Source organism: Oscillibacter sp. (genome assembly GCF_040505565.1).
Taxonomy (GTDB): Bacteria; Bacillota; Clostridia; order Oscillospirales; family Oscillospiraceae; genus Oscillibacter.
Genome location: NZ_JBEUWZ010000015.1, coordinates 70,624 through 128,294, shown reverse-complemented (window position 1 = coordinate 128,294; position 57,671 = coordinate 70,624). Strand labels below are relative to the sequence as shown.

The 57,671-nt window shown below is 58.1% G+C and carries 51 protein-coding genes and 1 riboswitch (1 of these 52 running past the window's edge); of the genes, 35 read left to right on the top strand and 16 right to left on the bottom strand.

Going from position 1 to position 57,671, the window contains the following annotated elements; genetic code table 11:
- Positions 1-594, bottom strand: partial view of a rhomboid family intramembrane serine protease gene (locus ABWQ15_RS08805; RefSeq protein WP_353908395.1) — the 5' portion only. The gene continues 276 nt to the left of window position 1, outside the view; the window shows 594 of its 870 coding nt (coding positions 1-594); it begins with the start codon at positions 592-594; its stop codon lies beyond the left edge, outside the window.
- A 185-nt stretch (positions 595-779) separates the two neighbouring features.
- Positions 780-874, top strand: a riboswitch (SAM riboswitch).
- A 102-nt stretch (positions 875-976) separates the two neighbouring features.
- Here ABWQ15_RS08805 and metK point away from each other — a divergent pair.
- From metK to ABWQ15_RS08765, 8 genes are all read left to right on the top strand, one after another.
- Entirely contained in the window at positions 977-2,161 is a 1,185-nt protein-coding gene (metK, locus tag ABWQ15_RS08800; RefSeq protein WP_353908394.1) for a methionine adenosyltransferase, read from the top strand.
- A gap of 177 nt (positions 2,162-2,338) precedes the next feature.
- Positions 2,339-2,989 carry an HAD family hydrolase gene (locus ABWQ15_RS08795; protein ID WP_353908393.1) on the top strand — a complete coding sequence of 217 codons (651 nt, stop codon included), beginning with the start codon at positions 2,339-2,341 and terminating at the stop codon, positions 2,987-2,989.
- Between the two features lie 97 nt (positions 2,990-3,086).
- Positions 3,087-4,103 carry a glycosyltransferase family 2 protein gene (locus tag ABWQ15_RS08790; protein WP_353908392.1) on the top strand — a complete coding sequence of 339 codons (1,017 nt, stop codon included), beginning with the start codon at positions 3,087-3,089 and terminating at the stop codon, positions 4,101-4,103.
- Positions 4,104-4,124: 21 nt separating this feature from the next.
- Complete coding sequence (locus ABWQ15_RS08785; protein WP_353908391.1) at positions 4,125-5,660, top strand: O-antigen ligase family protein; 1,536 nt, start codon at positions 4,125-4,127, stop codon at positions 5,658-5,660.
- Complete coding sequence (locus ABWQ15_RS08780) at positions 5,657-6,424, top strand: sulfite exporter TauE/SafE family protein (protein WP_353908390.1); 768 nt, start codon at positions 5,657-5,659, stop codon at positions 6,422-6,424. Before ABWQ15_RS08785 ends, ABWQ15_RS08780 begins: the two co-directional genes overlap by 4 nt.
- A gap of 61 nt (positions 6,425-6,485) precedes the next feature.
- Positions 6,486-7,415, top strand: a complete 930-nt coding sequence (cysK, locus tag ABWQ15_RS08775; RefSeq protein WP_353908389.1) for a cysteine synthase A — start codon at positions 6,486-6,488, stop codon at positions 7,413-7,415.
- A 278-nt stretch (positions 7,416-7,693) separates the two neighbouring features.
- Positions 7,694-8,491 (top strand): cell wall hydrolase, encoded by a 798-nt coding sequence (locus tag ABWQ15_RS08770; RefSeq protein WP_353908388.1) that lies wholly within the window; start codon positions 7,694-7,696, stop codon positions 8,489-8,491.
- A 62-nt stretch (positions 8,492-8,553) separates the two neighbouring features.
- Positions 8,554-9,348, top strand: a complete 795-nt coding sequence (locus ABWQ15_RS08765; RefSeq protein WP_353908387.1) for a TIGR04255 family protein — start codon at positions 8,554-8,556, stop codon at positions 9,346-9,348.
- A 154-nt stretch (positions 9,349-9,502) separates the two neighbouring features.
- On the opposite strand, the gene ABWQ15_RS08760 is transcribed toward ABWQ15_RS08765, so the two are convergent.
- The 3 genes from ABWQ15_RS08760 to ade form a co-directional block, all read right to left on the bottom strand.
- Complete coding sequence (locus tag ABWQ15_RS08760) at positions 9,503-10,732, bottom strand: NADP-dependent isocitrate dehydrogenase (RefSeq protein WP_353908386.1); 1,230 nt, start codon at positions 10,730-10,732, stop codon at positions 9,503-9,505.
- Between the two features lies 1 nt (position 10,733).
- Positions 10,734-12,968, bottom strand: a complete 2,235-nt coding sequence (locus ABWQ15_RS08755; protein ID WP_353908385.1) for a hydratase — start codon at positions 12,966-12,968, stop codon at positions 10,734-10,736.
- A gap of 245 nt (positions 12,969-13,213) precedes the next feature.
- On the bottom strand, positions 13,214-14,938 hold the full coding sequence (gene ade / locus ABWQ15_RS08750) for an adenine deaminase (protein ID WP_353908384.1): 1,725 nt from the start codon (positions 14,936-14,938) through the stop codon (positions 13,214-13,216).
- Between the two features lie 227 nt (positions 14,939-15,165).
- Here ade and ABWQ15_RS08745 point away from each other — a divergent pair, with 227 nt between their 5' ends.
- The 4 genes from ABWQ15_RS08745 (at position 15,166) to ABWQ15_RS08730 (ending at position 19,313) form a co-directional block, all read left to right on the top strand.
- Complete coding sequence (locus ABWQ15_RS08745; RefSeq protein WP_353908383.1) at positions 15,166-15,801, top strand: flavin reductase; 636 nt, start codon at positions 15,166-15,168, stop codon at positions 15,799-15,801.
- Positions 15,802-16,138: 337 nt separating this feature from the next.
- Positions 16,139-16,405 (top strand): hypothetical protein, encoded by a 267-nt coding sequence (locus ABWQ15_RS08740; protein WP_353908382.1) that lies wholly within the window; start codon positions 16,139-16,141, stop codon positions 16,403-16,405.
- Positions 16,406-16,533: 128 nt separating this feature from the next.
- Positions 16,534-18,279, top strand: coding sequence for an L-lactate permease (locus tag ABWQ15_RS08735; protein WP_353908381.1), 1,746 nt, complete (start codon positions 16,534-16,536; stop codon positions 18,277-18,279).
- An 83-nt stretch (positions 18,280-18,362) separates the two neighbouring features.
- Entirely contained in the window at positions 18,363-19,313 is a 951-nt protein-coding gene (locus ABWQ15_RS08730; RefSeq protein WP_353908380.1) for an L-lactate dehydrogenase, read from the top strand.
- A gap of 69 nt (positions 19,314-19,382) precedes the next feature.
- Here ABWQ15_RS08730 and megL read toward each other — a convergent pair whose 3' ends face one another.
- Positions 19,383-20,579 carry a methionine gamma-lyase gene (gene megL, locus ABWQ15_RS08725; protein ID WP_353908379.1) on the bottom strand — a complete coding sequence of 399 codons (1,197 nt, stop codon included), beginning with the start codon at positions 20,577-20,579 and terminating at the stop codon, positions 19,383-19,385.
- 326 nt (positions 20,580-20,905) lie between these two features.
- Between megL and ABWQ15_RS08720 the strand changes: the two genes are divergently transcribed.
- From ABWQ15_RS08720 to proS, 3 genes are all read left to right on the top strand, one after another.
- Positions 20,906-21,871, top strand: a complete 966-nt coding sequence (locus ABWQ15_RS08720; protein WP_353908378.1) for a LysR family transcriptional regulator — start codon at positions 20,906-20,908, stop codon at positions 21,869-21,871.
- A gap of 148 nt (positions 21,872-22,019) precedes the next feature.
- A complete protein-coding gene (locus ABWQ15_RS08715; protein WP_353908377.1) occupies positions 22,020-23,471 on the top strand; it encodes an MATE family efflux transporter in 1,452 nt (483 codons plus the stop codon).
- 5 nt (positions 23,472-23,476) lie between these two features.
- A complete protein-coding gene (gene proS, locus ABWQ15_RS08710; RefSeq protein ID WP_353908376.1) occupies positions 23,477-24,916 on the top strand; it encodes a proline--tRNA ligase in 1,440 nt (479 codons plus the stop codon).
- 212 nt (positions 24,917-25,128) lie between these two features.
- Here the strand turns inward: proS and ABWQ15_RS08705 are convergent, their stop codons facing one another.
- The 5 genes from ABWQ15_RS08705 to ABWQ15_RS08685 all read right to left on the bottom strand — a co-directional run bounded on the left by ABWQ15_RS08705 (position 25,129) and on the right by ABWQ15_RS08685 (position 29,947).
- Entirely contained in the window at positions 25,129-26,307 is a 1,179-nt protein-coding gene (locus ABWQ15_RS08705; RefSeq protein ID WP_353908375.1) for an iron-containing alcohol dehydrogenase, read from the bottom strand.
- Position 26,308: 1 nt separating this feature from the next.
- Positions 26,309-27,271 carry a D-2-hydroxyacid dehydrogenase gene (locus ABWQ15_RS08700; RefSeq protein WP_353908374.1) on the bottom strand — a complete coding sequence of 321 codons (963 nt, stop codon included), beginning with the start codon at positions 27,269-27,271 and terminating at the stop codon, positions 26,309-26,311.
- Positions 27,272-27,301: 30 nt separating this feature from the next.
- Entirely contained in the window at positions 27,302-28,888 is a 1,587-nt protein-coding gene (locus ABWQ15_RS08695; RefSeq protein ID WP_353908373.1) for an NAD(P)/FAD-dependent oxidoreductase, read from the bottom strand.
- A gap of 294 nt (positions 28,889-29,182) precedes the next feature.
- The gene (locus ABWQ15_RS08690; RefSeq protein ID WP_353908372.1) at positions 29,183-29,668 is read right to left on the bottom strand and encodes a CHAP domain-containing protein; all 486 of its coding nucleotides are present in this window, start codon (positions 29,666-29,668) and stop codon (positions 29,183-29,185) included.
- Positions 29,669-29,947, bottom strand: coding sequence for a phage holin family protein (locus ABWQ15_RS08685; protein WP_353908214.1), 279 nt, complete (start codon positions 29,945-29,947; stop codon positions 29,669-29,671).
- Positions 29,948-30,379: 432 nt separating this feature from the next.
- Between ABWQ15_RS08685 and ABWQ15_RS08680 the strand changes: the two genes are divergently transcribed.
- From ABWQ15_RS08680 to ABWQ15_RS08650, 7 genes are all read left to right on the top strand, one after another.
- Complete coding sequence (locus ABWQ15_RS08680) at positions 30,380-31,240, top strand: phosphate ABC transporter substrate-binding protein (protein ID WP_353908371.1); 861 nt, start codon at positions 30,380-30,382, stop codon at positions 31,238-31,240.
- An 81-nt stretch (positions 31,241-31,321) separates the two neighbouring features.
- Entirely contained in the window at positions 31,322-32,290 is a 969-nt protein-coding gene (gene pstC / locus ABWQ15_RS08675) for a phosphate ABC transporter permease subunit PstC (protein WP_502919115.1), read from the top strand.
- A 3-nt stretch (positions 32,291-32,293) separates the two neighbouring features.
- Positions 32,294-33,142 carry a phosphate ABC transporter permease PstA gene (pstA, locus tag ABWQ15_RS08670; RefSeq protein ID WP_353908370.1) on the top strand — a complete coding sequence of 283 codons (849 nt, stop codon included), beginning with the start codon at positions 32,294-32,296 and terminating at the stop codon, positions 33,140-33,142.
- Positions 33,143-33,270: 128 nt separating this feature from the next.
- Positions 33,271-34,026 (top strand): phosphate ABC transporter ATP-binding protein PstB, encoded by a 756-nt coding sequence (gene pstB, locus ABWQ15_RS08665; RefSeq protein ID WP_353908369.1) that lies wholly within the window; start codon positions 33,271-33,273, stop codon positions 34,024-34,026.
- Between the two features lie 13 nt (positions 34,027-34,039).
- Positions 34,040-34,687: a phosphate signaling complex protein PhoU gene (phoU, locus tag ABWQ15_RS08660; protein WP_353908368.1), complete on the top strand. Its 648-nt coding sequence runs from the start codon at positions 34,040-34,042 to the stop codon at positions 34,685-34,687.
- Between the two features lie 44 nt (positions 34,688-34,731).
- A complete protein-coding gene (locus ABWQ15_RS08655; protein ID WP_353908367.1) occupies positions 34,732-35,400 on the top strand; it encodes a response regulator transcription factor in 669 nt (222 codons plus the stop codon).
- Positions 35,397-37,073: a sensor histidine kinase gene (locus ABWQ15_RS08650; protein WP_353908366.1), complete on the top strand. Its 1,677-nt coding sequence runs from the start codon at positions 35,397-35,399 to the stop codon at positions 37,071-37,073. The genes ABWQ15_RS08655 and ABWQ15_RS08650 overlap by 4 nt, the downstream gene beginning before the upstream one ends.
- Before the next feature lie 95 nt (positions 37,074-37,168).
- On the opposite strand, the gene ABWQ15_RS08645 is transcribed toward ABWQ15_RS08650, so the two are convergent.
- The 4 genes from ABWQ15_RS08645 to thyA form a co-directional block, all read right to left on the bottom strand.
- A complete protein-coding gene (locus ABWQ15_RS08645) occupies positions 37,169-37,393 on the bottom strand; it encodes a hypothetical protein (RefSeq protein WP_353908365.1) in 225 nt (74 codons plus the stop codon).
- A gap of 113 nt (positions 37,394-37,506) precedes the next feature.
- Positions 37,507-39,576 (bottom strand): ATP-dependent DNA helicase RecG, encoded by a 2,070-nt coding sequence (recG, locus tag ABWQ15_RS08640; RefSeq protein WP_353908364.1) that lies wholly within the window; start codon positions 39,574-39,576, stop codon positions 37,507-37,509.
- Between the two features lie 181 nt (positions 39,577-39,757).
- Positions 39,758-40,252 (bottom strand): dihydrofolate reductase, encoded by a 495-nt coding sequence (locus ABWQ15_RS08635; protein WP_353908363.1) that lies wholly within the window; start codon positions 40,250-40,252, stop codon positions 39,758-39,760.
- A gap of 15 nt (positions 40,253-40,267) precedes the next feature.
- A complete protein-coding gene (gene thyA, locus ABWQ15_RS08630; RefSeq protein WP_353908362.1) occupies positions 40,268-41,098 on the bottom strand; it encodes a thymidylate synthase in 831 nt (276 codons plus the stop codon).
- A gap of 270 nt (positions 41,099-41,368) precedes the next feature.
- Between thyA and ABWQ15_RS08625 the strand changes: the two genes are divergently transcribed.
- Complete coding sequence (locus tag ABWQ15_RS08625; RefSeq protein ID WP_353908361.1) at positions 41,369-42,226, top strand: helix-turn-helix domain-containing protein; 858 nt, start codon at positions 41,369-41,371, stop codon at positions 42,224-42,226.
- 87 nt (positions 42,227-42,313) lie between these two features.
- Positions 42,314-43,630: an MATE family efflux transporter gene (locus ABWQ15_RS08620; protein WP_353908360.1), complete on the top strand. Its 1,317-nt coding sequence runs from the start codon at positions 42,314-42,316 to the stop codon at positions 43,628-43,630.
- A gap of 145 nt (positions 43,631-43,775) precedes the next feature.
- On the opposite strand, the gene ABWQ15_RS08615 is transcribed toward ABWQ15_RS08620, so the two are convergent.
- Positions 43,776-45,314, bottom strand: a complete 1,539-nt coding sequence (locus tag ABWQ15_RS08615; protein ID WP_353908359.1) for a sodium-dependent transporter — start codon at positions 45,312-45,314, stop codon at positions 43,776-43,778.
- A 201-nt stretch (positions 45,315-45,515) separates the two neighbouring features.
- Here ABWQ15_RS08615 and ABWQ15_RS08610 point away from each other — a divergent pair, with 201 nt between their 5' ends.
- The 5 genes from ABWQ15_RS08610 (at position 45,516) to ABWQ15_RS08590 (ending at position 51,127) form a co-directional block, all read left to right on the top strand.
- Positions 45,516-46,919, top strand: a complete 1,404-nt coding sequence (locus tag ABWQ15_RS08610) for a GNAT family N-acetyltransferase (RefSeq protein ID WP_353908358.1) — start codon at positions 45,516-45,518, stop codon at positions 46,917-46,919.
- A 232-nt stretch (positions 46,920-47,151) separates the two neighbouring features.
- Positions 47,152-48,570 (top strand): spore germination protein, encoded by a 1,419-nt coding sequence (locus ABWQ15_RS08605; protein WP_353908357.1) that lies wholly within the window; start codon positions 47,152-47,154, stop codon positions 48,568-48,570.
- A 285-nt stretch (positions 48,571-48,855) separates the two neighbouring features.
- Positions 48,856-49,809, top strand: a complete 954-nt coding sequence (locus tag ABWQ15_RS08600; protein WP_353908356.1) for a DUF2238 domain-containing protein — start codon at positions 48,856-48,858, stop codon at positions 49,807-49,809.
- Entirely contained in the window at positions 49,806-50,567 is a 762-nt protein-coding gene (locus ABWQ15_RS08595) for an acyl-[acyl-carrier-protein] thioesterase (protein WP_353908355.1), read from the top strand. Before ABWQ15_RS08600 ends, ABWQ15_RS08595 begins: the two co-directional genes overlap by 4 nt.
- A gap of 41 nt (positions 50,568-50,608) precedes the next feature.
- The gene (locus ABWQ15_RS08590; RefSeq protein WP_353908354.1) at positions 50,609-51,127 is read left to right on the top strand and encodes a DUF4352 domain-containing protein; all 519 of its coding nucleotides are present in this window, start codon (positions 50,609-50,611) and stop codon (positions 51,125-51,127) included.
- A 74-nt stretch (positions 51,128-51,201) separates the two neighbouring features.
- Here ABWQ15_RS08590 and ABWQ15_RS08585 read toward each other — a convergent pair whose 3' ends face one another.
- Positions 51,202-52,239: an alpha-hydroxy-acid oxidizing protein gene (locus tag ABWQ15_RS08585; protein WP_353908353.1), complete on the bottom strand. Its 1,038-nt coding sequence runs from the start codon at positions 52,237-52,239 to the stop codon at positions 51,202-51,204.
- A 175-nt stretch (positions 52,240-52,414) separates the two neighbouring features.
- Between ABWQ15_RS08585 and ABWQ15_RS08580 the strand changes: the two genes are divergently transcribed.
- The 6 genes from ABWQ15_RS08580 to ABWQ15_RS08555 all read left to right on the top strand — a co-directional run.
- Positions 52,415-53,377 carry a DUF4349 domain-containing protein gene (locus ABWQ15_RS08580; RefSeq protein WP_353908352.1) on the top strand — a complete coding sequence of 321 codons (963 nt, stop codon included), beginning with the start codon at positions 52,415-52,417 and terminating at the stop codon, positions 53,375-53,377.
- Positions 53,378-53,419: 42 nt separating this feature from the next.
- Positions 53,420-54,049, top strand: coding sequence for an MBL fold metallo-hydrolase (locus ABWQ15_RS08575; RefSeq protein WP_353908351.1), 630 nt, complete (start codon positions 53,420-53,422; stop codon positions 54,047-54,049).
- Between the two features lie 65 nt (positions 54,050-54,114).
- A complete protein-coding gene (locus tag ABWQ15_RS08570; protein WP_353908350.1) occupies positions 54,115-54,657 on the top strand; it encodes a DUF6512 family protein in 543 nt (180 codons plus the stop codon).
- A gap of 112 nt (positions 54,658-54,769) precedes the next feature.
- Positions 54,770-55,471 (top strand): 5-bromo-4-chloroindolyl phosphate hydrolysis family protein, encoded by a 702-nt coding sequence (locus ABWQ15_RS08565; protein ID WP_353908349.1) that lies wholly within the window; start codon positions 54,770-54,772, stop codon positions 55,469-55,471.
- A 41-nt stretch (positions 55,472-55,512) separates the two neighbouring features.
- Positions 55,513-56,697: a toxic anion resistance protein gene (locus ABWQ15_RS08560; RefSeq protein ID WP_353908348.1), complete on the top strand. Its 1,185-nt coding sequence runs from the start codon at positions 55,513-55,515 to the stop codon at positions 56,695-56,697.
- A gap of 79 nt (positions 56,698-56,776) precedes the next feature.
- The coding region (locus ABWQ15_RS08555; RefSeq protein ID WP_353908347.1) for a TPM domain-containing protein at positions 56,777-57,671 on the top strand (895 nt) is incomplete at its 3' end.

Below are 57,671 nucleotides of genomic sequence, written 5' to 3'. Positions count from 1 at the left end.
GTTCAGGATAGCCACCACCGGCAAAAGCGCGCCGATCAAATTCAGTTGGAAGGCGGAGCCGAGAATGTTCACGGCGAACAGCGCCGCGTCCACCCAGGCCAGCCACTTCACCTTGATGGGAATGATGAAGAACAGCAGTATCTGCATGTCCGGGTACAGCGCCGCGAAAGCAAAGAACATGGACATATTGATGTAATAGGCTCCCCAAACGGAGCCGTTGCCGCCAGTCAGAAAAATAATAAAGCCCGTTAGAATGGTCAGCACCATGCCGGAGATATAATACAGGGTGAATTTCGGTGTTCCCCACTCCCGCTCCAGCATACTGCCGATCCAGAAGTAGAAATACAGAGAAATCGCAAGATTGAAGAGGTTGGAGCTGTCCGGGACGAAAATGAAGGTCACCAGCCGCCAGATCTCTCCGTGAAGCACTGCGCGGGGGTCGAAGGCGAGGAAGGAGATCGCACCGTTATTGCTGAAACTGAGCAGCAGAAATACGATCACGTTGCCTGCCACGATGAATTTCATCAGGTTGGGAATGCCAAACCGGGGGTGGGTGTAGGCGAACCGGTCCACGGCGTTGTTGAGCTTTTTCAATGCAGGACCCTCCAAGCATACAGGTAAAATACAATGTTAGTTATTATAACCGGATTCTATGGAAAAGTCATGTATAATTTTTGAATTTGTATTTCTCAGCTGCATTTTTATAGGATTGATACTTTTTTTTAAATTACATATTGACATACGGAAAAAGATTCTATATGATATTTCTACAATTTAATACCTTATCAAGAGTGGCGGAGGGAACGGCCCGATGAAACCACGGCAACCTGTCTTTGACAAGGTGCCAAATCCGACGGAATCCGACAGATGAGGAGCAAAAAGTATTTTTGCGCACTTTCTTTGTTGGAAAGTGTGCATTTTTGCGCTTCAGCCGTGCCGCCGCTCCGCGGCGGGAACGAAAGAAAGGACGATCATTATGGCAAGACACTATCTTTTTACCTCTGAGTCCGTGACCGAGGGCCACCCGGACAAAATCTGCGACCAGATATCCGACGCGGTGCTGGACGCGATTATGGAGAGGGACCCCCAGGGCCGTGTGGCCTGCGAGACCACGGCCTGCACCGGGTTGATCCACGTGATGGGTGAGATCACCACCTCCTGCTACGTGGACATTTCCAAAATCGCCCGAGAGGTGGTTCGGGAGATCGGCTATGACCGGGGCAAGTACGGGTTCGACTGCGACACCTGCGCCGTCATCACGTCGATCGACGAACAGTCTGCCGACATCGCGCTGGGTGTGGACAAGTCCCTGGAGAGCAAGGAGACCGGCGACAGCGAGCTCTCCAACGGCGCAGGCGATCAGGGCATGATGTTCGGCTACGCCTGCGACGAGACGCCGGAGCTGATGCCTCTGCCCCTGTCTCTTGCTCAGAAACTGGCCATGCGATTGACGGAGGTGCGCAAGAGCGGAAAGCTCTCCTACCTCCGTCCCGACGGCAAGAGTCAGGTCACTGTGGAGTATGACGAGAACAACCGGCCCGTCCGGGTGGATACCGTGGTGGTCTCCACACAGCACGACCCGGACGTGTCTCTGGACACCATCCGGGCCGATATGATCGAACATGTCATCAAAGCCGTCATCTCCCCGGACATGCTGGACGGCAATACCAAATACTACGTGAATCCCACCGGACGCTTCGTCAAGGGCGGTCCGGCGGCGGACTCTGGCCTTACGGGACGGAAGATCATCGTCGATACTTACGGCGGCAGCGCGCCCCACGGCGGCGGATGCTTTTCCGGCAAGGACCCCACCAAGGTGGACCGCTCCGCGGCGTACGCAGCGAGGTATGTGGCGAAAAACATCGTGGCCGCGGGCCTTGCAAGGCGCTGCCAGGTGGAGCTGGCCTATGCCATCGGTGTTGCCCAGCCTGTGAGCATTCTGGTGGACACCTTCGGCACTGGCACGGTGGGCGACGACAAGCTGGAGGCAGCTGTCCGCAAGGTCTTCGATCTGCGGCCCACCGCCATTATCCGGGACCTCGACCTGCGCAGGCCCATCTACCGAAAGCTTGCCGCATACGGCCACATGGGCCGCACCGATCTGGGCGTGAAGTGGGAGGACACCGACCGGGTGGACGCACTGAAGGCCGCGGTAAAGTAAAAAAACATCAAAATCAGGCGCTCCGGGGACTCGGCCCTGGAGCGCCTGTACTGCGGAGGCGCCGCTCCCTGAAAAGGAAGACCTCCCCTGCTGGCTGGTGGATTTGCCCCATGCAGGGAAATGTGGTAAGATGCCCGTGGCAGAAGCAGAATCGATTTGAGTGAAACGAGGCTTTTTATGTTTAAAACGGTAATTTTTGATCTGGACGGTACGCTGTTGGATACGCTGGGTGATCTGACGGACGCCAGCAACCACATCTGCGCCCAGAGCGGCTGGCCTACCTTTACGCAGGAGCAGGTCCGCCATATGGTTGGTAACGGAAACCCCAAGCTGGTGGAGCGGTTCACCCCGGAGCGCGAGCGGACGCCGGAAAGATTGGCGGAGTCCCTCAGACAGTTCATGGCGTATTACGACCTTCACAAAATGGACCGCACGGCCCCCTATCCCGGCGTACCGGAGGCGTTGGAGGCGCTGCGGGCGGCGGGGATGAAGACTGCGGTCTTTTCCAACAAGGCGGACGCATTCTGTCCGTCACTGGTGCGGCACTATTTCGGAGATGTATTCGACATCGTCCGCGGCAAGCGGGACGGAGTTCCCGCGAAGCCGGACCCCGCCGGGGTCTATGCCCTGATGCGGGAATTGGATGCTTCGGCGGCAGACACCGTGTACGTAGGCGACAGCGATGTGGATGTATTGACCGGACACAACGCGGGGCTCACCGTCTGCGGCGTCACCTGGGGTTTCCGGGGGCGGGAAGAGCTGGCCCGGGCCGGAGCGGAGATGCTGGCGGGCAGCGGAGAAGAACTGACGGCGCTGCTGCTGGGATAAGGGCGGAGCTTTGGCCCCACATGGTCCGGTTTCAGTTGACCGATGGGGAAAAATAGGATATAGTGTGCATATTGCAAAGAAGGAGTGATGTGGGATCATGCCGGGTATCTCTGTAATTGTTCCTGTGTATCAGGCGAAAAAATATGTTGAAAAATGTGTGGATAGTGTCAAAAACCAGACATTTTCCGACTGGGAGATGTTGCTGGTGGACGACGGCTGCACGGACGGCTCGTCTCAGCTGTGCGACCAGTTCGCCGCCGGGGACGAGCGCATCCGGGTATTTCACAAAAAGAAGAACGGCGGCGTCAGCGCCGCCCGGAACCTGGCGCTGGACGAGGCCAAAGGCGATTATATCGCGTTTTTGGATGTTGATGACCGGTATGAGTGTCAGTGCCTGGAGACGTTGTGGAATCTGCGGCTTCAGGCGGACGCCGACAGCGCGGCCTGTGCGCACCTGAATCTGTGGCCTGACGGGACAAAACAGCCCGAGACGGTGCTTCCCGCCGGCGTTTACGACGCTGCGGGCATCCGAGAGGGCATCGTGGGTCCCCTGCTGGGCGACCGGCTGACCCAGCCCGTATTCAACGGGTTCATCTGGCGGTTCCTGTTCTCCCGGGAGATCCTGCGCGGCGCCCACATCACCTTTGAAGGCGCGTATCTGGAGGATGAGCTATTTTTAATGGAGTATTTCTGCCACGCCCAAAAACTGGCCGTGACGGACCAGCCTCTTTACCGCTATTTCCACAACCCATCCTCCGCCACCCACAAGTACATGCCGGACTTCATGCAGGTCTTCAGCCGCTTTATGGAGCAGAAGGAAGCGCTGGTAAAACGGCACGGACTGGAGTCGCTGCGCCCTCAGTGGCGGGAGAATTCCAACTGGGCGGGGCTGCTGATCGCCATCGGCAACGAGTATGCCCGAGGGAATGAGAAGTCCATCCGCAAAAAGCAAAAAGCTGTTCAGGCGCTGTGCGCGCGCCCTGAGATGGCGAGAGCCATTGAGACGCTTACGCCGGAGGGCGTATCCTCCAACAAGCATCTGGTGGTCAAGCTGGTGAAGGGGAAGCATTTCTTCATGCTGACCCAAATGTACCGTTTGAAAAACGGCATCTGAAGAAACGGGGAAGATTGATCCATGTTTTCCATTCAAGAAAGTTTCCTTTTTACCTTCTGGACGGCGCTGTGCCGGGCCTATGAGGCCAGCGCGCTCCACCGGCTGCTGGTGGCGGCGGGCCGCTGGAGCAACCGCCGGATCGACGAGTCCAGGATTCTCGACGTCCTGTGCCGGGAGGGGACCGTGGCCCGTGCGTGGAGCGAGAGCCGGACCTGCAAAATCCTGAGCTTTTTGGCCAACCTGCCGGGAAATCTGCTCCATCATCTTTACACTGCGTTTCAGCGGCAGTTTGACCAGAGTATTTTCGCCGGACTGGCGTTTGCCATGGGAGATGAGACCGCCGTCGGAGAATCCTGGGTCATCATGGCGCTGTGGATCATCCCCTATAAGCGGTGGAGCAATGGCTATAGTCTTCTGGGCTTCGCGGCGCTGCTGATTCTGTTTTACGCGGGGTCCATGCGCAGATACAATACCTTCCGCCTGGATTTAAAATCCGTGGGGCCGTATGCCGCGGGGATGTTTCTGGCGGTGGTGCTGGGCGTGGCTTTGTCCACGTACCCCAGCCTCTCCGCCCGGTTTTTGATGTACCATTCCGCGTGCCTTTTGTGTGTGCTGGTGACGGTCAGCGCCGTGCGGAATACCGGCGATTTCAAGCGTCTTGCCGCCGGGGGAAGCGCGGTGGTGCTGGTTTCCTCCCTGTACGCGGTCTATCAGCGGATTCAGGGCGTGGAGATCAACAAGTCCTATGTGGATGTGGACGTCAACGCCGGGATGCCGGGGCGGGTGGAGTCCTTCTTTGATAACCCCAATACCTTTGCACAGGTATTGATTTTGCTACTGCCCATTGTGCTGGGGTTGATGCTCTGCGCAAAACGGCCTGTTTTCAAGGTGATCGCCGCCGGCGTTTTTATCGTGGGCGTCGGAGCGCTGGGCATGACCTACTCAAGAGCCAGCTGGGTTGGCATTGCCTGCGCCATGGCTGTGGCGGTGTTTTTGTGGAAGCCGAAGTTGATTCCGCTGTTTGTCGCCGGATGTCTGCTGGCTGTCCCTTTGCTGCCCAGCAGTATCCTCAACCGCATCCTGACCATCACAAACACCAGTGATACCTCCACCTCAGGGCGCATTCCGCTCTATCAGGCGGCGCTGGCCACCATCAGAAAATCCCCAGTCACGGGAGCAGGGCTAGGCATTGACGCCGTACAGCAGTTCATCAAGGACAACAATCTCTACCACGCAAAGGCTCCCTTTGTCCACGCCCACAATATCTATCTACAGGTTTGGATTGAAACGGGATTGCTGGGGGTGGTCTCCTTTGTGGGCGCCATGCTGCTGAACATTAAAAACGCGGCCCGGACCGTGCGGCACTGCGGCGATTCCGCCGCCCGTACCCTCACCTGCGCCGCTGCGTCGTCCCTTTGCGGCATTATGGTCTGCGGCCTGGCGGATTACCCCTGGCACTATCCACGGGTTATGAGCATATTCTGGTTTGTCTTTGCGCTGTGCATTGCCGGTACAAAGCTGTGCCGGCAGTGTGAACAAGAGGAGGAAAATCGGTGACAGGACAGATTTTGCCCTTTTTGATCGTCTGCCCGCTGGTATTTCTGGCCGGATTTGTGGACGCCATTGCTGGCGGCGGGGGGCTGATCTCCCTGCCGGCCTATCTGATTACCGGTCTGCCGGTCCACAACGCCATAGCCACCAACAAGACCTCCTCCGCCATGGGTACCGCCATCGCAACGCTCCGGTATGCCCGCAGCGGCTACATTCCCTGGCGGGAGGCGTCCGCCGGGATTGTGTTTGCTCTGGCTGGCTCCACTCTGGGCGCGAGGCTTGCGCTGATGCTGGACGACGGCGTTTTTCGAATCGTCATGCTGGTGATTCTGCCGCTCACCGCGGTGTATGTACTGCGGGGCAAGGCTCTGCGAGAGACCGAGGGAGGGGAGGAATACCCCCTGCGCAAGACCCTTGCCATCGTGATGGCGGCGGCACTGGTGATCGGTGTGTACGACGGATTTTACGGCCCCGGAACTGGTACGTTCCTGATTTTGATCCTCACCGGGGCGGCCCACATGGATCTGCGAAAGGCAAACGGTGTCACCAAGGCCATCAACCTGGCCACCAATGTGGCGGCACTGGCGGTATATCTGCTGAGCGGAAAGGTGCTGATGACACTGGGGCTGACGGCGGGACTTTTCAGTATCGCCGGAAACTACATCGGCGCCCGGTTCTTCTCCAGCAAGGGATCAAAGTCGGTGAAGCCCGTGATTCTGATCGTGCTGGGAATCTTTTTTATCCGCGAGTTGACGGAAATTTTGGGTTGACGTCGGAACGATTGGACTAAAACGCCGCGGCTGCGGTGTAAATGCGCAGGGAGGGGTATTCATGAGGATTTATGACAGCATAGAGGAATTGATTGGCAACACACCGCTGGTGCGGCTGCATCACATCGAATCTCAGTACGGTCTGGATGCCGTTTTGCTGGCGAAGCTGGAGAGGTCCAACCCCGCGGGCAGCGCAAAGGACCGGGTGGCCGCGCAGATCATCGCGGCGGCGGAACAGGCGGGCAGTCTGATTCCCGGCGGCACCATCATCGAGCCCACCTCCGGGAATACGGGAATCGGTTTGGCCGCCGTGGGCGCGGCGAAGGGGTATCATGTGATTTTGACGATGCCGGAAACCATGAGCGTGGAGAGGCAAAACCTCATCAGGGCCTACGGTGCGGAAATTGTTCTGACGCCCGGAGAAGAGGGAATGTCCGGCGCTGTCAGGAAGGCGGAGGAACTGCAAAGGGCCACGCCCGGCAGTATCCTTGGGGGCCAGTTCGACAATCCCGCCAATCCGGAGGCGCACTATTGTACCACCGGCCCTGAAATCTGGGCGGATACCGACGGGCAGGTGGATGTGTTCGTGGCCGGCGTCGGCACGGGCGGTACCATCAGTGGAACGGGGAAGTATCTCAAGGAGAAAAAACCGAGCGTGAAGGTGGTTGCCGTGGAGCCGTCCCGGTCACCGCTGCTGAGCGGGGGTCACGCGGGCCCCCACGGTCTGCAGGGGATTGGCGCGAACTTTGTGCCGGGGAATCTGGACCGGACGCTGCTGGACGAGATCGTGCCCGTCACCGACGAGGATGCCTATGCCCTTGGCCGCGAGCTGGCCCAAAGTGAGGGCCTGCTGGTGGGCATTACCTCCGGCGCGGCAGTCTGGGCGGCGATCCAGCTGGCAAGACGACCGGAGAATCGCGGCAGGACCGTTGTGGCGCTGCTTCCGGATTCGGGCGAGCGGTATCTTTCCACCCCTATGTTCCGGAACTGAGCCGACATCTGACTTTGCGCGCAGAAGTGCTGATTATGCCTGCCTGCCGGCTGCGGCAGCTTGAATGAACCCCTCTGCCACCTACGCGGCCCCGTTCCCATGGGAACGGGGCCGCGTTTTCTCCCAGCCAGACTGTTCCAGTTTTTCCAGCTTTTGCGGGTTGTAACTTTTTGTAACTTCCTGTATTATTTTTTATAGGAATTTCCAACAAAAATGGAAAACACAGTGCCCCTGAGCCGACTTTAACGCTTGGGGACAGCGCAGAAAGGACAATCGGGATGATGAAACGGGAAATCATGACAGGGCTGTTGGCGGCGGTGCTGACGGCTGGCGCCGTCGTTCCTGCCGCGGCGACGGCCCGGACGGTGTCGGTGCAGGTGGACGGCACCGTGCTGACTACGGAAAATTATCTGGAGAGCGGCGTGACTTATGTTCCCCTGCGGGCGCTGCTGGACGCCTTCGGCGGCTGGGAGCTTCACTGGGATACGGCGAAGGGAGAAGCCGTGGCCAGTTGCGGGACGACGCATCTGGAGGCGGACCCGACGGCCGACACCATCACGGTGGGTGGGCATACATACAGCGGCAGCGTGACAGTACGGTCCGGATGTACCTACGTTCCTCTGCGGCTCACCACCGCCGCCTGCGGCGGCGGAGTCGCGTGGGACGGCGCGTTCGGCGGCGTGGCGGTGACATCTCCAAACGCCTCGTATGATGCCGTGGAATTGTACTGGCTGTCTCATATCATCAGCGCCGAGAGCGAGGGAGAATCGATGGAGGGACAGGTTGCCGTGGGCAATGTGGTGCTGAACCGGGTGGCTTCCGACAATTTTCCGAACTCCGTTCAAGCGGTGGTGTTCGATAGCAGGGACGGCGTCCAGTTTGAGCCGGTGAGCAACGGCACGGTCTACAACACCCCCGCCGCTTCCGCCGTATTGGCGGCTAAGCAGGCGCTGGACGGCGCGGAGACGGTGGGGAAGTGTATGTACTTCTACGCGCCCGCTTTGTCAAAGGGCCTGTGGGTCAATGCCAACCGGACCTATTACACCACGATCGGCTGCCATCGGTTCTACCTTTGATTGACTTTTTTTCGCACGGGGGATATGATAAAGGCAACATTGAAAAAAGGAGCCTTTGTGCCATGTTGTTTTCCAAACATCCCAGAACGGTTTACGCCGATGCCCCTGCTCACGAGGTGATTTGCCAGTTCCGGTTTCCAACGATCCTTGCGATCAATGACACGGAACCCGCAGCGTTTCAGGACGCGATCCGGGAGGATTTCCCCCAGTTCATTCGGCGGGAGGACACGGTTCCTCCTCAGGTGGAGGGCCTCGGCGGGCCCAACCCCCAGATCAAGCAGCAAAAGCCGGTGACGAACTATCACTTTGTCGCCGCCGACAATCTGTGGAAGATCAATCTGACCCAGAATTTTATTGCCCTGTCCACCCTACGGTATACCGGATGGGAGGATTTTGCGAGAGAATTGGACAAGCCTCTGGCGGAGTTTATCCGTATTTACAAGCCCGCTTATTTTGAACGGGTGGGGCTGCGGTACGTGAACATCATCTCCCGCGAGAAGCTGAGTCTGCGGGACAGCGCGTGGACGGAACTGATTGCGCCGGCATATCTGGGCGCCATGGCGGAGCCGGACGTGCGGGAGGAGGACGTGCTGAACAGCGCGGTGGATTTGCAGTGTAAGCTGGATTCCAGCTGCGCGGCAAAGGTCCACGCCGGACCCGGCCGTCTGCGGGCGAACCAGCCCGACGCGCCTCAGGACACGGAGGTCAAGTTTATCTTCGACATGGACCTGTCCATGGGCGGACAGGTGAGCTGCAATCTCTCCGCCGGTGCGCTGGAGACGCTCCATGCCCATGCAACGGAGCTGTTCGAGGGAGCCATCACCGATACCCTGCGGACGGCTATGAAGCCGGAATAAGGCAAAATACGCGCTTTTTCGGAATATGACGGTATAAGAAAAGCCAGTGGGGAGAATGTTTCATTCTCCCCACCGGCTTTTTTGGTGGACGGACGTCTGCCGCCGCGCTGAAATGCAGCAGGGCAGAATATGACTGCGCGAACGGAAGCCCAACTTACCGATTGGAAACGCTGCGCATTTTTTCGGCCAGCCGTTTTGAGATGGCCAGCAGGGACTCCTCGTAGTTTACGATCTGACACCGGTGCCCTTCGTCGACCAGAACGGCCAGGTCGCCGGTGAGGAGGCCGTCCTTCATGGTTTCAAGACACGCGCTTTCCAGCTTTCCGGCAAACGATACCAGATCGGGCAGATCATCCAGCTGTCCCCGGCGGCGCAGAGCGCCGGTCCAGGCGAAGATGGTGGCGGTGGAGTTGGTGGAGGGCTTTTCCCCGGCGCGGTAACGGTAAAAGTGGCGGGTGACGGTGCCGTGGGACGCTTCAAACTCCGTGGACCCATCCGGAGACATCAGCACGGAGGTCATCATGGCAAGAGACCCAAAGGCCGCGGCCACCATGTCGCTCATGACATCCCCGTCATAATTCTTCAGAGCCCAGACAAAGCCGCCCTTAGAGCGCATGACCCGGGATACCGCGTCGTCGATCAGCGTATAGAAATAGTGGAGACCCAGAGCGTCAAATCGTTCCTTATAGGTATTGGCGAATTCCTCGTCAAAGGCTCTGCGGAACTCCCCGTCATATTCCTTGGAGATGGTGTCCTTGGCGGAGAACCACAGGTCCTGCTTCGTATCCAGCGCGTACTGAAAGCAGGAGCGAACAAAGGCGCGAATGGAGGTCTCCGTGTTGTGCTGTCCCTGAAACACGGCAGAGCCTTTCGTTTGGGCGATGGTGAGCGTTTGCTCCCTGCCGCTGTGTCCTTTGAAATTCAGAGTGGCGATGCCAGGTTCGTCCGTCACCAACTCCACGGCCTTATACATGTCGCCATAGGCATGGCGGGCCACAGTGATGGGCTTCTCCCACCCCGGCACCGCCGGACGGAGAAAGGGCAGCAGAATGGGGGCGCGGAACGCCGTTCCGTCCAGTACGGCGCGGATGGTTCCGTTGGGTGAGGGCCAGATTTCCGACAGGTGGTATTCCTCCTGCCGATGGCGGTTGGCGGTGATGGTGGCGCATTTGACTGCCACGCCCAGCCGCTCCGTGGCATTGGCCGCGTCAACGGTTACCTGATCCCGCGTCTCGTCCCGATGACCAAGACCCAGATCGTAGTACTCCGTTTTCAGATCCACGTAGGGCTTAATCAGCTCATCCTTAATAATCTGCCAGAGAACGCGGGTCATTTCGTCCCCGTCCATCTCCACCAGAGGTACCTTCATTTTGATTTTTTCCATATCAGCTGTTCCTCTTTCGATAGTAATTCATCAGGCAGCCGTCCAACAGGATTTCCTGTTCGTCCTCTGTCAGATTTTGTAGGTGGAGGATTAGGGACTCCGTCCTCCCGTCGCTTCGCAGCAGCGTGGCGGGAAGCGCTTCCTTCCCAGCGGCAAGGGACTCCCGGACGCCGGGGATGAAGACGCAGTCGCCATTTTCGCCGGTGAAATCCTCTTCCAGCGTGAAGGGTAAAATGCCCCAGTTGATGCAGTTGGAGCGGTAGCGCTTTGTGGCAAAGCTCCGGCAGAAGTTGGCGCAGCCCCCCAGCACCCGCTGGCAGGACGCAGCCTGCTCCCGGGCGGACCCGTCGCCGGGCTTGTTGGCGTAAATGGCGGAGCCGAATTGCGTGGTTTTCAAAAGCGTTGCCCCATCGCCCACGCGGTTGAGAAGCGAGGTCAACGCTGCCGGAGCTTTTCCCGACAGACGGTCAGCTTCTGCCATCGCTGCGGCTTTAGCGCGGGGCACGTACTGCGGTTCCCGGCGGGACAGGGTGAATTCCGCCAGACGCAGAGGGTTGGAACGGTAGGCCGAGGTCTCACCGGAGGGAATCAGCTCGTCGGTGGTGGTGACCTCGTCCCGCAGGACCGCCGCCAGTTCTACCAACAGGTTGTCCGCCAAAGGCTGGATCTCCGGCCAGTCCGTTATATTGGGCCCCATCACCAGTTCCGTCCCCGGTTGGGGATTTCCGATGCCATTGTATACCCGCTTTACATAGGGGGAGGCATCGAACCGGTAGGGGAGGGGGCGGATGTCACAGTCCGTCTCCGTGGCAGGGGTGATCTTTCCGCCGTTCCGGGCGGTGGCGGCGATGGAGCGGGCGTCCATCAGGCACACGCCGGAGAATTGCCCGTCCCCGGGCTTGCTGCCCTCCCGGTTTGGGAAGTTGCGGGTGGTATGCCGCAGGCTCAGAGCGTTATTGGCGGGTACGTCTCCCGCGCCGAAGCAGGGACCGCAGAAACTGGGCTTGATGATCGTGCCGGTCTCCAGCAGGTCTGCGGTGACGCCTGCCCGGGTCAGGGCCAGACTCACCGGCACGCTGGTGGGATAGACGCTGAGGGAGAACCCGCCGTCTCCCACGCCGCCGCCCCGCAGGATGTCCGCGGCGGCGGTGATGTTGTCGAAAAGTCCGCCGGCGCAGCCCGCCACGATGCCCTGATCAGCCCAGACGCCGCCATCCCGGATCTTGTCCGTAAGCCGGGGCTTGACCATGGGCCAGCGCTTTTTTGCGTCCCACTCCACCGCAGACAGAATGTCGTCGGCGTTATCCAGAAATTCCCGGATTGGCCAGGCGTTGGAGGGATGGAAGGGAAGCGCGATCATGGGTTCCACTGTGCCGAGGTCGATGGTGACCATGCGGTCGTAGTAGGCGGACTCCCCAGGGCGCAGGGGCTTGTATGCTTCCGCCCGGCCGTGGGTTTCATAAAACAGCTTCACGGTGTCGTCGGTTTCCCAGATAGAGCTGAGGCAGGCGGTCTCCGTGGTCATCACGTCGATGCCGTTGCGGTAGTCTATGGGTAGGGAGGCAATTCCAGGTCCCGCAAACTCCAGAACCCGGTTGCGGACAAAGCCGCTTTCAAACGTGGCCTTCACCAGAGCCAGAGCCACATCGTGAGGCCCAACACCCATTTTCGGTGCGCCGGTGAGGTACACCAGCACTACCTCCGGATAATCGGCATCCCAGGTGTTTTTCAGCAGCTGCTTGCAAAGCTCCGGGCCGCCCTCGCCCACGCCCATGGTGCCAAGAGCCCCGTACCGGGTGTGGGAGTCGGAGCCAAGGATCATCTTTCCACAGCCGGCCAGCTGTTCCCGGGCATAGGAGTGGATGACGCTCTGGTTGGCGGGGACATAGATGCCTCCGTACTTTTTCGCAGCGGAGAGGCCGAAGGCGTGGTCATCCTCGTTGATGGTGCCGCCCACGGCGCACAGGCTGTTGTGGCAGTTGGTCAGCGCGTAGGGCAGGGGAAATTCCTGCATACCGGAGGCTCGGGCCTGCTGGATGATGCCCACATAGGTAATGTCGTGGGAGGCCATGGCGTCAAAGCGAATCTGAAGCTGGTCCTCACCTCCGGAGACATTGTGGCTCTGTAAAACAGACCAGGTTAGAGTGCGCTTCCGGCCCTCCCCCGGGGAGACGGATGCGGTTTCGCAGGGGACGCCGTTGGAAAGGAACACGCCGGAAGAACACAGCGCGATCATGAGAGATCCCTCCTGAGACTGCTGGTTTTGCAGTCGATTTTTATTATTATGTAATAGTTACCTTAATGTAACACAAAAACTTAGACATGAAAAGTAAAAAGTGGCGGAAACAGGACGCTATCCTGCATTTTCGTCGAAATGACCGCGAAAGTGAGACGGCAAGGCGAGAACTTTGTCACCGTCTTCCGAAAGCAAAAACCGCGCGGACAAAAGCAAACGCCTTTGTCCGCGCGGCAAAATCCGGTTTATACGTAGGTCTGATGATTCACGTCAAACACGCCCCGGGTGGTAATTCGCAGGGACGGAATGACGGGCAGGGCCATGAAGCTGAGAGTCATGAAGGGATCGATGCCCACTGAGACTCCCAGAGCATAGGCTTTCGCTTTGGCAGCCTCCAGCTCCCGGTTGACTACCGTCAACGGCTCTTCACTCATGATGCCGGCGATGGCCAGAGGTACCTCCGCCACAGATTTCCCCCCGTCCAGCACCACGATGCCGCCGTTCAGCTCCACCACCCGGTTTGCCGCCGCCGCCATGTCCGCCTCATTGGTCCCCACGACAATGATGTTGTGGGAGTCATGGGAAATGGAGGTGGCCACCGCGCCGGACTTCAGGCCGTAGCCCTGAATGTAGCCGATGCCGATGTGGCGCGTGTTTTTGTGCCGCTCCACCACGGCCAACTTCAACACGTCGTATTCCGCGTCGATGCGGTCGGAGTACCCCGCGTCCACCGTGGTGATCTCGCCGGGGACCATGCCGATGATGCCCCGGGGGCGTTTTTCCGTGAAATCCTCCGCTGTCAGCGTTCCCACATGGAACGTATTGTGGGAACGCTCCACCAGATACGGCTCGATGGGCGGCACGGGGAAATCCTTCACCTCGCCATTTTCCACAAGGAGCTCGCCCCGCTTATAGACCTTTTCAATATGGAACTTCTCAAAGCTGTCGATGATGACAAAGTCGCCCAGATAGCCCGGCGCGACGGCTCCCCGGTTATTCAGCAGGAAATACCGTGCCGCATTGTGGCAGGCCACCTTCACAGCCGTGATGGGGTTTGCTCCAAGGGCGATGGCCCGCTTCACGATATAGTCGATATGGCCCTTTTCCAAAAGGTCGTTGGGGTGCTTGTCGTCGGTGCAGAACATGCAGCGCTCGGAGTATTTGTCGCACAGAAGCGGTACCAGCGCCTCCAGATTTCGGGCGGCGGTGCCCTCCCGGATCATAATGAACTGGCCCCGCTGCAGCTTTTCGATGGCGTCGTTCAGATCGTGGCACTCGTGGTCGGAGTAGACCCCGGCGGCAATATAGGTATTCAGATCGTTGCCCACAAGATCCGGAGCGTGGCCGTCGATCTTCTTGTGATGCGCCTGAGCCGCCACAATTTTTTCAACGGCCTGCTCGTCACCGTTGATTACGCCCACGAAGTTCATCATCTCCGCAAGGCCCTGAACTCTTGGGTGGTCATAGAAGGAGTCGATGGCACGATAATCCAGAATCGCCCCGGATTCGTCCAGAGGTGTCGCCGGGACGCAGGAGGGCAGCATAAACCGTACATCCACCGGCAGGCCTTCCGTGGCCTGAAGCATATACTCGATGCCGTCCGTCCCCATGACGTTGGCGATCTCATGGGGATCGGTGATGACGGTGGTGGTTCCGTGAGGCAAAACGGCCTTCACAAATTCCCGGGGACTGACCAGAGAACTCTCCAGATGAATGTGGGCGTCCAGAAAACCGGGCAGGACAATTTTTCCGGAGCAGTCCTGTTCCGTCTCGCCCTCGTACCGGCCCATGCCCACGATCAGCCCCTCGGCCACGGCGATATCGGCCTGACACAACTCGTTTGAGAACACATTGACGTAGGTGGCGTTTTTCAACACCAGATCCGCCTTTTCCCGACCGGAGGCGGCGGCGATGATGCGCCGCTTTTTCAGCAGCTTTCGGTTGATCTTACCCGCATAGCTCTCAGACATGGAACCACTCCTTCTCAATATTAAATTTGCTTATTTCTAAGAGTAAGAAAAATAATAGCAATTAATTTGAGGAAAGTATACGCGTAAAAAATGCGTTTGTCCAGAGAGAAACCGAGAAAATTTTTCTGTTGCATAAACTGCTTTCAATTCTAAGAATTTTTGGTATATTAGAAATAATAGATATACTAAGTAAATTGCCGATAACGGCACAGGGAAGGGGCTTTTTTATGAGTGGAGCACTAAACGCAAAGGCCTATGATGTTATGGATTACGGTATGTATTTGGTTTCCTCGACCGCCAATGGCAGACGGAACGGCTGTATTGTTACCTCTTTTGCGCAGGTTACCTCGTCCCATCCGCCCCGCTTTATTGTTACCTTAAATAAGGATCACGCTACTACCGATGCGATCCTGGCCTCCGGTGTTTTCTCTGTGACGCTGCTGGCAGCGGACTGTACGGAGGAAATTATAAACACCTTTGGTTACAAGTCTGGCCGGGTGGGGGACAAGTTTGCCGGGTTCGAGGCGAAGACGGATGAAGCGGGCTGCCCGTATCTGACGGACCACATGGTGTCCCGGGTCAGCTGCCGGGTGGTGGAAAAGCTGGAGATCGGAAGTTATCTGCTCTTTGTGGGCGAGGCCAGTGAGGCGGAGGTCCTCGCCGGGGGAGCGGTATTGACGCTGGGCGCATTTTCGAGCCGCGGCAAAAGCACGCCGCCCACGGCCACCGTGGTACGGGAGATGGTGGGCAACGGATTCCGCTGCACCGTCTGCGGTTATATTTACGAGAGCGAGACTTTACCGCCGGACTATATTTGTCCCGTCTGCCACGCACCCGCCAGCAAATTCGTCCCGAACGATTAAGGTTAGCCGCGGGAAAGCAAGCATCAAGGCGTCCGCTTATAGCGGACGCCTTGATGCTTGCTTCTTATCCCTGTTTTCTGCAATCCCCATGGATTGAAAAGGGTGTCGGGCTCTTAAAAAAGAATAGCGGCTTGTTCTGCGAAAGCAGACAACGAACTGGCTGTCTGACACATTTTTGCATACAAAATACACATAAAACTAACTGATATACCATAGAAAAACGGAATATTTTCATAAAGTTAATAAACGGATTGAACTTCCTGTTGACTTTTTTTAATTAAGCAGTTATCGTAGGAAAAAACACCGGCGCAACAGAGCGTCGAGAGAGGAGAAAGCCATGACGATGCGCATGCGTACAAATACCGCCATGACTTCCACGGCAGCATTTGCCGCGGATGCTTTCTCCTGCGCCCGCACGGCTTTTCATACGGCCATTTTGATTCTGGACGCTGCATTTGCGGCGTCCTTTTTTGTTGTCCTGCTGGCTCTGGTACTGGTATCTCTGCTGGGCTTGCTGAACATTACCCTGATTAGCCTGATTACTCTGATTAGCCTGCTGGTTCTGCTGGTAGTACTGCTGATTTCTATGCGCCTGAAACGGTGACCTGCGTCTGATATTCTATTTTGGAAAAATCAGAAGCGGCTCCGCTGTCAGGCGGAGCCCCCCCCCCCCCCCCCCCCGCTTCTCTTTTTTATATTTTCAGTCTGGTAAAAATGAGAGGATGATCGATTATGGGAGTTTTAAAGTTTATGCTGGCAGTCAGTCCCATCGTGTTTGTGCTGGTGGGGATTCTGGCGTTCAAGAAACCGGCGATGAAAGTCGCGCCGCTGGCGCTGCTGTGGACGCTGGCTCTGGCCTTTACCTATTTCAACGTCACGGGTCTTGGCTTTAAGGAAAATGTCGCGGCCTATGACGCCTTGCTCTGGAAGGGGATCAAGGAGGGCGGAAAAATCGTCGCAATGGTCTTCGGAGCCTTCGTCATTCTCAATACGCTGAAGAAAACCGGAGCAATCGAAGACGTGAAAAACACCGTGGCCCACATCTCCGGCAGCGACCGCCGGGTGCAGCTGATCGTGGTGGGCCTGATGGTCCCCATTTTCCTGGAGGGCGCCGCCGGTGCCGGCGCTCCCGCAGCCATCGCGGCTCCGTTTCTCGTGGCGCTGGGCTTTGACCCGGTGATAGCCATTGCGGTGGCGCTGCTGGGCGATGCAACTCCCTGTTCCTGGGGCGGCGCGGGCCTGACTACCATTTCCGGCGGCGCGGCCCTGGTAGACGCGGGCGTTTCCACCGCGGCGCTGAATTCCGCCATGGTGGGCCGCATTCATATGTTCGGCGTGATGGTCATTCCCTTCATCATGGTGGCGATTGCTTTCGGCCGCAAGGGCTTTAAAAACATCGTCCCCTACCTCTGCTATGCGGGCGTCACCACGGGCGTCACCATGTTCTTCCTTAGCAATTTTATCGGCCCCGAGGTCACTTCAATGGGCACCGGCATCATCTCCATACTCTTTTCCGTGGCCTACGTGAAGCTGGTTCCCATCAAGACTCCTGAGGAGTTTCGCTACAAGACGCCTGAAAAGGCGGAGCGGAAGTACAGCGCATGGCGTGCCATGTCCCCGTATATCTACATGCTGATCCTGCTCCCCGCCGTGCGGTACGGCGTGCCTGCTTTTGTTAAAAACGGCTTTGCGCTGATGTGCACCTTCGGCTACATCGTCTGGGTGGACGCGGTGATCTTCCTGTGCGCCGTGCTGGGCGCCATCACCCTGGGTATGCGGGCCGAGGACTTCGGCGGCGCGTTCACCGGCGTTACCGGCGGCGGCTCCGTCACTGTGGTCCGCCAGAGCAAAGACGGCAAGGCTCCGGTCTATGAACAGGTCAGCGCTGCCCAGGCGCGGGCCATGGAGGGCCGCACCTTTTTCTCCGATGCCTCCGCCTGCGTGAAAAACTTTCCCAGCGCGGTTGGAAAGGCTTTGCGCCGCAGCGAGTTTGGTTCTGTCTGCAAGAGCACGATCGGTTCTGTCTGCCCCGTTTTGGTGACCATGGGCAGTCTGCTGGTTTTGGCCTATATTATGCAGTCTAAGACCACCGGCATGATGAACCTCATCGCCGGCGACATCTCCCGCCTGGCCGGCATGTTCTACCCCGCCGCCGCTGTGTTTATCGGTACCATGGGCGCCTTCATCACCGGAACGGGCCTCGGCTCCAACATCATGTTCGCGGGGATGCACACGCAGGCGGCCACGTCCCTGGGGATGAACCCCATCACCGTGTTCGCGGGACAAAACGCCGGCGCGTCTTTGGGCAACCTGATCTGCCCCAACAACACTGTGGCGGCCTGCGCCACCGTCGGACAGGTGGGCAACGAGTCCAAGGTCATGCGCAAGACCCTTCCCGCCTGGGGTATTATACTGACTCTGTACATGGCGCTCGCCATGGTATATACTCTGGTGGTGTTTCCCGGTTTCGGGATGTAAGCGCAAAGATCAAATATGCAATCGACTGGGAGAGGGGGAGCAATCCCCCTTTCCCAGTGAATAAAATCAGGAGGAACGTATAGATGAGAACAAGAAAAGTCGGTGTGATTGGTTTGGGTCATGTGGGCGCCCACGTGATGTATTCGCTGGCGGTGCAGGGCATCGCGGACGAAATTGTTTTGGTGGACCAAAATGAGGCAAAGGTCAGGAGCGAGTGTCAGGATCTGTTTGACGCCGTGGCCTATCTGCCTCACCGGGTGAAGGTCAGCGTGGGCGATTTCCCGGATCTGGGAGACTGCGACGTGATCGTCAACTCCACCGGCAAGATCGACCTGCTCCGGGGCAATCACAACCGGGTTACGGAGATGGACTTTACAATCCCCGCCGTCCGAAGCTATGTGGAGAAGGTCAAGGCCAGCGGCTTTAACGGGGTGCTGGTCAACATCACCAACCCCTGCGACATTGTGACGCGGGAGCTGGCGCTGGGTCTGGGTCTTCCCAAGGGCCGTGTTTTCGGCACCGGCACGGGGCTGGACACCGCCCGCCTCATCTCCACACTGGCCCGCCAGACCGGCATCGACCACAAATCCATCACCGCCTATATGCTGGGTGAGCACGGCAACGCGCAGATCGCCGCATGGTCCGCTGTGTCCTTCCGGGGCCGCAGTCTGGACGACTGGGCCAAAACCGGAGATTCCCGTTTCCAGTTTGATCGGGAGGCCCTCCAGAAGGAGTCGATCGGCGCGGGCTGGGCGACATTTTCTGGAAAATTCTGCACGGAGTATGCCATCGCCACCACCGCCGCCCGGATGGTCCACATTGTTCTGCACGACGAGAAGCAGATCATGCCCGCCAGCGCAGAGCTCTGCGGCGAGTATGGCGAGTCCGGCCTTTATGTGGGCGTCCCCTGCATCATCGGAAAGGATGGCGTGGAGGAAGTGGTGGAACTGCCGCTGAGCGACGGAGAAAAAGCGGCGTTTCACAACTGCTGCGAGGAAGTGCGGCACAACATGGAACACCTCAAGGAGATCTGATTCTCTTTCAAAAAGAGAGGCCCATGGATAACACAAGGTTATCCATGGGCCTCTTTATACGATTTGGAATCAAACGAGCGTATCCAGAATGGACTTGAAGTCCGCGATGATGTCCTCCGGGTCCTCAAGGCCCACGCTGATACGGACCAGCCCCTCGCTGATGCCGGCGGCTTTCAATTCCTCAGGAGTGTAGGTGGAGTGAGTCATGGAGGCGGGATGCTCCACCAGCGTCTCGGCGTCGCCCAGAGACACGGCGATGGTACACATCTCCAGCTTGTTCAGCGCGGCGGCAGTGGCGGCCCGGTCGGATTTCAGTTCAATGGACATCATGCCGCCGGGCAGCTTCATCTGCTTTTGCGCGATTTCGCGGCCCTCAAAATCGTCGAGGCTGGGATAATAGACCTTTGCCACGGCGGGGTGACCGTGAAGGAACTCCGCCACCTTCTGGGCATTGGAGCAGTGGCGCTCCATACGAATGCTGAGGGTCTTCAGGCCCCGGGCAATCAAAAACGCGTCAAAGGGACTCATGACCGCGCCGGTCATGTCCTTCAGCCCGAACATCCGGCACTGGCCGATAAAGTCCGCGCTGCCCACCACAAAACCGGCGATCACGTCCCCGTGGCCGTTGATGTACTTGGTGGCACTGTGAACCACCACATCAGCGCCCAGCTCCAGCGGCCGCTGAAGATAGGGGGAACAGAAGGTGTTGTCCACAATGACCCGAATACCGGGGTTGAACGCATGGGCGGTTTGGGCGGTGGCGGCAATGTCGATGATCTTCATAGTGGGATTGCAGGGCGTCTCAAAATAAACAACCTTCGTATTACGGGTCAGGTGTTTTTTGAGGTTTTCCGGCTTGCTGAGATCGGTAAAGGTCACATGGACGCCGAACTTGCTCATACCGTGCATCAGCAGGGCATACGTGCAGCCGTACAGCGTTTCATCCGCCAGAATCTCGTCGCCCGCCACCACGGAGGTCCAAAAGGCGGAGGAAATGGCGCCCATGCCGGAGGCGGCGGCCAGGGCGGCCTCGCCGTTTTCCAGAGAGGCCATTTTTGCCTCTACCTGCGTCAGGGAGGGGTTGCCGAGGCGGGTGTAAATGTATCCATTTTCTTTACCAGCGAATCGGGCGCCGCCCTGTTCCACGGAGGCAAACTCGAAGGTGGAGGACTGATAGATCGGGGTGCACAGGGAACCGGCGCTGTTGACTTCCTTGCCGGCATGGATCTGGCGGGTTGAGAAACCCAGCTGCTTTTCGTTTTTCATGGAACCATCCTTTCATCGGGCCCGCAGAGCGGGCAAATTGACAACTGCGGATTAAAAGTTTATTTGCTTGGGTGTGGCGGGGAATAGATGGCAGTCGTATCGAAGAAAAACGACCGACTCATCCAGAAAACTGTGCAATACTTCCATACATGGCTAAAATAAAAAAGAAAATTTATACACTATAACTACAATATAGCACCTTCTGAGAGAAGGCGTTAGCAAGTCTTTTCGGAAATCAGTTCCAGAATTTTCAGATAATAAATTTGACAAGTTCCCAAAAATTTTTATAATGAAAGGAGTGAACAGATTCGGAAGGAGGGGATCCGATGACATTCCAGCAACTCTCTTACGTGGTAGAGGTCAGTAAATGCGGGTCGATCAACAAGGCGGCGCATAACCTGTTTCTGTCCCAGTCCGGGATATCCACCGCCATCCGGGATCTGGAGGATGAGCTTGGCATCCACTTTTTCAACCGCAGCAATCGGGGCGTGGAATTTACGCCGGAGGGGGAGGAATTTGTCTCCTATGCGATCTCTCTGTTGGAGCAGAAGCGCCGGATCGAGAGCCTGTACACAAACGACCGGTTTGCGCCTGCTCCGGTGCGCTTTGCTGTATCCACCCAGCGGTATCCCTTTGCGGAGGATGCTTTTTTGCGCCTGCTGAGGGCCATGGATGCGCCGAGCTACAGCCTGTCTATCCGGGAGACGGGGATGGATGGGGTCATTCAGGACGTGTGCGAGCATCGGGTGGATGTGGGGGTGATTTTTCTCTCGGACCTGACGGAGAAGATTATCCGCCGCCGGATGGACACGCAGGATGTGGAATTTCACGAACTGGCGGCGGTGCCGCCCTGCATCTATGTTCACAGGGATCATCCGCTCACGGGCTGTGCTCCATTAACCGAAAAAGGACTTTTGGAGTATCCATATGCCTGTTTTGAGCACGATCAGGGTGCGGCGGCGGATTTTTCGGAGGAATATCAATTGCTTTCCGATCGAAAACCGGTCAGAACCATCTGCGTCAACAGCCGCACGGCCATGATGGAGGTACTGGCGGCCACGGACGCGTTTACCACCGGCAGCGGACTTCTGACGGCTGGTCTGAGCGACGAGAGGGTGATCTCCATCCCGCTGGAGGGCAGGGGCAATGTGCGCCTGGGCTGGCTTCGGGCGAAAAACACCAAGTCCACACCTCAGGCGGAGCAGTTTCTCCGCCTGCTGGCGGAAGCCACGGCGGACGCCGCGGCCTATACCCGTACGCTTCAGGAGCGGCGGGTGGTTCGGCGGGGATAACCGCAGGTTTTCACAGAGGCACGGCAAACATTCTTATGCTGATCCGACCGCCTCGTCCGAAGGACCGGGGCGGTTTCTTCTTGCGAGAGTGCGGCGCGAGTGATACATTTTATGATGCCGATTTCGGAAAAACAGGAGGAGTAACAGCGTGGAGGATCATCAGGAGGAAAAATTCAACCGAATGACAACGGAGTCCGTGGGGCGGTTGATCTGCGAACTGGCCGTGCCCTGCGTCATCAGTATGCTGGTGACGTCGGTCTATAATATGGCGGATACTTATTTTGTTGGAAAACTGAACAGCAACAGCGCCACCGGAGCGGTGGGGGTGGTGTTTTCCCTGATGGCGGTGATCCAGGCCATCGGGTTTTTCTTTGGCCATGGGTCCGGCAACTATATTTCCCGGGAACTGGGCGCACAGGACAGGGCGGAGGCCAGACGGATGTCCTCCACTGGGTATACGCTGGCACTGTTGGCGGGTGCGGCCCTGTGCGTATTGGGGGAGATTTTTCTGGCGCCCCTTGCCGACCTGCTGGGAGCGACCCCTACCATCCTGCCATACGCCAAGGACTATATGCGGATTATCCTGATCGGCGCACCGTGGATGACGGCGTCGCTGGTGTTGAATAACCAGCTGCGGTTTCAGGGCAGCGCGGCCTATGGTATGGTGGGAATCTCGGTCGGGGCGGTGTTGAATATCGGGCTGGACCCCGTCTTCATCTTCGCACTGGACATGGGTGTTGCCGGCGCGGCATTGGCCACGGTCCTCAGCCAGTTCGCCAGTTTTTGCCTGCTGCTGTGGCAATGTGGCCGGGGCGGAAACCTGCGGCCCCACCTAAAGGAGACGCAGATGAAACTGTTTTACATGAAAGAGATTGCCCGGGGCGGTCTGCCGTCTTTGGCTCGGCAGGGTCTTGCCAGCCTTGCGGCCGTCTGTCTGAACCGGGCATCCCGGGGCTACGGAGACGCCGTGATCGCCGCGATGGCAGTGGTGACCCGGGTGATGATGTTCGGTGGCTCCGCCCTGATCGGCTTTGGACAGGGCTTTCAGCCGGTCTGCGGATTTAACTATGGAGCGAAGCTCTATCACCGGGTGAGGCAGGGCTTCTGGTTCTGCGTGAAGTGGGGCACCGCGTTTTTAGCGGTGGTGTGTGCGCTGGGCGTGGCCTTTGCGCCGGAGATGGTGGCGCTGTTCCGGAACGATCCGGAGGTGGTCCGGGTGGGTGCGCTGGCCATGCGGTGCCAGTGCGTGGGCTTTGCGCTCTCCGGCTGGGTGGTCTTCAGTAATATGACGCTGCAGACGATCGGGGATACCGGACCCGCAACGTTCCTCGCCGCGGCCCGACAGGGAGTTTTTTTCATTCCGGCGGTGCTGTTCCTACCGCGGATATTGGACCTGTGGGGCGTAATTTTGGCGCAGCCGGTGGCGGATATCCTGTCGTTTATCACGGCGGTGCCGCTGATGCTCAAAGCTCTGAGCAGAATGAAGGAGGCGACTGCTGACGCCGGAAGTAAAACAGTTGACAATTTCCCGCAAACTGGATACAATAAAGATTCAGCAAAAACCCATGACAACGCTGATACTAAAAATATGAAGGAATGAAGAGTATGGAACAGGACAGAAGACAAGTAGAGGCCATCACATCCCGTGATATCGATTTCGCCCAGTGGTATACCGACGTTTGCAAAAAGGCGGAATTGATTGATTACACCAGTACAAAAGGGATGTTTGTCCTGCGCCCATACGGTTACGCCATCTGGGAGAATATTCAGAACATCCTGGATAAGGAGTTTAAGAAGACAGGGCATACCAATGTCTCCATGCCCCTGCTGATTCCCGAGTCCCTGCTGCAAAAGGAAAAGGAACATGTCTCCGGCTTTGCGCCCGAGTGCGCGTGGGTTACCATGGGCGGCAGCGAGAGGCTGGAGGAGCGGCTGTGCATCCGCCCCACCTCCGAGACGCTTTTCTGCGATCACTGGAGCCGGGTTGTCCACTCCTGGCGCGACCTGCCGATGCTTTATAACCAGTGGTGCAGCGTACTGCGGTGGGAGAGAACCTCCCGCCCCTTCCTGCGTCACCGGGAGTTTTTGTGGCAGGAGGGACACACCATCCACGCCACACCCGAAGAGGCGATCAGCGAGACGGAGATGATTCTGGAGTGCTATGCCACCTTCTGCGAAGACGTGCTGGCCATGCCGGTGATCCGGGGCCGGAAGACGGACAAAGAAAAGTTTGCCGGGGCGGAGGCTACCTATACCATTGAGTGCATGATGCACGACCACAAGGCGCTTCAGGGCGGCACCAGCCACTATTTCGGAAACGGCTTCCCCAAGGCCTTTGACATTACCTTTACGGATAAGAACAACCGTCTGACCACCCCCTATGAGACCTCCTGGGGCCTTTCTACCCGCATCATCGGAGGCATCATCATGACCCACGGCGACGACAACGGTCTGGTTCTGCCGCCCCGTATTGCCCCGGTTCAGGTGGTAGTCATTCCTGTGGCGATGCACAAGGAGGGCGTTCTGGACGCGGCGCAGAGCCTGAAAAAGCGTCTGCTGGACGCGGGTGTGCGGGTGAAGCTGGACGATTCCGACAACTCCCCCGGATGGAAGTTTGCCGAAAACGAGATGAAGGGCGTGCCCCTGCGCGCGGAGATCGGCCCCAAGGACATTGAGGCGGGACGGTGCATCGTGGCGCGCCGGGATACCGGAGAAAAGATATCCGTGTCGCTGGAAGAGCTGGAGACGACGATTGTAAAGCTACTGGATGAGGTGCATGACAACATGTATGCCATGGCCCTTAAAAACCGGGAGGACAACACCTTTGACATCAAGTCCCCCGCCGAGGCAAAGGCGATTGCCGAAGGCAAGGGCGGTTTCCTCCGCTCCAAATGGTGCGGCTCGGTGGAGTGCGAGATGGCCATGAAGGAGCAGGCGGGCGTTTCTTCCCGCTGTATGCCTTTGGTCCAGTCCGGAACGGAGGGCGTGTGTCCCGTGTGCGGAAAGCCCTGCAAAACCGACATCTACTGGGGCGTCGCGTATTAACGGAGAAGGCATTCCGCCGGTCCGGTCGGATGATATGGAACGGAACGCCCTCTGAATCGTATTTGCTTAGCTCCCTTTTCATTTTCCCATAACAATGCCCCCTGATGTAGGAACCTACATCAGGGGGCATTTTGTCGATTACCCGGTTTCGCTTGCTCTGCTCGAGGGAACCCAGCAGACTTACTCCCTGGGTTCAAAAAAGCCGGGACGGATTACTCCGCCAGATGGAGAATGGCAGTCATTTCCTCGGGGCCGATCTTCACGAAATTGCCAAAGGGGAAGCCGCCGGGTTTTTCGGCCCGGTGAGCGGTCATGCCTGGAATGTCCGCCGCGTTGGCGCCCACCTCCGACAACGTGGCCGGCATCCCGATGGATTTCAAAAACGCCCGGAACCGGGCAATGCCCGCCTTGGCGGTGATCTCCGGATGGACAAAGTCCATGTCGCAGTCCCATACCCGGACGGCGAACTGAGCAAACCGGTTCACGTCGTGGGGCAGAACGTACTCCATCCACGCCGGCATGACCACTGCCAGACCTGCGCCGTGGGCGCAGTCATAGAACGCGGAGAGCTCGTGCTCAATCTGGTGGCTGGCCCAGTCCTGAACCCGGCCTATGCCGCAGGAGTTGTTGTGAGCCAGCATTCCCGCCCACATGAGGTCCGTTCGGGCGGCGTAATTACTGGGATCCTCCAGTGCTTTCGGCACGGCGGAGACAATGGTTTTCATCAGCGCCTCGCACAGCCGGTCCGTGACATCCACATCCGGTGTGTTGGTGAAATACCGCTCGCAGATATGGGCGATCATGTCCGTCGCTCCACTGGCGGTCTGATAGGCAGGCAGGGAACAGGTGAGCCGGGGGTCCAGTACCGCAAACTTCGGCCGGAGCAGGTCCGACTTCGGGCAGCCCCATTTCAGATTTCCCTCTTCCAGAGTGATGACGCAGCTGTCGGATCCCTCAGACCCCGCCGCCGCGATGGTCAGCACCACGCCTACCGGCAAAACATCGGTAATGGGTGTTTTCCCGGAAAAGAAATCCCAGAAGTCGCCGCCGTAGCCCGTGCCCATGGCGATGGCCTTCGCCGTGTCGATCACGGAGCCGCCGCCCAGAGCCAGCAGAAAGTCCACACCTTCCTTCCGGCAAAGCTCGATCCCCTCATAGACTTTTCCGCTGCGGGGGTTGGCCTGCACGCCGGAAAGCTCGGCGAAGGGGATGCCTGCCGCTTCCAAGGAGGCGGTCACCGCGTCATAGGCCCCGTTCCGTTTCACCGATCCGCCGCCGATAATCAGCAGGGCCTTTGTGCCGCCGAACTGCCGCACCAGCTCCCCGGTGCGGCACTCCTCTCCGTCGCCGAAGGCAAACAGAGTAGGAGAGTAAAACGTAAAGTTATCCATTTTAATACCCCCGCTTCAGATCAACCAGGTGGTCCAGGGGTTTGCCCTGCGCGTATTTCTCCAAATTTTCGCAGAACATGGAGACCGTTTTGTCACAGGTGTAGCCCAGAGTCATGTTGCCCGCCACATGGGGTGTCAGCAGCAGGTTTTTGGTGTTCCACAGGGGATGGTCCTCGGGCAGAGGCTCCGGTACCATCACGTCCAGCGCCGCACCCGCCAGCTTGTCGGAATTCAGCGCCTCCATCAGTGTCTCCTGATCGATTGCGGTACCGCGGCCCACGTTCACCAGAATGGACGAGGAGGACAGCCGCGCGATGCGCTCTTTGGTCATGATTCCGATGGTCTCCGGTGTTGAGGGAAGAGACATGACGAGGATATCGGTCTCCGGGAGGACGTTGTCCAACTCCGTCATAGGGACGACCCGGTCATACACCGCGTCGGCGACCCGCCCGCTGCGGTTTACGCCGGTGATGGACGCGGGGCAAAGAGCCCGGGCCCGCTTTGCAAAGGTGGTGCCGATGTCGCCGGTACCCAGCAGTGTCAAACGGCTGCCCTGAATGGAGCGGATGGGCAGGTCGTTGGTCCAGCCATGACTTTGGATGACCTTTGTGTAGTCCGGCATTTTCCGCTGAAGCATCAGCGTTACCATCAGAATGTGCTCCGCGATGGTCACGCCGTAAGCCCCGGAGGAATTGGTGAGCATCACGCCCTCGGGAAACCGGAACGGCGGCTGATAGGGGTCCACGCCCGCATAGGAGCAGCAATACCATTTCAGATCGGGCGCCTCCTTCAAAAGTGACCGCCAGTGTCCGAACAACACTTCGCAGTCCGCAATTTGCCCGGCGGCGTCCTCCTTGGTCTGATAGTAGCGGACGGAAAATCCGTGCTTTTCCGCCACGGCGTTGATCTGCTTTTTGTGGTTCTCCGAGATGAATTCATTGACGACGCAAACAGTATGGCTCATTTCAATTCCTCCTGTATTTTAAGATAGCTGTTACAGCGTTTGTATGATTTTTTCAGCGCACCGCATGCCGTCCGCGGCGGCGGAGAGGATGCCTCCGGCGTACCCGGCTCCCTCGCCGCAGGGGTACAGGCCCCGAAGTGTACTCTGTCCCGCTTCGTCGCGGGGAATACGGACGGGGGAGGAGCTGCGGCTCTCCACCGCCGTCAAAACCGCGTCCGGTGCGGCGTAGCCCCGGAGCTTTTGGTCAAGAACCGGGAGCGCCTGTGCCAGCGTGTCGCATACGAAATCCGGCAGACATTCCCGCAGGTTTGTCCATTTCACGCCGGGGCGATACGTGGGCGTTACGCTTCCGGGACCGGTTGACGGACGGTTTTCAAGAAAGTCCTCCACCCGCTGGGCTGGGGCGCTGTAACCGCCGCCGCCCAGACGGAACGCGGCGTCCTCAAGCTTTTGTTGGAACTCCACGCCCGCCAGCGGGCCGTCTCCGCCGAAATCCTCCGGCGTCACATTGACCAAAAAACCGCCGTTGATGTTCTTCCCGTCTCGGGCGAAGCGGCTCATGCCGTTGGTGACCACCCGATTTTCCTCCGACGCGGCGGCCACCACCTCGCCCCCGGGGCAGACACAGAAGGAATACGCCGCCCGACCGTCGGGCAGATGGCAGGAGAGCTTATAGGTGGAGGCGGGCAGGCCGGGGTGGCCCGCATATTTTTTATATTGTACCGCATCCATGTCCGCCTGTAAATGCTCAATGCGCACGCCCACGGCAAAGGGCTTCGCCTCCATGGGGACCTTTGCGGCATGGAGCATTTCAAAGGTATCCCGGGCGGAGTGCCCCACCGCCAGAACAAGCTGGCGGCAGGGAAGTGCATACACGCCCTCCGGCCCCTCCACGGTAATTCCGGCGAGGCCTCCGTTTTCCGTCCGGAGTCCCGTCAGCCGGGACTCGAACCGGATGTCCGTCCCCAGACTCAGCAGCTCCTTGCGCAGGTTTTTCAGCGCGATGTGGAGCATGTCCGTTCCCACATGGGGCTTTGCGTCAATCAAAATGTCCTCCGGCGCGCCGCAGGAGACCAGCTCCTCCAGAATAAAGCGGTGACGGGGGTCCTTGGTGCCGGTATTCAGCTTTCCGTCGGAAAACGCTCCCGCGCCGCCCTCTCCAAACTGCACGTTGGAGCGGACGTCCAGTTCTCCGGTTTGCCAGAACCGTCCCACATCCGCCTGACGCTGCTCCACGGTTTTGCCCCGTTCCAGAAGGATGGGCTTTGCCCCGGCCTTTGCCAGCACCAGCGCGGCAAACAGCCCCGCCGGTCCCGCGCCCACCACCACCGGCGAAAGCTCCGGCGGAGCCGCCGGTTTCGGCAGAGCATAGTCCGGGGCCGGGACATAACGAGATACCTTTTTGTTGTGGCTGCGGCGCAAGACCTTTTCCTCCTCCGCCGCGTCCACCGCCACGGTGTATACCAGTTCCACGTCCTCCCGGGCGTCCACGCTTCGGCGCAGGACATGAATGGATTTTATATCGTTTTCACCGACCCGCAGAAGGCGGGCGGCCTCCCGCACCAGATCACGGGGCCCACGCCCGGGCCGCTGCTTCAGACCTTCAATTTTAAGCAAATTAATAGTTTCCTTTCCTTGATGTTCAGTATGGGCATCGTGCTCCGTTACCTTGCAGTCGGCAAGGCCGATCATCTGCCTGCTCTCCGGCTCCGGACGGGACCTCAACGCGCGCTATCATCAGTTATCATTATATCACGTTCCATGTCGTATTGAAAGAGTTCGTGCATCAGTATCTTACCGTTCAAGCCATCCACCACATACCCGGGGCTGCCGTCGGTCTTCACGCCGCTGCTTGTATCCATCTCTCGATAAAGAAACCTGGCGGGGCACTGCCCCGCCAGGTTTCTTGGTTTACACGTTGTACCAGGGCCGATACGCCCCGGTGATATTGGCATACGCCCGGTTGCGCTCCATCACGCAACCACCGTTGACCTGAGACGCAAGGGACGTGTTGCCCTCGTACGTGACCACCACTCTGTCCCTTACGGACACGACGATGCCCACGTGTTCCGTGATCGCGTCATTTTTCCCCCAGTGCATAAAGAGAATGTCGCCGGGTTTATAATTGCCTGTGACCCACTGCTTATGCTTTTTTGCGTAATCGGCAAGATCGGTGCAGCTCGCCGTTTTAACAGGCAGCGGCAGGTTGGCCCTGGCAAACACCCACTGCACAAACGCCATGCACCAGGCGTAATTGTGTCCGGCGGCGCCATAGAACCAATCATTGTATTTGACCTTGTTGGAGCCGGACGGGTACTCGATCACGCCCAGCTGGGACTCTGCCCATTTAAGGACGTTTGCCCGCTTTTCATCGTTCGTCATTTGTTCGCCCGCCATTTATTTGCCTCCGCTCAACTGCTTTACCGCCTGATTAACGCCGGTCGCCGCAAGGCCGCTCACAATACCCACGGCAATCGCCGTCAGCGGGTCGGTGGCGGGAAAGTTTGGAAGGCCGGTATACAGCGCCACAAGGCCCAGAATACCGCCCACAGCGCCACATGCGATGGGGATATATTTGTCGTTGTTGCATGGTGTGGCCTTGACCGCAAGGCCCACCAGATAGCAAATGGTTGTGATAGCGGCCACTGCCGCGATGCCAAGAGAACTAATATCCATAAATGCTCCTTTCGCACGGGGTCGGGAGCCGTGGGGCCCCTGGCCCCAAGCTATAGTATTCCGTCAGCGTGTCATCCTTGACACGATAACCCTATCGATAAACCGGGTTCGAAGTTCGATGCGAATGGTTGTTAAATTATAAAATTTGTGAAAAACAGTAAGGAACCTAGGAAAATAGAAAACGGATGCCGGTTTTAACATCTGCTTTTGTACCACTCCGATCACTTGAAAAAGATAGCCCTTTTGTCCTACTGATGCTTGCGCTTCAGAACTGCAACACAGGTTACTTTACAATCAATTGGTATTGCTGAAACGGATTTTACAAATACTTTACACAGTCGTGGTAACGGTTTTTATATTGGAAAAGGTATACTGAAAACACATCAAGGAACTATCAAAACAATTCATGAAAAATCAAAGGAGATTATTAAGATGAAAAAAGCGATGAGCGTGTTTCTTGCACTGGGGATGACCGCCGCCCTGCTGGCCGGCTGCGGCAGCAGCAACTCCGCCCCGGCTGCATCCGGCGCCCAGACTCCCCCGACCGTCCCCGCTTTGAGCGGCACAGTATCCACCAACGGTTCTACCTCCATGGAAAAGGTGATCGGAGCTCTCAGCGAGCAGTTCATGGCAGACAATTCCGGCGTCACCGTCAGCTATGACCCCACCGGCTCCGGCGCGGGTATCGAGGCCGTCAGCAACGGCACCTGTGACATAGGGCTTGCCTCCCGCGCACTGAAAGCGGAGGAGACCGGCCTCACCGCCACGACGGTGGCTCTGGACGGCATTGCCGTCATAGTCAACGCCAAGAGCAAGGTGGCCGATCTGAGCGTCGACCAGATTGCCAAGCTCTTCACCGGCGCGGTCACCGACTGGTCCGCCGTGGGCGGCGACGCGGGCGCTGTGGCGGCAATCGGCCGTGAATCCGGATCCGGTACCCGCGACGGCTTTGAGTCCATTACGAAAACCGCCGACGCCTGCGTCCTCTCTCAGGAGCTGACCTCCACCGGCGCGGTCATCGAGGCCGTGAAGGGTAACCCCAACGCCATCGGCTATGCTTCTCTCTCCGCAGTCGAGGGCCAGGACGGCATCAAGGCCGTCACAGTGGGCGGGGTTGCCTGCACCGAAGCGACGGTTCTGGACAGTACCTATGCCATTCAGCGTCCCTTCGTCCTGGTGACCAAGGACGGCGCGACACTCTCTGCTGCGGCTCAGGCCTTCTTCGACTTCGCCACCTCCACCGCCGCCAACGACCTCATCAAGGCTGCCGGCGCCGTGCCTGTCGCGAAGTAAGAATTCGCTTACGATTTACCCTCTGCCGACATACCCCCGCTCACCGTGAGCGGGGACTGTCGGTTTGGAAAGGAGCGCATTTTGGAATACGGTTCACTTAAAAATACGGCCGCTTTCTCTCAGGAGTGCGTGGCTGATGCCGCCGCGGCGCCCCGCCGCACGCTGAGGAAGGTCGGCGGGCAAAAGCCGCTGGAGGTCGTGATGCATGCGCTGTTTCTGCTGTGCGGCATCTTGGCTGTGGGGTTTGTGCTGGTCATCAGCGTTTACCTGATTGTTTCCGGCGTTCCCGCGATCCGCCAGATCGGCCTTTGGAACTTCCTCTCCGGAGAGGTCTGGGAGCCCACCGCCACCACGCGGGATCCGTCGTTCGGAATTCTGCCCTTCATTCTCACCTCTGTGTACGGCACTGCCGGGGCAATTCTGATCGGCGTCCCTGTGGGACTGTTCACGGCCTTGTTCCTCTCCAAGGTCGCTCCTCCAAAGGTGGCAAAGATCATTCATGGGGCGGTGGAGCTGCTGGCAGGTATCCCGTCGGTGGTATACGGTCTGGTGGGTATGATCGTGCTGGTCCCCGCTATTCAAAAGGCGTTTCAGCTCAGCTCCGGCGCCTGCCTGCTGGCGGCCGTCGTGGTGCTGGCGATCATGATCCTGCCCTCCATCGTCAACGTGTCGGAGACGGCGATCAATGCCGTGCCCAGAGAATACGAGGAGGCGTCTCTGGCCCTGGGGGCCACAGAGATGGAGACACTCTTCCGCGTCACCCTTCCCGCCGCCCGCAGCGGTGTGGCCGCTGCGGTGGTGCTGGGTGTGGGCCGCGCCATCGGCGAGGCCATGGCCATCGTAATGGTGGCGGGCAACGTATCCAATATGCCGAGCCTTTTGACCGGCGTCCGCTTCCTGACCACGGCCATCACCTCCGGTATGAGCTATGCCGCCGTGGGAAGCCTGTATCAGCAGGCGCTGTTTTCCATTGGACTGGTGCTGTTCCTGTTTATTATGCTGATTAACGCGCTGTTGAACCTGTTCATCAAGCGGAAAAAGGAGGGCTGAGCCATGGAAAAGCTATCCGCTCCCCGCCGGGCCTATGACCGAACCATGCGCACTTTGCTGTGGCTGGCCGGCGGCGTCACCTGTGCGCTGCTGATATTCATGCTCGGCTATATCTTTTTCCGGGGCGTGCCGAATTTGACCTGGCCGCTGCTCAGTGGTCAGAGCAGCTACCTGAAAAACACCATCGGCATTTTTCCCAACATCGCCAACACGCTGTATATCATTCTGGTGGCGATGGTGATCGTCCTCCCCATCGGCGTGGGCGCGGCGATCTATCTGACGGAGTATGCTACCAGCCACAGGCTGGTGGCCGTGATCGAATTCGCCACCGAGTCTCTGGCGGGGATCCCCTCCATTATTTACGGCCTGGTGGGCATGCTGATTTTCGTGCAGTTCATGAATCTGCAAAACGGCATTTTGGCGGGCGGATTGACGCTGGTCATCATGATCCTGCCCACCATTGTCCGCACGACGCAGGAAAGTCTGAAAACCGTTCCTCAAGCCTATCGGGAGGGCGCGCTGGCTTTGGGTTCCGGCAAGTGGCACATGGTCCGCACCGTGGTGCTTCCCGGCGCGGTGGACGGTATCGTAACCGGCTGCATCCTGGCCATAGGCCGCATTGTGGGCGAGAGCGCTGCCCTGCTGTACACCGCCGGATTCGGACTGGTGCTGAACGACTTTATGACCGCCCTCCACTCGTCCTCCGCCACACTGACCGTGGCGCTCTACGTCTATGCCAGCGAACGGGGTGAGACGGCGGTGGCCTTTGCCATTGCCACGATCTTGCTGCTGCTGACGCTGGTGATCAATCTGACTGCCGGCATAGCGGGCCGGAGACTGAAAAGGCTGTAAACTGCCTGCGCTTTTGTTTGCGCGCCGCCGGAAAGATGGCCGCGCGCCGTGAATCGGACGCGGACCAAACGTCCCCCCATATTTTAAAGACCGCCCCGGCGGCCTGAAACAGACAAGGAAGTGAAGTCATGGACTCGATCCTCTCGATTAAAGACCTGAACCTGTGGTACGGCGACCATCAGGCACTGTACTCCATCAACGCGGAGATTCCTGCCAACGAAATCACGGCCCTGATCGGTCCCTCCGGCTGCGGAAAGTCCACATTTTTGAAGACGCTGAACCGTATGAACGATCTGATTCCCGGCGTGCGTATCACCGGGGAGGTAAGTTTTCAGGATCAGAATATCTATGACCCGGCGGTGGACGTGACGGGGCTCCGGCGCCGGATCGGCATGGTTTTTCAGAAGGCCAACCCGTTTCCTATGAGCATTTACGACAATGTGGCATACGGTCCCAAGACCCACGGCATCCGCAGCCGAGTGAAGCTGGACGAGATCGTGGAGAACTCGCTCCGGGCGGCCGCCATCTGGGAGGAAGTAAAGGACCGACTGAAGACCTCCGCTCTGGGTCTCTCCGGCGGCCAGCAGCAGAGGCTGTGCATTGCCCGGGCGCTGGCGGTGGAGCCGGAGGTGCTGCTGATGGATGAGTCCACCAGCGCGCTGGACCCCATCTCCACATCAAAAATCGAGGAGCTTGCGGTGGAGTTGAAAAACAGGTATACTGTGGTCATGGTGACCCACAACATGCAGCAAGCTGCCCGTGTTTCCGATAAGACCGCTTTCTTCCTGCTGGGAGAGCTGGTGGAATTCGGCGGCACGGAGCAGATGTTCTCCAGTCCCACGGACAAACGCACAGAGGACTACATCACCGGCAGATTTGGTTAAGGGGGCTTGAAGCATGAGAACACATTTTGACGAACAGCTGGAACAACTCCATCTGGAACTGATTCGCATGGGCGCCCTGTGCGAGGACGCCATCTCCGCCGCGGCGAAAGCGCTTTTGGAGCAGGACGCGGCGCTGGCGGACAAGGCCAGAGCGGCGGAGGAGGAAATCGATCAGGCGGAGAGCGACGTGGAGCGGCTATGTCTGCAGCTGCTGCTGCGTCAGCAGCCGGTAGCAAAGGATCTGCGGGAGATATCCTCAGCGCTGAAAATGATCTCCGATCTGGAGCGTATCGGTGACCAGGCGGCGGACATCGCGGAACTGAGCAGCTATGTGGCCGACGCATCCGATACCGGCAGGACCCATATCGGGGATATGGCCCGGGCCACCATCGCCATGGTGACGGACAGCGTGGACTCCTTTGTAAAGCGAGACCTGGAACTGGCCCGCTCCGTCTGTGTGGCGGACGACAAGGTGGACGCCCTGTTTTTAGACGTGAAAAAGGAGATCATCAGCCTGATTTCCACCGATAGCTCCAAAGGCGAGCTGGCGCTGGATCTTTTGATGGTGGCCAAGTATTTTGAGCGGATCGGCGACCACGCCACCAATGTTGCTGAGTGGGTGGAGTATTCCCTGACGGGGGTCCACAAAAACAATAATTAGCGCCGGAGAAATCCGGCAGTCCATTTTTTCAGGAGGGGCCGACGATGATCTATCTACTGGAAGACGACGACAGTATCCGGGACTTTGTGATTTACACACTGAACAGCCAGGGCATGGAAGCAAGGGGCTTTGAACGGCCCTCTGCGTTTTGGGAGGCCTGCGCCGAGACACCACCCGCCCTGCTGCTGCTGGATGTGATGCTCCCGGAGGAGGACGGCCTCACTATTTTGAAAAAGCTGCGGGCAGACGGAAAAACCGCCCGTCTGCCCATTATCCTCCTGACCGCCAAATCCACGGAGTACGACAAGGTTCTGGGGCTGGACGGCGGGGCGGACGACTACGTGGCCAAGCCCTTCGGCATGATGGAGCTTCTCTCCCGCATCCGGGCGTTGCTGCGCCGGACGGAGACGGAGGAGGAACAGTTCCGCGCGGGTGACTTGACGGTGATTCCCGCCAAGCACATCGTCCGCGTGGGGGAGCGGGACGTGGCCCTGACCCAGAAGGAATACGAGATGCTCTGCCTTTTGATCCGCAACAGGGGAAAGGTCTTTTCCCGGGAACAGCTCATCGAGAGCGTATGGGGATACGCCTTCACCGGGGAGACCCGGACCGTGGACGTCCATGTCCGCACCCTGCGCCAGAAGCTGGGAGATGAGGGAGAGTGTATCGAGACCGTCCGGGGCTATGGCTATAAAATCGGAGAGACGGAATGACAAAACGAATTTTTCACGCAATTCTCGTCGTGTCGCTGGCGGCACTGCTGGCAGCGCTGACGCTGATCATAGGCGTACTTCACGGCTACTTTGAAAGCCGGACGGAGGCGGATCTGAACCAACAGGCCGTTACCATTGCCCGCGGGGTCAGTCTTGGCGGCATGAAGTATTTTGACGGGCTGAACATTTCCAGCCGCGTGACCTGGGTGGGCCGGGATGGCACGGTTCTCTATGACAACTGGCAGGATGCCGCCACCATGGAAAACCACGGTTCTCGGGAGGAGATCAAGCAGGCCATGACTCTGGGCAAGGGCACCGCCGTCCGCTGGTCGGACACCTTGGGACAAACTGCTATCTACTGCGCCGTCCGGCTGGACGACGGCACCGTGGTTCGGGCATCCAGCACCCGGTACTCCGTCTGGGTACTGGCACTGCAAGCGGTGCAGCCGATCCTGCTGGTGGTCGCCGCGGCGCTGTTCCTGGCGGCGTTTCTGGCTTCCCGCCTGTCTAAAAGCATTGTCCGGCCCATCAATGAGCTGGATCTGAGCAATCCCAGCGGCGTATCCGAAGACTTTTACGATGAGCTGACGCCTCTTTTGGCGCGCCTGCGGATGCAAAGCCATGAGATTCACCAGCAGATGGAACAGCTGCGCCGCCGCCAGGAGGAATTTTCCGCCATCACCGAGAACATGAGTGAGGGGTTTCTGGTTCTGGACATTCGCACCCGGGTGCTGAGTAACAATTCCGCGGCGCTGCGTCTTTTGGAAACAAGCTGCGTACCCACCCCCGGTGAGACCAGCGCCTTCGTCCTCAGCCGGGAGGAGGGGTTCCGCCGCTGCGTGGAGGAGGCCCTGGCGGGCCGCCGCAGCGAGCGGATGGTGCATCGGGAAAACCTCTGCCGGCAAATCATCGCCAGCCCTGTGATGCAGGACGGACATCTGGGCGGCGCTGTGTTGGTGATTCTGGATGTGACGGAGCGGGAGCAGCGGGAGAGCCTGCGGCGGGAGTTTACCGCCAATGTCTCCCATGAGCTGAAAACACCGCTGACTGCTATCTCCGGTACGGCGGAGATTCTGGAAAACGGCACGGTGAAACCGGAGGATGTGTCCCACTTTGCGGGAAATATCCACCGGGAGGCGGGACGCCTGATCGAGCTGGTGAACGACATCATCAAGCTCTCCCGCCTGGATGAGGGCGGCGCGGAGGGCCCCTGGGAACAGGTGGATCTGTACCGTCTGGCGGGGAACGTGCTGAACCAGGTGCGCCCCGCCGCGGAGAAGCGAAAGCTGGAATTGACGCTGAAGGGCGGCCCGGCCATGGTCAGCGGCGTGCCCCAGATTCTGGAGGAGATCCTCTATAACCTGTGCGACAATGCCGTGGCATACAATCGGGAGGGCGGCAGCGTTGCCGTGACGGTGGAGGACACCGGCGAGGGCGCGCGCCTCACCGTGGAGGATACCGGCGTGGGGATTCCCCCCGAGGCGCGGGATCGGGTGTTTGAGCGGTTCTACCGGGTGGATAAAAGCCATTCCCGGGGCGGCACGGGCCTGGGCCTTTCCATCGTGAAGCACGGCGCGGCGTATTTGGGCGCCAGTGTGTCGCTGCGCAGCGAGTTGGGGAAGGGCAGCACCTTTGTCCTGTCGTTCCCGGCTGTCGGAGAGGCACGGAACTGAGCGCCTCTTTGGTTTTCTTGGAAGTGAAAAAGTCACAGGGCTCCATCGTCTCATGAAGACGATGGAGCCCCGGTTTTGTGTTATGCCCGTAACCTTTACTGCCCGTTATCCAGCAATCCGCTTGTGGCAACAATTAACCCAATGATCGCAATAATAGCAAACATGTAAAGGGCGGGCGTAAGTCCATATTGAGATAAGTTCCATAAAGTCGAATGCTGCCCGTCTATTGTCCAATCGTTGCTCATGGAACCTGCCAGAAGCACTGCAATGGATAGGAATCCGGTTAAAAACAGAAATGAACCCAGAATTACCTTCTTCATATTTTACTACCTTTCTTCAAGCATAAATTTTCTTGCTGCCTTTAGCCGCCGGGCCGTGACAGAATACGCCTGATCGGAATAGCACCGTACCGGTAGGAGGCTTTTCAGCGAGCTCAGTTGAGAGTTTCCGCGTTTTGCGCGAACAGCTCCGCCACCCGCGCCGCCGTGGCGGGACAGGCGGAGAGCTTCGGGTCTTCCGCAAGGAGCGCATCCGCGGCGGACTGCGCCTCCTTTAAAAGCGCCGCATCGCAGCCCAGGTCCGCAATCCGAAGCCCCGGCAGACCGTGCTGCCGCAGGCCGAAAAAGTCCCCGGGGCCGCGCAGACGCAGGTCCTCCTCGGCAATTTTGAACCCGTCGCCGGTTTGGGTCATGATCCGAAGGCGCTGGCGGGTCTCCTCGTTTTTGCTGTCGGAGATCAGAACGCAGTAGGACTTATGACTCCCCCGGCCAACCCGTCCCCGGAGCTGGTGAAGCTGACTGAGACCGAACCGCTCCGCATTTTCCACCACCATCACCGTGGCGTTGGGTACGTCCACACCCACCTCGATCACCGTGGTGGACACCAGAATGTCCGTCTCACCGGCGGCAAAGGCGGACATGACCGCCTCCTTTTCACGCGCTTTCATCTTTCCGTGAACAAACGCCACCCGCAGGTCGGGAAAGACCTCTGTCTGGAGCTTTTTGGCGTACTCGGTGACAGCCTTGCGCTCGTCCGGCGCGTCTTCATTTTCCGATACCTCCGGGCAGACGATATAGCACTGCCGTCCCTCCTCCGCCTGCCTGCGGAGAAAGGCATACAGCCGCCGGCGGTAGCCGCCGGAGACAGCGGAGGTGCCGATCTGCTGCCGTCCGGGAGGCAGCTCGTCAAGAATGGACACGTCCAGATCGCCGTATAAAATCAGAGCCAATGTCCGGGGGATGGGCGTGGCGGACATGACCAGCATGTGGGGACTGTCTCCCTTGGATGCCAGCGCAGCCCGCTGTCCAACGCCGAAGCGGTGCTGCTCATCCGTCACCACCAGCCCCAGATCCTGATATTCCACTCCGCCTGAGATCAGCGCGTGGGTACCGATGACAAAATCAATTTCGCCAGTGGCCAGCTGGTCGGAGATGGTCCGCTTTGTCTTGGCGGACATGGAGCCGGTCAGCAGAGCGCAGCGCACGCCGAGCTTTTCCATCATGGGGGCAAGTCCGGCATAGTGCTGCTGGGCCAGAATTTCCGTGGGGGCCATCAGCGCCGCCTGACGGCTGTTTTTCACGCAGAAGTATACGCATGCGGCCGCCACCATGGTTTTTCCGGAGCCTACATCCCCCTGACACAGTCGGTTCATTGGCTTTCCGGAGCGCATGTCGCCCAGAGCTTCCTCCACGCAGCGCCGCTGGGCGGCGGTGAGCATAAAGGGGAGGGCGTTGTAAAACGCCGCCATGTCCACCTCGCGGCAAGGAATTGTCCGCACCTCGTCCCGGCGGGAACGGAGACGCCGCAGGCCGATGGTGAACAAAAACAGCTCCTCAAATGCCAGCCGCCGCCGGGCAAGGTCCAGCGCCTCGGCAGAGGCGGGGAAATGGATGTTTTCATATGCAAAGCCGATGCGGCAGAGCTGGTGCGCCTGCCGCACAGAGTCGGGCAGCACATCCGGCAGGATGTCCGCGCAGGCGTCCAGTCCCTGCCGGATGGAGCGGGACAAAATGAGCTGGCTCACTCCGGCGGTGAGCGGGTAGACGGGGACGATGCGGCCTGTCTGCTCTCCGCGGCCCAGAGGCTCCACCACGGGATTCGCCATCTGGCGGCGGAGAAGATTTCCCTCCGCCTTGCCGTAAAAAATATAGGTCTCGCCCGCTTTCAGACTGTTTTTCAGCCACGCCTGATTAAAAAACGTCACGTCCAGAGTGCCGGAGTCGTCCACCGCCCGCAGCTTCACCAGCTCCAGCCCCTTGCGGACGCGGGAGAGGGTGGGAGCCGCGGTGACCATCGCCTCCACGCAGGCGGTTTCGCCCGGCTGGAGGTCCAGAATGTGCCTTGCCTGCGTCCGGTCGTCGTAGGTCCGAGGAAAGTAGGAGATCAGATCGCGCAGGGTGCGGATGCCCAGCTTTTCCAAAGCTTTGGCCCGCTGGCCGCCGATGCCCCGGATGAACTGCACGTCGGTATTCAGCTCCGCCAGAAAGACCGCCTCCTTTTCCAAAATTTTTCCTCTATTATAATCGTTTACAGCCCAATTGGCAAGGCACTGCGGCGATGTGTAATCGATGCTCTGCTTGATGCAAAAACGGGTCTCCCCGCAGGGAGACCCGTTTCCTATACGCGATTTTCCGGTCTGGGGCGGGGTGCTTAGCGCAGCGGAGACCGACCCGGAGGCAAAAAGCTCAGAGGTTTCGGTTGAGATACTCCAAAAACCGATAGGATATCCCGTCCTCTACGATGGGCTCCGACTGGGTGACGATTTTCCAGCAGGACAGTTTATCCAGATTGGGAAAGAACGTGTCCGCGCCCTCGACCACGGAGTCCACGCGGGTCAAGAAAACTTTTTTGCACCGGGAGAGCATGGATGCGTAAATACTTCCGCCCCCTATAACCCACACATCGTCTGCGGCGGCATCCACCATACGCAGAGCGGCGTCTACACAGTGGGCGATCTCCGCGCCCTCCCGGATGAACTGCATGTCGTGGGTGACGACGATGTTGCGCCGGTTGGGCAGCGGCTTTCCTGCGGGAAGGGATTCCAGCGTCCGGCGGCCCATAATGACCGTTCCACCGGTCGTGAGAACACGGAAGCGCCGCATGTCCTCTTTCAGGTGGAACAGCAGCTGATTGTCTTTCCCAATGGCCCAGTCCTGCGCTGCGGATAAGATCGCGTTCATGAAAAAGCCTCCCTTTCAAATAGCAATGGGGATTTTTGCCTCAAAGGGGGCGGGGACATACCCCTCCAGTTTGAAGCTGTCCCGGGTGAACTGATAAAAATCCGTGACTGACGGGTCCAAGAGAAAACGCGGAGCGGCTGTGGCCACCTGCGTCAGCATTTCTTCGATAATGGGGATGTGACGGTCATAGATGTGGGCATCCGCGATGACGTGGACCAGTTCCCCGGCCTTCAGGCCGGAGACCTGCGCCAGCATATGGACCAGAGCGGCATACTGTACCACATTCCAGTTGTTGGCGGCCAGCATGTCCTGACTGCGCTGGTTCAAAATGGCATTCAGCGTGCGGTCGGAGACGTTGAAGGTCATGGAGTATGCGCAGGGGTATAGGTGCATTTCGTGAAGATCCTGAAAATTGTAAATATTTGTCAGAATCCGGCGGCTGGCGGGATTGTGCTTCAGATCGTACAGCACTCGGTCCACTTGGTCAAATTCTCCCTCAGGGTACTGGTGCTTTACACCCAACTGATAGCCGTAGGCCTTCCCAATGGACCCGGTCTCATCGGCCCACTGGTCCCAGATCTTGGCGTTCAGGTCGCGGACATTGTTGGACTTCTTCTGCCAGATCCACAAAAGCTCGTCCACCGCCGTCTTCCAGTAGGTGCGCCGTAGCGTCAAAATGGGGAACTCGGCGGAGAGATCATAGCGGTTTACAATGCCGAATTTTTTGATGGTATGGGCGGGAGTCCCGTCCTCCCAATGAGGCCGGACCTGCTGGTCCGTGTCCCAGACGCCGTTTTGCAGAATGTCCCGGCAGTTTTGAAGAAATAACTCGTCCGCGCGGCTCATATGACCACTCCTGTTCATTTTGTCCGTATTTTATTAGTATAGCAGACACCGTCTCCGGATTCAACGGTGACCTCTATGTGAGAATCAAAAAAAGATGCCGCATTAAATTGCAGCGCTTTGGCATAATTGTGGTTGCGGGCAAGCAAAAGGTGCGGTATGATAACAAAGGCAGTTTTAACGCTGCCTTTATAAGCGCGTCCGTCGCCTACCCCATGGGGACGAGGCGATGGAGTATCGCACTGGAATTATAACCGGAGGGGGGAACGGGCAATGCCGGAGGGACTGGAAGCGGATAAACGGGGATATCTTTTGGAGAATTTTCGCCTGTTTCACCTGAGGGACACCAGCACGAAGACATTGGAGTACCACTATCACGAATTTGACAAGATCATTCTTCTGCTGAGCGGCAAGGTGACCTATATGGTGGAGGGCGTGACCTATTTTCTTCGTCCGTGGGATTTGCTGCTGGTGCCGCGCAACCAGATCCACCGGGCGGTGATTGATCCGGCGGAGCCTTATGAGCGGATGGTACTATGGCTGGGGCGGGAGTGGATGGACCGAAGGAGCGACCCTGGAGAGCCCTTGTCCGCCTGCTTTGACCTGGCCTGCCGGCGGGGGTTTCATCTCCTGCGGACGGACAGGGAGCGCAGACCCTATTATATGCGTCGGTTTCAGGAACTGGAGGAGGCGCTTCGGTCTCAGGAGTACGGCAGCAAGCGGATGGCGGACATCTGCTGCCAGCAACTTTTGATCGGCGTGAATCGGGACAGTCTGCGAGACCGGACGGCGGAGCGGGATAAGGACGCCTACCGCTCAGATCCGAAAATCGAGGAGATTCTGCGATATATTTCCGGCAATTTAGAGCAGCCGCTGACGGTGGACGCGCTGGCGGAGCGGTTTTTTCTGAGTCGGTACTACCTGATGCACCGATTCAAGGAGGTTACAGGCTACACCGTCCACCAGTATATCAGTCAGAAACGGCTGCTGCTGGCGGGAGAGCTGCTGCGGCAGGGGGCGCCGGTGATGAAGGCGGCGGAACAGGCGGGCTTTGGGGACTATTCCGCGTTTTTGCGGGCCTTCCGCGCCACGTTCCACGCCAGCCCCCGGGACTTTCAGCCCCGCCGCTGAGGGAACTTAATCCGGCGGGAATAGACTTTTAAATAGTTAGAGAGAAGATACAAAATGGGTGGCATGGTTTCAACAAGATTTTCAAATTTGGACTTACGAAAGCTGATCGTCCCGCTGGTAGTGGAACAGCTGCTGGCGATTACGGTGGGCCTTGCGGATTCGCTGATGGTAGCCCGGGTGGGCGAGGCGGCGGTTTCCGCCGTATCTCTGGTGGACGCGGTGAATGTGCTGCTGGTCAGTATGTTTTCCGCGCTGGCCACCGGCGGCGCGGTGGTGGCGGGGCAGTACATGGGGCGCAGGGAGATGGAAAAGGCCAACCGCGCAGGCGCTCAGCTTCTGCTGTTCATGGGGGAGTGCGCCGTGGGCATCACCGTACTGCTCTACTGCATCCGCACCTTTGTGCTCGGTGTGGTCTTCGGACAGATCGAAGCAGACGTGGCGGCATACGCCAATACCTACTACCTGATCGTGGAGGCGTCCACGGTGTTTCTTGCCATCTACTGTGCCGGAGCGGCACTGTTCCGGGTGATGGGAAACTCTAAAATTTCCATGTGGGTATCCCTGTGGATGAATGTGATCAACGTGGTGGGCAACGGCGTGCTGATTTTCGGCTTTCACCGGGGCGTGGAGGGCGTTGCCATCCCGACTTTGATATCCCGGGCGGTGGCGGCGGTGGCGATGGTCGTCCTGCTGAGAAGGCCCTCCCTTCCACTCCATCTGCCGGAGAAGTTTTCCTTCCGCCACGAAAAGGCCATCGTGAAAAACATCCTCCTGCTGGGTGTGCCCAACGGGGTGGAGGGCAGCATGTTCCAACTGGGAAAGCTGTTGCTGCTCTCGGTGGTCACCGCCTTCGGCACTGCGTCCGTGGCGGCCAACGCCATTGCCAACACGATTGCAAGCTTTCAGATTCTGGCCCCCCAGTCCATTGGGCTGGGAATGGTCACGGTGGTATCCCGCTGTGTGGGAGCGGGAGAGTTCTCCGATGCCCGGACCTATACCCGCAAGCTGATGCGCTGGGGGTATGCGGCCATGCTGGCGACAAACCTGCTGATTTTTGCGCTGCTGCCGTTGCTGCTGCGGCTTTACGATCTCTCTGCGGTGGCTACGGATTATGCACGCATTCTTTTGCTGCTGCACGGCGGCATCGGCATCCTGATCTGGCCCGTGGCTTTTCAGCTGCCGCAGACACTCCGGGCCGCAGGCGACACCCGGTTTACCATGATTGTATCCTCCGCATCCATGTGGGCGTTCCGGGTGGTACTGGGCGTCATCATGGCGAAGACCTTTCAGATGGGTGTCCTGGGCATGTGGGGAGCCATGTTTGTGGACTGGGTTGCGCGCAGCATTGTGTTCATCCTGCGCTACCGGGGTCGCCGCTGGGAGAGCAAGGCACTGAAGGACTGATGAAGTGAGAAATTTTTGCACTGTGGTAAATATCATCTTAACAATTTAGAAAATTGTGATATTCTAATGTCATTAAACCGCAAAAAAGCCCGGAGAGCGCCGAGCGACGCCCTCCGGGAGGATAACAGGGGGGAAGATAAAGCCTTTATTTTTTGAGCGCCGCTTTCTTCTTGGGAGAGGTCAGCGCGGCGGCCAGACCGACCACGCAGACGACGATGCCCGCAATATAGCCGATGCTGGTGGCACCCGCTCCGAAGAAGGATGCGATTTGCCCGGACAGGATCAGGAGCATGCCCAGCGGAGCGAGGAGCTTCATGCACAGGGCGAAGAAGCCGTCGATGCCGGTGCCGCAGCCGGAGTGGATCTCATCCAGCATGGACTTGGGCTGGATTTCCCAGCCGATCATAATGCTCATCAGCAAAGCGCCCAAAGGCATTGCAAGACCCTCGGAGAGCATATCCATGAAGTCCAGCCAGCAGTCGTTCCAGCCGGCGATACCCAAAGACTGGCCGGGGACCCACACGCCGTTGGAGCCGAGGCCGTCCACAGCCACGAGAGTGGCTTCCACCATAATCGCGAGGCAGACGATCAAAACGGTTTTGGGGCGGTTGGGCTTTTTGCCCTGCTGGGTCGCCCGGTCCATGAAGAACGTGGCGATAACTTCGACCAGGGAGATGGCGGAGGAGATGGCGGCGATCAGCACCAGCAGATAGAAGATCACGCCGAACAGAGCGCCGACGCTGCCCATGCTGTTGAACACGTTTTGCAGCGTGACGAACAGGAGGCTGGGGCCGCCCAGAGCGATCTTGCCCACGGGAATGCCCTGCTGGATGCCATAGGCCACGGCGGCGGGGATGACGGCGATGCCGGCCATAATGGCGACCGTGGTATCGGCGATCACGATGATGCCGGAGTTCTTGACCAGGTTCTCCTTCTTATCGAGGTAGGAGCCGTAGGTAATCATGGCGCCCATAGCCAAGGACAGGGAGAAGAACATCTGCCCGCCGGCAGTGGAGATGACGGTGCCGAGGCTGGGAGCGGAGTCAATGAAACCGCCCGCCACCGCGTAGCCGGGGACGAACATGAACTTCAGGCCCTCGACGGCGCCCGGCATGGACAAACTCTTGATGATGATGATGACCAGCATCACGAACAGGGCGGGCATACCGACATTGTTGAATTTCTCAATGCCGCCGGAGATGCCGCCGCGGTTGATGAGGTAGCAGATGATCATGAACAGCAGAGTGTAGACCACGCAGCCCCAGGGATTTGTCAGCATCGCGCCGAATAGGTCGCCTCCGGCAATCGCCGGGTTCCGGAAGGCCAGATTGCTCAGGTTCAGAGCCATGTACTCGATGCAGTAGCCGCCCAGCACGGAATAGAAGCTCATGATGATGAACGGAGAAAAGACCGCCAGCCAACCGATCCACTTGAACCGACTGGACACGGCATGGTACGCGCCGATGGGTCCGGTGCCGGTTTTACGGCCAAGCGCCAGCTCTGCCATCATAATGGTGAAGCCCACAAAAAGTGCCAACAACAGGTAGACGATCAAGAAGGTAAATCCCCCCGATTTACCCATCTTGTATGGAAAGCCCCAAATGTTGCCGAGGCCGACGGCCGAGCCGATTGCCGCCAGCAGGAAGCCAATGTTACTTCCCCAACTGCCTCTCTCGTTTTCCACAAATAACCCCTCTTTCTTAAATGGATTTCTCGATAAAATATACTATGAATAAAGTGTGAAGTCAAGGGGAAGAGGTAAAAAGTATACAAAAACTTTTTATAAATTTGTGACGGAATTAACAAAATATACAAACAAAACCATAAGACTGCGTTTGCAGGGAGAATAACCGACTTCCGGCAAACCGGGAAAGGACTTAAGTGCATGCTGAATTTTACGCCGATCACCGCCGAGCACGGAGATCTTCTGCGCCGGTATTATGAAAACTGCAATTATGGGCTGTGTGAATATTCCACAGGGACGAAGCTGATGTGGGGAGAGCACCTCCTCCCTGCTTTTACGGAAGCCGCGGGCTGCCTGATTGTCCGCAACGGGGCGGAAAAAAAGATGGTGTTTGATTATCCCGTCCCCGGTCCTGAGGGGGATGAGGACGCGGCCCTTTCGGCAATAGAGGACTGGTGCATGGAAAATGGAATGCCACCGGTGATCTCTGTGGTCCCCGAGGCGAAAGCACCCAAACTGCTCCAGCGCTACCCGTATGCTGCGGTGCGCAATGTTCGCACATGGCAGGACTATCTGTATAAAACGGAAGATCTGCAGACCTTTTCCGGACGGAGGTATTCCGGCCAGCGCAACCATATCAAGAAATTCCGGACCGTCTGCCCGGACGCGGAGTTCAGGCCGCTGACGGCGGCGGACGTGCCGCTGATTGACCGGTTTTGGGAGGATTATGGCGGAGAGTTTGCCAAGGGGGACGATCCCAGAGCAGCGGGAGAGCTGAAGCTGGCCAAACGGATGATCGATCAGTTGGATAGACCATGGTATCTCTGCGGCGGAATGCTGAATGGGGACAAATTGATATCCCTTGCGCTGGCGGAGCGGTGTGGTGATACCCTTATCATACACATTGAGAAAGCACTGTATTCCTATGTGGGAGTCTATCCGACCATGGTGCAGGCGTTTGCGCAGCACTTTGGCGGAGGTTCCGTCTGGATCAACCGGGAGGACGACGCCGCCGACATGGGACTGAGGACCTCGAAGCTGCAATACGGACCGGATCATCTGGCCCCTAAGTATCATTTTGCCCCCCAGAATGAGCTTTTGTATCATGTAAAAGCCATTCCCGAGTTGAAGACGGCGCGGCTTACCCTATCTGAGCTGACGGAGGAGGATATCCCCGCTTACAATGCGCTGGTGTTGGACGGGGAGCGGAATCGCTGGTGGGGTTATGACGATGTGGCGGGATTGGACAATCCAATGACGGAGCGGAGCTTTTATGAGGTCACCCAGCGGGATTTCCACAATTGCGCGGCGGTCAATTTCGCCATCCGGCTGGATGGAAAGCTGATCGGCGAGGCGATTCTTTACCGCTTCAACTACCGGGGCGATGCGGAGCTGGGCTGCCGCATTGCGGAAGAATACAAAGGCTGGGGCTTCGGTACGGAGGCCTTTGCCGCCGCTGCGAACTGGGGGCTGTACGGCGTCCATCTGACGCGGATCGTGGCGAAGTGTTTTAAAAAGAACGAGGCGTCCCGGAAAATGCTCTCCTCCTGTATGCGGCCCAACGGCGAGGACGAGACTTATTACTATTTTGAAAAGCTGGTGTGAGCCAGTAAAAGAGCATGCTTTTTAATTGAGATTTGTATCAACAGCTGATAAGAAGGTCCCGGAGCGAGAGCTCCGGGACCTCCGCTTGCATAGCCGAATCCTCCAAAAATCGGTCGGCAGACCATCCCGTACGCAGTACGAGAGGAGCAGCCACATCTTTTTGACGTATCGGCGGTTTTTACATAACTTTACCGTTCAAAATCCATACTAAGCCACGAAAGGGAGGCGCAGTATGGAACAGCTTTCAAACCATTACGACGACAATGTCCGATACATTAACACGCTGCTGGGCGTGGGCCGCAACTGCGATCTGGTTTCGCGGGACCTTATCATCGGCGGTCGGAAAGCCCGCATCTGGGTGATCGACGGATATGGTCAAGACGCCATTTTGGAGCGAATGGGGGCATTTTGGCTGTCCCTGAGTCCTGAACAGGTGAGAGCATTCACCCAAATGCAGGATTTCGCGGACCGGTTTATCACATTTTCCGAAACCAATGTAACGTCCGATCTGGTGGACATCGCGACCTCCGTTTTGCTGGGAAAGACGCTTCTTTTGATGGAGGGCATTTCTGGCGGTGCGCTGATGGACGCAAAAGGCTATCCCCTCCGCAGCGTTGATGAACCCGCGGACGGGAAGGTTCTGCGGGGCGCGCATGACGGCTTTGTAGAGGCTGTCGTTCCCAACATGGCGCTGCTGCGCCGCCGTATCCGGGACCCGCACCTGACGATGGAAAGTCACAAGGTGGGCGGACGGAGTCGGACGGACGTGGTATTGTGTTATATGGACGACCGGGTGGACCATAAGCTATTGGATCAGCTGCGCAGAAAGCTGGACGGCATCGACGTTCACTCCCTCTCCATGGGGCAGGAGAGCTTGGCGGAGGCCATCCGCCCAAAGCAATGGTATAATCCCTTCCCAAAAATTCGATATACCGAGCGGCCCGATACGGCGGCGGCCACGGTTCTGGAGGGGAACATTGTGGTGCTGGTAGACAATACTCCGGCGGTGATGCTGCTGCCCACTACGCTTTTTGATTACTCTCAGGAGATCAACGATTTTTACTTTCCGCCTTTGGTGGGGACGTATCTGCGTATCCTGCGGATGACTATGATGCTGCTGAGCCTGTTTATCACGCCGATGTGGTACCTGCTGGTAAACAAACCTAACCGTATGCCGGACTGGTTGATTTTTTTGGCGAAGCCGGAGCCCTGTGCACTGCCCCTGCTGGCACAGCTGATGGTGGTGGAATTCCTGATCGATCTTTTGAAGCTGGCGTGCCTCAACACGCCCAATGCGCTGTCCAATTCGTTTTCCATGCTGGGAGCCTTGGTTTTGGGGGATTTCGCGGTCCAGGCGAAGTGGCTGACTCCGGAGGTATTGGTCTATATGGCCGCCGTGTCCATTGTCGGATTTTCCCAGCCCAGCTTTGAGATGGGGTACGCGGTGAAGCTCTTGAGAATGCTGCTTTTGATTCTGTCGTCCGCTTTTGATTTTTGGGGCTTGATAGGGGGAACGCTTCTGATTATTTGGCTGGTTGTGACCAACCGGCCCGTGGTGGGGCCGGGATACCTGTATCCGCTTATTCCGTTTAACGGCAAGGCGCTAAAAAGGCTGCTGCTGCGGGAGCCGATCGGCAAACACAATACCTGACGGGAGACGGTTCCTACTTCTGGGGACCCATCTTTTTCCGCGCCGGAAAAGGATGGGTCCCAGCGCGTGGAGCGCCCAACTCTTGTCAGCAGAGTGCTTTTGTGGTATCCTGATATTCTATGCCGGAGTCGGAAAGCGCCGCGCCGCACGGGGTACGGACGGGGGACCCGCCGGCCAAGCGTATCCTGTCCGGTTTTATTTTGGCCCGTAAGGCCGCCTGTGAGGTGAACGGAAGTAGGGAGGAGCCGGCTGCGATCAGCCAGAGAGAGGGGGGGGGTAAAGAACATGAATCCAAAGAAAAAGCGCCGGCGGATTGAATGGCGGAATTACAGGGAAGCCATGCGGAAGGAGCTGCGGGAGCATAAGAGCTCGTTCGTTGTGTTTTCTTTTCTTCGGGTGCTGGTGTGTTTCACTCTGGCGCGTCAAATCTGGAGGGGCAGCTATGAAAGCGCGTTTTTCTGCGCGCTGACACTGCTGCTGCTCTATGTTCCCAGCTGGGTGCAGGTGCGGATGCGGATTGAGCTGCCACCTCCTCTGGAGATCTCTGTGCTGTGCTTTATCTTTGCGTCGGAGATTTTAGGCGAGGTCAACGCGTTCTATATTGTCATACCCCTCTGGGACACGGTTTTGCATGTTCTCAACGGCTTCCTCGCCGCGGCGGTGGGTTTTTCCATGGTGGTGCTGCTGAACGACGATCCCCGGCTGACCTTTGATCTGTCGCCGGCGTTTATGGCGCTGACGGCGTTTTGCTTCTCCATGACCAGCGGGGTGCTGTGGGAGTTTTTTGAGTTTAGCTGCGACTACTTTCTTGGGACAGACATGCAGAAGGACACCATTATCCACACGATCCATTCCGTGACGCTAGACGCCACGCGAACCAACAGGGCGGTGACTATCCCCGACATCACCGATGTGGTCGTCAACGGAAAGAGTCTGGGACTTGGCGGCTATCTGGATATCGGCCTCATTGATACCATGAAGGATCTGCTGGTAAATTTCATCGGTGCAGGCATTTTCTCCGTCATCGGCTTTTTCTATGTGAAAAGCCATGGCAGAAAGCAGACCGCGGCCCAGGTCTTTGTCCCCAGCCCCAAGGAAGCGGGCCGGGATTACCTGAAGCAGGCCCGGGAGCGTAGCGCCGCAGGAGAGTCGTCGAAACCCGCGCCGAAGAGGGATGGGGGCAGAAGGAAGAAACAAAATCAGAGAGCGGCCAAGGATAAAAAGGAGAGGATTTTGTGAGAGCGTTTCAACAATGGCAGACGGAGAACAGCTATGCGCGGGAGGTGGAGCTTGCCTTTGCCGACTGTGACCGGAATAAAAATGTCCGACCGGCAAAGCTTTTAAGTCTGATGGCGGCGATGGCGGGCTTTGACTACGATGCCCGGGGACTCACGTATCAGCGGCTTTACGCCATAGGGCAGGTATTTTTGCTGTCCCGCATGGCTTTGCGGATTCACCGCAGGCCCGAAAACAGGGAGGTGCTCACCGTGTCGACCTGGGAGGATGGCGTCCACGGGGCGCACATGCGCCGGGTGTATGAGATGACGGATGAAAGCGGAAACGTGTGCGTCAGCGCAAAGAGCGAGTGGATTTTAGTTGATCCGGCGGAGCGAAAGATTCTGCGTCCCTCCAGCTTTACGGGCAAGATTCTGACCACCTGTCCTAAGCCGATTGACTGCCCGGACTGCCGCAGGATCGCCCTGCCGCAGGAGGGAACGGAGGTACTGGGGACCCGCCTGATCCGCTGGTCCGATCTGGACGGCAACGGCCACGTTTACAGCGGGAATTACGGCGACATCGTTTGGGATTTCCTGCCTGCGGATTTGCAGGCAGCCCCGCTGCGGGAACTGTACATGAATTATAGCCGGGAGGCCACGCTGGGAGAGACTTTGACGCTCCGGGGCTTTCGAGAAAGAGACGCCTATACCGTGGAGGGCCGCCTGGGGGAGGAACACTGTTTCTCCTGCCGGTGCGAGTTCGGAACCGCTGGGCGATGAGATAGAGAGAAGAAGAGAGAAAAGAGGACTTGTTAATGAGAATGAAAAAGAGAAATTGGATTCTGGCGATGGCGTTGGTCCTGATGCTGGGGCTGACCGGCTGTGGCGGAAGCGGGGAAGAATATGAAGAGGGCCGCATCGGCGATGTGATGCACGATCAGTTTTTTGACTTCACAGTCAATAGTGTTTTCACCTGTGATACATATGAGGGATATACCCCTGAAGCGGGCAGACAGCTGCTGGTGGCGGAACTGACGGTCAAGAACACGTTCAACGAGACGATCCCTATGTTCGACACCGACTTTCAGGCCCAGTGGAATGACAAGGAGGATCAGGACAACGCGTTTTCCAATCCAATTGAGACCATTGTGAGTGGAGACCAGATGGAGGCGGAGTATAATCTGGCGGTGGATGAGGAACGGACGGGCCTGCTGATTTTTGAGGTTCCGGAAGACCTTCAGGATTTCTCCATCGTCTATCTGGAGGAGTTTGACGACGACACCACCGGAAATCTGTACCAGGTGTACTTCACCGCGAAAGACGCGGGAACAACCGTGTGACGGCGGAGAACGGGATAAAAAGCGGCGGCTCCGGAATTTGTTCCGGGGCCGCCGCTTTCTGCGCTCATGGAAGATCAGAGATTTTCAAGATCGCGGGGCGTCATAATCATATCCCGCCGGATATCAGATAGACTGTGGGCGCCGCACATGGCCATAGTGTCGCTCAGCTCGGCCTTCAGCTTGTCTACATAGATCTGCACGCCCTCGGCCTCGCCGCCGTACACCATGGTGACGAAAGGACGGCCGATGAGCACTGCGTCCGCGCCCAGAGCCAGCGCCTTGAACACATCCATGCCGGTGCGGATGCCGCCATCCACGAAGATGGTCAACTTACCGCCCACCGCGTCTACAATGGAGGGCAGAACCTCCGCCGTGGCGGGGCAGTTGTCCAGAACGCGGCCACCGTGGTTGGATACTACAATGCCGCTGGCTCCGGCTTTCAGGGCTTTCTTAGCACCCTCCACCGTCATGATCCCCTTCAGAATGAACGGCTTTTTTGCCCAGGCCGCAATCTCACGCAGCTCGTCCACCGTTTTGCTGCCGGCAGGGGGCTGCAAATTCTTCAGGAAGGGCAGGCCTGCGGCATCGATGTCCATGGCGACGGCAAAGGGGTCCGCCGTGGCGACCAGCTCCATCTTCTGCTGAATCAGCTCCATATTCCAGGGCTTGATGGTGGGCACGCCGTGTCCGTGGCTGGAGGCGATGGCCTTTACCGTACCTTCTACTACGGCAGGATTGGTGCCGTCTCCGGTAAAGGCGGCAATACCTGCGGCGGCACAGGCGGAGACTAAAATGTCATTATAGGTGAGATCGTCGTACTTGTCGCCGTAATGAAGAGTCATTGCGCCGACAGGAGCGGCAAATACCGGCAGATCAAAGGTCTGACCGAAGACCTTGAAGGCGGTGTCCACGGGCTTGTTTTCGCAGATGGTGTCCATGTTGACGCACAGTTCCTGCCACTTCTGATAGTTGCGGATGAAGCCGGTGCCGATCCCCTTGGCTCCGGGCCCCGGAACGGTGTTTTTACAGACCAGGCCATTGCAGACCGGGCAGGCTTTGCAGTGGGGGCCGACACAGGTGCGGGCGTTTTCCAGTACTTCCTGATATGTCATGATGCGACTCCTCCTAATGATGCGCGAGCATTCGCGCGTGTACTTTTACTATTACTATATTAACGCCGCTCAGGCAAAAAGGCAAGGAATCGTGCAACATTTCCAAGTGCCCTGCGTCTAAAGAAGCAAGTACCTCCGTTTGGAAGACGGAGGGTGAAAAAACAAGGAGGATGGAATGATGAAAAGAAAGCTTGCGGGGCTCTTGATTCTGATCTGCCTGATGACGCTGTCGGCAGGCTGCGGTGCGTCCGGCACATCCAGCACGTCCGGCGCGTCCGGCGAGACCGGAACGGAGATGTCCATGCCCGCCATGGACGGGAAGGCGACGGAAGGCTACGGAGGCATGGAGCTGTCAAGTACGGCCCAGACAGGTCAGGCTGACCGGGCGAGTAATGCTGACCGAGAAAATGAGGCCAAGCGCATCTATACCGCAGATTTGAGAATGGAGACCACCGCGTTTGATGACGCTGCAAAAGGCCTTGCCGCTCTGGTGGATGAGCTGGGCGGCTGGATGCAGAGCAGCAGTGTGGATTACGGCGGCTCCGGTTACCGGTACGGGAATTACACCGCCCGAATTCCCCAGGAGAAATTCGACCAGTTTATCAGCCGGGCGGGAAAGTTGTGTCATGTGGTCTACAGCAATTCCAATGTGGAGGACGTCAGCGAGGCGTATTACGATACGGCGGGGCGGCTGGAGACACAGCAGACAAAACTGAAGCGGCTCCAGACCCTTCTTTCCCAGGCAAAGGATATGGAGGACGTCATTACCATCGAAAGCGCCATTTCCGATACGGAGAATCAGATCGAATCCCTCTCCGGAGATTTGAAGCACTATGACTCTCAGATCGACTATGCCACGGTGACTCTTTCCCTGAGCGAGGTCTACCAACTCTCCAACGTGGAGCAGCCCGCCGCAGGCTTTGCCGACCGAATCGTTGGGGCGCTTTCCACGGGGGCTCACGAGTTTGTGAATTTCATACAGGGTACGCTTGTGATTCTGGCCTATGCCTGGGTGTGGGTGCTGCTGATTGCGGTCGTGCTGACTGCGGGGATCTTCATGATCCGCAGGAAACGGAAGACCCTGCAGAAGGCCGAGCAGAAGCCGCTGCCGGAAAAGCGGGATGACAAAGTGGAATAAATTTGTTATAATCATTCCAGAAGTGAGAAGGAGGGCATTTTTATGACTATCACATGGCAGGGCCACTCCTGTTTTCTTTTGGAACAGGATGGATTTCGAGTCGTTATTGATCCCTATACCCGCGTTCCCGGCTATCCGGCGCTGGAGCTGGAGGCCCATGCGGTTTTTTGCAGCCACGGCCATTACGACCACAATTACACGGATGCAGTGAAACTGCTTCCAAAGGTGGAAAGCCCCTTTTCCGTGGAGGAGGTGGCCTCGTTCCACGACGGAGAAGAAGGTGCGCTCCGGGGGGCGAACACCATCCGCGTCCTTGCGGCGGGAGGCGTTCGAGTCTGCCATCTGGGGGATCTTGGACATCCGCTCTCAAAGGAGCAGCTGGCCGCCATCGGCGAATGCGACGCGGTGCTGGTCCCCGTGGGCGGGACGTACACGGTGGATGCCGCAGGAGCGAAAGCCGTCTGCGATGCGCTGAAACCCAAAATTGTGGTCCCCATGCACTACCGTCACGCGCCTTATGGGCTGGAGAAGCTGTCTGGCGTGGAGGATTTTCTGCGGCTGTGGCCCGCGTCGGCGGTGCGGCGCCTGCCGGGCAGCTCCTTTACCTATCTTCCCAAAGAAAACTCCGGAACGGACGCGCCGGTGGTTCTGGTTCCAAAGTATCCCGCCTGAGTGCATAGTTCCCAGCCTTCTGCGTAAACTGTCCTCACAGGCAGTTTTTGGATGGAGGCGAGAGCATGGGCAAGGCGGCGCGGCGGCGTGGATTTTTTTGGGCACTGAGCGGTTTTCTCTTCACCGTGGCAGCGGGAACGGTGCTGCATTTTCTTTGGAAGTGGACGGGGCAGAACCGTGTCGCGGCAGCGTTCTCTGCCGTGAACGAGTCCACGTGGGAACACATGAAGTTGCTGTTTTTTCCGGCCTTCCTGTTCTCCATGATCGAGGTGTGGTTTCGGGATTCTCCCAATTTTCTCGCGGCGCGGGGACTTTCCCTCTGGATGGGAACGGCGCTGGTGCCGGTTTTGTTTTACACGTATACCGGGATCACGGGTATTCGTGTCCTGTGGGCGGATATCGCCGTGCTTGTTTTTTCAGCGGCGGCAGTTTTCCTGCTGGACCTGTGTCTGAGACGGACGGGGCGGTTCACCTCCGGATGGCAGCAGGCGGCAGGCCTGGCGGCGTTGTGGGTATTGGCGCTTGTGTTTGTCCTGTGGACCTACCGCCCGCCCCAGCTGCCTCTGTTTTGGGACGCTGCGGCGGGAGTTTACGGAATCCCTTCGTAAATTATTTGTAAACACCCCCTGAAACGATGGCGTTTCAGGGGGCTTTCTCTTGACCGGGGACTTTCAACGGGAGTATAATAACTTATTGAATTTTGAGGCGAGGAGGCCTTTTATGACGATCCATAAATCCGTTGCCCCATTTTACGCGGTGGCTGTCGCCGCCCTTGGGTACGCACTGTTTTTTCCCCTGTATCAACCCGCTCACTTTGCGCTGCTGACGGCCATCGCTCTGGCGGTGTTTTTCGGTGTGACGCTGCTGTGCAAAGGCGCGGCATCCAATGCCGCCGCAGCGGAGAAAAAGGCGGAGGAGAAACCGGCGGAGGAGAAACCCACCGGCAATGCGGAGCTGGACAAGGCACTGAAGGACGGCCGTCTGGCTTTGGCCGAGATGCGGCGGCTGGACGACAATATCGCCGATCCCGGCATCTCTGCCGATATTGTGCGGCTGGAGCAGGTATCTCAAAAAATCTTTGATTTTGTCAAAGAGCACCCGGATAAGCTTCCCCAGATCCGCAAATTCATGGATTACTACCTGCCCACCACACTAAAGCTCCTGAACTCCTATGACCGGGCCGCGTCCGCGGGCGTGGAGGGCGAGAACATCAACTCCCTGCTGACCAAGGTTGAGGGCATGATGCGCACCATTGTGGCGGCGTTTGAAAAGCAGCTGGACTCCCTATTCGGCAGCGAAAATCTGGACATCTCCACGGATATCACGGTGCTGGAGACCATGATGGCCCGGGAGGGCCTTGTGGGCGACCAGCTCCACGCCCAGACGAATCCACCCGACGGCGACATTAAGCTGGACCTTTGAAAACAAAAGCAACTAAGTGAACAATAATGGAGGAAGAAACAATGTCTGATGAGAACAGCATAATGCCGGAGCTTACTTTGGAACCTACCCAGGCCGCAGCGGCGGAGGCCGTCCCCGAGCTGACGCTGGAAAGTGCTCCCGCTCCTGTCGCTCCCGCGCAGGCGGCTCCCAAGCCGGAGATCACCCCCGTTCAGATGGATGAAAGCCTTCTGAACGATCAGGAAAAGAAGGCCGTGGAGGAGTTTTCCAAAAAAATTGACATCTCTGACTCCAATATGATCTTGCAGTACGGAGCGGCGGCCCAGAAGAATGTGGCGGGCTTCTCCGAAAGCGCTCTCAGCTCCGTGAAGACCAAGGATCTGGGTGATGTGGGGAAGTCTCTTTCCGAGTTGGTGGTGGAGCTGAAGGGCTTTGGCGAGGACGAGGAGAAAAAAGGACTGCTTGGCATGTTCAAAAAGGCTGGCAATAAAATGGAGACCATGAAAGCTCAGTATTCCAAGGTGGAGACCAACGTGGACCGCATTTCCCACGAGCTGGAGCAGCATCAGATCACTCTGATGAAAGACGTGGCGATGTTTGACCAGATGTATGAGTTGAACCTGAAGTACTATAAGGAATTGACCATGTACATTCTGGCGGGCAAGAAGAAGCTGAACGAGTACCGGGCCGGGGAGCTGGAGGCGCTGCGTAAGAAGGCGGAGACCAGCGGTGCGCAGGAGGACGCTCAGGCCTATAACGACAAGGTCCAGATGTGCGAGCGGTTTGAAAAGAAAATTCACGATCTGGAGCTGACCCGCATGATCTCCGTTCAGATGGGCCCCCAGACCCGTCTGCTGCAAAATAACGATACGATGATGGTGGAGAAGATCCAATCATCGCTGGTGAACACGATTCCCCTGTGGAAGTCCCAGATGGTGCTGGCGCTGGGACTGGAGCATTCCCGTCAGGCCACGGCTGCTCAGTCCGCTGTCACCAATATGACCAACGAGCTTTTGAAAAAGAACGCGGATATGCTGAAAATGGGGACCATCGCCACCGCCAAGGAGTCGGAGCGGTCCGTGGTGGACATTGAGACGCTGCAGCACACCAACCAGCAGCTCATCTCCACGCTGGACGAGGTTATGAACATCCAGCGGGACGGCGCTGTTAAGCGGAAGGCCGCCGAGGCCGAGCTTGGCCGCATCGAGGGCGAGCTGAGGCAAAAGCTCATGGAGCTGCACAATTAAGCGCGCCGCAGACTTTATCTGAGGACGCCGGCCATATGAAAAAAGGGAGGCCGGAGGAATCCGTAAAAAGGGGTAGAACATGAAGTTTTTTCAAAAACGCGGCGTGGCGGCGGTCGTCATGCTGCTGGCGCTGGCGATTTCCGTCGCCATCGGACAGGCGAAAAAGCCCTCCGAAAATACGCCGGAGGCATCTACCAGCGTGGTTGGAAGCTATACTTATGTGCTGGATGAGAAGAGCGTTTTGTCCGATCAGACCTGCGCGCATATCGATGCCATCAACGCCAGTCTCTTTGCCCAGACCGGGGCGCAGATTGCCGTGGAGGTGATCTCCACCACCGGAAACACGGACATCGGGGACTATGCCGCGCAGGAGTTCAACCGTTTGGGCGTTGGCTCCGCGGAGCGGAACAACGGAATTCTTCTGGTGTTGGCACTGGATAACTATTATGAAGGCCAGCCCGGCGGAGACTATTATGTAGGCTGGGGCAAAGGTTTTTCCACCAATGAGGGCGACTCCATCAACAGCATCATGAACAGCAACATGGAGTCCGACTTTGTGAAGGGAAACTACGATGGCGCTGTTTTGAGTACGTTCGACGCCCTGACAAAGTATCTGGCCCACGGGTACGGCGTCAAGGTGAAGGAGAACTACATTCCTGCCGTACAGGATACGTACTCCTCTATCGGCGGAGACTATCGCTCGGAGTCCAGCGGATACTTTGAGCCCACGGCGTCCTCCCTACTGGGGCAGGCAATTATGATGCTGTTGGTACTGCTGGTGATTTGGGTTCTGCTGGATCGGATGCGGTACAACCGCTATCGGCGGCGGTACATGCGGCCGGGTATGGGTGTGCCTACCGTGATGTATTACCCGGTCTTCTGGGGAAGACCTCACCGTCCTCGCCCGCCTCGTCCGCCGCACCACAATAACCGTCCTCCCAGAGGCCCGGGTGGTTTCGGCGGCAGCGGCGGAG

Bases quoted from the DNA above. Each gene is read 5' to 3' on its own strand.
- phoU (WP_353908368.1), top strand. From the start codon at position 34,040: ATGAGAACACATTTTGACGAACAGCTGGAACAACTCCATCTGGAACTG.
- ABWQ15_RS08680 (WP_353908371.1), top strand. From the start codon at position 30,380: ATGAAAAAAGCGATGAGCGTGTTTCTTGCACTGGGGATGACCGCCGCC.
- ABWQ15_RS08720 (WP_353908378.1), top strand. From the start codon at position 20,906: ATGACATTCCAGCAACTCTCTTACGTGGTAGAGGTCAGTAAATGCGGG.
- ABWQ15_RS08730 (WP_353908380.1), top strand. From the start codon at position 18,363: ATGAGAACAAGAAAAGTCGGTGTGATTGGTTTGGGTCATGTGGGCGCC.
- ABWQ15_RS08610 (WP_353908358.1), top strand. From the start codon at position 45,516: ATGCTGAATTTTACGCCGATCACCGCCGAGCACGGAGATCTTCTGCGC.
- ABWQ15_RS08790 (WP_353908392.1), top strand. From the start codon at position 3,087: ATGCCGGGTATCTCTGTAATTGTTCCTGTGTATCAGGCGAAAAAATAT.
- ABWQ15_RS08760 (WP_353908386.1), bottom strand. From the start codon at position 10,732: ATGGAAAAAATCAAAATGAAGGTACCTCTGGTGGAGATGGACGGGGAC.
- ABWQ15_RS08585 (WP_353908353.1), bottom strand. From the start codon at position 52,239: ATGACATATCAGGAAGTACTGGAAAACGCCCGCACCTGTGTCGGCCCC.
- thyA (WP_353908362.1), bottom strand. From the start codon at position 41,098: ATGAGCCGCGCGGACGAGTTATTTCTTCAAAACTGCCGGGACATTCTG.
- ABWQ15_RS08755 (WP_353908385.1), bottom strand. From the start codon at position 12,968: ATGATCGCGCTGTGTTCTTCCGGCGTGTTCCTTTCCAACGGCGTCCCC.
- ABWQ15_RS08740 (WP_353908382.1), top strand. From the start codon at position 16,139: ATGACGATGCGCATGCGTACAAATACCGCCATGACTTCCACGGCAGCA.
- ABWQ15_RS08600 (WP_353908356.1), top strand. From the start codon at position 48,856: ATGAATCCAAAGAAAAAGCGCCGGCGGATTGAATGGCGGAATTACAGG.
- ABWQ15_RS08705 (WP_353908375.1), bottom strand. From the start codon at position 26,307: ATGGATAACTTTACGTTTTACTCTCCTACTCTGTTTGCCTTCGGCGAC.
- ABWQ15_RS08580 (WP_353908352.1), top strand. From the start codon at position 52,415: ATGATGAAAAGAAAGCTTGCGGGGCTCTTGATTCTGATCTGCCTGATG.
- ABWQ15_RS08770 (WP_353908388.1), top strand. From the start codon at position 7,694: ATGATGAAACGGGAAATCATGACAGGGCTGTTGGCGGCGGTGCTGACG.
- ABWQ15_RS08650 (WP_353908366.1), top strand. From the start codon at position 35,397: ATGACAAAACGAATTTTTCACGCAATTCTCGTCGTGTCGCTGGCGGCA.
- ABWQ15_RS08575 (WP_353908351.1), top strand. From the start codon at position 53,420: ATGACTATCACATGGCAGGGCCACTCCTGTTTTCTTTTGGAACAGGAT.
- cysK (WP_353908389.1), top strand. From the start codon at position 6,486: ATGAGGATTTATGACAGCATAGAGGAATTGATTGGCAACACACCGCTG.
- ABWQ15_RS08765 (WP_353908387.1), top strand. From the start codon at position 8,554: ATGTTGTTTTCCAAACATCCCAGAACGGTTTACGCCGATGCCCCTGCT.
- metK (WP_353908394.1), top strand. From the start codon at position 977: ATGGCAAGACACTATCTTTTTACCTCTGAGTCCGTGACCGAGGGCCAC.
- megL (WP_353908379.1), bottom strand. From the start codon at position 20,579: ATGAAAAACGAAAAGCAGCTGGGTTTCTCAACCCGCCAGATCCATGCC.
- ABWQ15_RS08560 (WP_353908348.1), top strand. From the start codon at position 55,513: ATGTCTGATGAGAACAGCATAATGCCGGAGCTTACTTTGGAACCTACC.
- ABWQ15_RS08700 (WP_353908374.1), bottom strand. From the start codon at position 27,271: ATGAGCCATACTGTTTGCGTCGTCAATGAATTCATCTCGGAGAACCAC.
- ade (WP_353908384.1), bottom strand. From the start codon at position 14,938: ATGTCTGAGAGCTATGCGGGTAAGATCAACCGAAAGCTGCTGAAAAAG.
- ABWQ15_RS08605 (WP_353908357.1), top strand. From the start codon at position 47,152: ATGGAACAGCTTTCAAACCATTACGACGACAATGTCCGATACATTAAC.
- ABWQ15_RS08625 (WP_353908361.1), top strand. From the start codon at position 41,369: ATGCCGGAGGGACTGGAAGCGGATAAACGGGGATATCTTTTGGAGAAT.
- ABWQ15_RS08565 (WP_353908349.1), top strand. From the start codon at position 54,770: ATGACGATCCATAAATCCGTTGCCCCATTTTACGCGGTGGCTGTCGCC.
- ABWQ15_RS08795 (WP_353908393.1), top strand. From the start codon at position 2,339: ATGTTTAAAACGGTAATTTTTGATCTGGACGGTACGCTGTTGGATACG.
- ABWQ15_RS08655 (WP_353908367.1), top strand. From the start codon at position 34,732: ATGATCTATCTACTGGAAGACGACGACAGTATCCGGGACTTTGTGATT.
- proS (WP_353908376.1), top strand. From the start codon at position 23,477: ATGGAACAGGACAGAAGACAAGTAGAGGCCATCACATCCCGTGATATC.
- ABWQ15_RS08635 (WP_353908363.1), bottom strand. From the start codon at position 40,252: ATGAACGCGATCTTATCCGCAGCGCAGGACTGGGCCATTGGGAAAGAC.
- ABWQ15_RS08745 (WP_353908383.1), top strand. From the start codon at position 15,166: ATGAGTGGAGCACTAAACGCAAAGGCCTATGATGTTATGGATTACGGT.
- ABWQ15_RS08690 (WP_353908372.1), bottom strand. From the start codon at position 29,668: ATGGCGGGCGAACAAATGACGAACGATGAAAAGCGGGCAAACGTCCTT.
- pstB (WP_353908369.1), top strand. From the start codon at position 33,271: ATGGACTCGATCCTCTCGATTAAAGACCTGAACCTGTGGTACGGCGAC.
- ABWQ15_RS08645 (WP_353908365.1), bottom strand. From the start codon at position 37,393: ATGAAGAAGGTAATTCTGGGTTCATTTCTGTTTTTAACCGGATTCCTA.
- ABWQ15_RS08785 (WP_353908391.1), top strand. From the start codon at position 4,125: ATGTTTTCCATTCAAGAAAGTTTCCTTTTTACCTTCTGGACGGCGCTG.
- pstA (WP_353908370.1), top strand. From the start codon at position 32,294: ATGGAAAAGCTATCCGCTCCCCGCCGGGCCTATGACCGAACCATGCGC.
- ABWQ15_RS08570 (WP_353908350.1), top strand. From the start codon at position 54,115: ATGGGCAAGGCGGCGCGGCGGCGTGGATTTTTTTGGGCACTGAGCGGT.
- ABWQ15_RS08590 (WP_353908354.1), top strand. From the start codon at position 50,609: ATGAAAAAGAGAAATTGGATTCTGGCGATGGCGTTGGTCCTGATGCTG.
- ABWQ15_RS08735 (WP_353908381.1), top strand. From the start codon at position 16,534: ATGGGAGTTTTAAAGTTTATGCTGGCAGTCAGTCCCATCGTGTTTGTG.
- ABWQ15_RS08685 (WP_353908214.1), bottom strand. From the start codon at position 29,947: ATGGATATTAGTTCTCTTGGCATCGCGGCAGTGGCCGCTATCACAACC.